The 56512-nt window shown below is 45.2% G+C and carries 70 protein-coding genes (1 of these 70 cut by a window edge); 62 read left to right on the top strand and 8 right to left on the bottom strand.

Annotated elements, in window-relative coordinates:
* The 45 genes from rpoB to rpsI form a co-directional block, all read left to right on the top strand.
* A protein-coding gene (gene rpoB / locus UFB30_RS15930) for a DNA-directed RNA polymerase subunit beta (RefSeq protein WP_322422673.1) crosses the window boundary here: on the top strand, positions 1-884 show its end. It extends 2677 nt beyond the left edge of the window; 884 of the gene's 3561 nt are visible here — the last part of the coding sequence; its start codon lies beyond the left edge, outside the window; its stop codon occupies positions 882-884.
* Positions 885-944: 60 nt separating this feature from the next.
* The gene (gene rpoC / locus UFB30_RS15925) at positions 945-4544 is read left to right on the top strand and encodes a DNA-directed RNA polymerase subunit beta' (protein WP_322422672.1); all 3600 of its coding nucleotides are present in this window, start codon (positions 945-947) and stop codon (positions 4542-4544) included.
* 493 nt (positions 4545-5037) lie between these two features.
* Positions 5038-5286 carry a 50S ribosomal protein L7ae-like protein gene (locus tag UFB30_RS15920; RefSeq protein WP_322422671.1) on the top strand — a complete coding sequence of 83 codons (249 nt, stop codon included), beginning with the start codon at positions 5038-5040 and terminating at the stop codon, positions 5284-5286.
* Positions 5287-5386: 100 nt separating this feature from the next.
* Positions 5387-5806, top strand: coding sequence for a 30S ribosomal protein S12 (rpsL, locus tag UFB30_RS15915; protein ID WP_041120831.1), 420 nt, complete (start codon positions 5387-5389; stop codon positions 5804-5806).
* Between the two features lie 47 nt (positions 5807-5853).
* A complete protein-coding gene (gene rpsG / locus UFB30_RS15910) occupies positions 5854-6324 on the top strand; it encodes a 30S ribosomal protein S7 (RefSeq protein WP_039806267.1) in 471 nt (156 codons plus the stop codon).
* 51 nt (positions 6325-6375) lie between these two features.
* Positions 6376-8454, top strand: a complete 2079-nt coding sequence (gene fusA, locus UFB30_RS15905; RefSeq protein WP_322422670.1) for an elongation factor G — start codon at positions 6376-6378, stop codon at positions 8452-8454.
* Positions 8455-8585: 131 nt separating this feature from the next.
* On the top strand, positions 8586-9776 hold the full coding sequence (tuf, locus tag UFB30_RS15900; RefSeq protein WP_322422669.1) for an elongation factor Tu: 1191 nt from the start codon (positions 8586-8588) through the stop codon (positions 9774-9776).
* 415 nt (positions 9777-10191) lie between these two features.
* A complete protein-coding gene (locus tag UFB30_RS15895; protein ID WP_322422668.1) occupies positions 10192-10653 on the top strand; it encodes a hypothetical protein in 462 nt (153 codons plus the stop codon).
* A 253-nt stretch (positions 10654-10906) separates the two neighbouring features.
* Positions 10907-11215 (top strand): 30S ribosomal protein S10, encoded by a 309-nt coding sequence (rpsJ, locus tag UFB30_RS15890; protein WP_039806276.1) that lies wholly within the window; start codon positions 10907-10909, stop codon positions 11213-11215.
* Positions 11216-11258: 43 nt separating this feature from the next.
* A complete protein-coding gene (gene rplC, locus UFB30_RS15885; RefSeq protein ID WP_322422667.1) occupies positions 11259-11888 on the top strand; it encodes a 50S ribosomal protein L3 in 630 nt (209 codons plus the stop codon).
* A gap of 30 nt (positions 11889-11918) precedes the next feature.
* Complete coding sequence (gene rplD, locus UFB30_RS15880) at positions 11919-12542, top strand: 50S ribosomal protein L4 (RefSeq protein ID WP_039806280.1); 624 nt, start codon at positions 11919-11921, stop codon at positions 12540-12542.
* The gene (gene rplW, locus UFB30_RS15875; RefSeq protein WP_322422666.1) at positions 12542-12826 is read left to right on the top strand and encodes a 50S ribosomal protein L23; all 285 of its coding nucleotides are present in this window, start codon (positions 12542-12544) and stop codon (positions 12824-12826) included. Before rplD ends, rplW begins: the two co-directional genes overlap by 1 nt.
* A gap of 34 nt (positions 12827-12860) precedes the next feature.
* Positions 12861-13691, top strand: a complete 831-nt coding sequence (rplB, locus tag UFB30_RS15870; RefSeq protein ID WP_322422665.1) for a 50S ribosomal protein L2 — start codon at positions 12861-12863, stop codon at positions 13689-13691.
* 60 nt (positions 13692-13751) lie between these two features.
* Positions 13752-14030: a 30S ribosomal protein S19 gene (rpsS, locus tag UFB30_RS15865; RefSeq protein WP_322422664.1), complete on the top strand. Its 279-nt coding sequence runs from the start codon at positions 13752-13754 to the stop codon at positions 14028-14030.
* A 19-nt stretch (positions 14031-14049) separates the two neighbouring features.
* Positions 14050-14391, top strand: coding sequence for a 50S ribosomal protein L22 (gene rplV / locus UFB30_RS15860; protein WP_322422663.1), 342 nt, complete (start codon positions 14050-14052; stop codon positions 14389-14391).
* A gap of 3 nt (positions 14392-14394) precedes the next feature.
* Positions 14395-15057, top strand: coding sequence for a 30S ribosomal protein S3 (gene rpsC, locus UFB30_RS15855; RefSeq protein WP_041120840.1), 663 nt, complete (start codon positions 14395-14397; stop codon positions 15055-15057).
* A gap of 2 nt (positions 15058-15059) precedes the next feature.
* Positions 15060-15494, top strand: coding sequence for a 50S ribosomal protein L16 (gene rplP, locus UFB30_RS15850; RefSeq protein WP_039806290.1), 435 nt, complete (start codon positions 15060-15062; stop codon positions 15492-15494).
* The gene (gene rpmC, locus UFB30_RS15845) at positions 15484-15684 is read left to right on the top strand and encodes a 50S ribosomal protein L29 (RefSeq protein WP_039806292.1); all 201 of its coding nucleotides are present in this window, start codon (positions 15484-15486) and stop codon (positions 15682-15684) included. The genes rplP and rpmC overlap by 11 nt, the downstream gene beginning before the upstream one ends.
* 22 nt (positions 15685-15706) lie before the next feature.
* Positions 15707-15970 carry a 30S ribosomal protein S17 gene (gene rpsQ, locus UFB30_RS15840; RefSeq protein ID WP_322422662.1) on the top strand — a complete coding sequence of 88 codons (264 nt, stop codon included), beginning with the start codon at positions 15707-15709 and terminating at the stop codon, positions 15968-15970.
* A 42-nt stretch (positions 15971-16012) separates the two neighbouring features.
* Positions 16013-16381, top strand: a complete 369-nt coding sequence (rplN, locus tag UFB30_RS15835; protein WP_039806296.1) for a 50S ribosomal protein L14 — start codon at positions 16013-16015, stop codon at positions 16379-16381.
* A 37-nt stretch (positions 16382-16418) separates the two neighbouring features.
* Positions 16419-16730, top strand: a complete 312-nt coding sequence (gene rplX, locus UFB30_RS15830) for a 50S ribosomal protein L24 (protein ID WP_322422661.1) — start codon at positions 16419-16421, stop codon at positions 16728-16730.
* 26 nt (positions 16731-16756) lie between these two features.
* Positions 16757-17296, top strand: coding sequence for a 50S ribosomal protein L5 (rplE, locus tag UFB30_RS15825; RefSeq protein WP_322422660.1), 540 nt, complete (start codon positions 16757-16759; stop codon positions 17294-17296).
* A 24-nt stretch (positions 17297-17320) separates the two neighbouring features.
* A complete protein-coding gene (rpsN, locus tag UFB30_RS15820) occupies positions 17321-17506 on the top strand; it encodes a 30S ribosomal protein S14 (protein ID WP_036787751.1) in 186 nt (61 codons plus the stop codon).
* Positions 17507-17536: 30 nt separating this feature from the next.
* Positions 17537-17935 (top strand): 30S ribosomal protein S8, encoded by a 399-nt coding sequence (gene rpsH, locus UFB30_RS15815; protein WP_039806304.1) that lies wholly within the window; start codon positions 17537-17539, stop codon positions 17933-17935.
* 31 nt (positions 17936-17966) lie between these two features.
* Positions 17967-18503 (top strand): 50S ribosomal protein L6, encoded by a 537-nt coding sequence (rplF, locus tag UFB30_RS15810; RefSeq protein ID WP_039806306.1) that lies wholly within the window; start codon positions 17967-17969, stop codon positions 18501-18503.
* A gap of 33 nt (positions 18504-18536) precedes the next feature.
* Positions 18537-18893 (top strand): 50S ribosomal protein L18, encoded by a 357-nt coding sequence (gene rplR, locus UFB30_RS15805; RefSeq protein ID WP_322422659.1) that lies wholly within the window; start codon positions 18537-18539, stop codon positions 18891-18893.
* A 23-nt stretch (positions 18894-18916) separates the two neighbouring features.
* Positions 18917-19417 (top strand): 30S ribosomal protein S5, encoded by a 501-nt coding sequence (rpsE, locus tag UFB30_RS15800; RefSeq protein WP_204730749.1) that lies wholly within the window; start codon positions 18917-18919, stop codon positions 19415-19417.
* 13 nt (positions 19418-19430) lie between these two features.
* Positions 19431-19613: a 50S ribosomal protein L30 gene (gene rpmD / locus UFB30_RS15795; RefSeq protein WP_039806311.1), complete on the top strand. Its 183-nt coding sequence runs from the start codon at positions 19431-19433 to the stop codon at positions 19611-19613.
* 30 nt (positions 19614-19643) lie between these two features.
* Positions 19644-20084 carry a 50S ribosomal protein L15 gene (rplO, locus tag UFB30_RS15790; protein ID WP_322422658.1) on the top strand — a complete coding sequence of 147 codons (441 nt, stop codon included), beginning with the start codon at positions 19644-19646 and terminating at the stop codon, positions 20082-20084.
* Positions 20084-21385, top strand: a complete 1302-nt coding sequence (gene secY / locus UFB30_RS15785; RefSeq protein WP_322422657.1) for a preprotein translocase subunit SecY — start codon at positions 20084-20086, stop codon at positions 21383-21385. The genes rplO and secY overlap by 1 nt, the downstream gene beginning before the upstream one ends.
* Positions 21386-21441: 56 nt before the next feature.
* Entirely contained in the window at positions 21442-22092 is a 651-nt protein-coding gene (locus tag UFB30_RS15780; protein WP_322422656.1) for an adenylate kinase, read from the top strand.
* Positions 22092-22838 carry a type I methionyl aminopeptidase gene (gene map, locus UFB30_RS15775; protein WP_322422655.1) on the top strand — a complete coding sequence of 249 codons (747 nt, stop codon included), beginning with the start codon at positions 22092-22094 and terminating at the stop codon, positions 22836-22838. The genes UFB30_RS15780 and map overlap by 1 nt, the downstream gene beginning before the upstream one ends.
* A 55-nt stretch (positions 22839-22893) precedes the next feature.
* Positions 22894-23145, top strand: coding sequence for a KOW domain-containing RNA-binding protein (locus UFB30_RS15770; protein ID WP_322422654.1), 252 nt, complete (start codon positions 22894-22896; stop codon positions 23143-23145).
* Positions 23146-23166: 21 nt separating this feature from the next.
* Positions 23167-23385 (top strand): translation initiation factor IF-1, encoded by a 219-nt coding sequence (gene infA, locus UFB30_RS15765; protein ID WP_039806323.1) that lies wholly within the window; start codon positions 23167-23169, stop codon positions 23383-23385.
* Positions 23386-23423: 38 nt separating this feature from the next.
* The gene (gene rpmJ, locus UFB30_RS15760; RefSeq protein ID WP_036787716.1) at positions 23424-23537 is read left to right on the top strand and encodes a 50S ribosomal protein L36; all 114 of its coding nucleotides are present in this window, start codon (positions 23424-23426) and stop codon (positions 23535-23537) included.
* Positions 23538-23560: 23 nt separating this feature from the next.
* Complete coding sequence (rpsM, locus tag UFB30_RS15755) at positions 23561-23926, top strand: 30S ribosomal protein S13 (RefSeq protein WP_039806325.1); 366 nt, start codon at positions 23561-23563, stop codon at positions 23924-23926.
* A gap of 26 nt (positions 23927-23952) precedes the next feature.
* Positions 23953-24342: a 30S ribosomal protein S11 gene (gene rpsK / locus UFB30_RS15750; protein WP_039806328.1), complete on the top strand. Its 390-nt coding sequence runs from the start codon at positions 23953-23955 to the stop codon at positions 24340-24342.
* 161 nt (positions 24343-24503) lie between these two features.
* Positions 24504-25448: a DNA-directed RNA polymerase subunit alpha gene (locus UFB30_RS15745; protein WP_322422653.1), complete on the top strand. Its 945-nt coding sequence runs from the start codon at positions 24504-24506 to the stop codon at positions 25446-25448.
* Positions 25449-25490: 42 nt separating this feature from the next.
* The gene (gene rplQ / locus UFB30_RS15740) at positions 25491-25871 is read left to right on the top strand and encodes a 50S ribosomal protein L17 (protein ID WP_039806331.1); all 381 of its coding nucleotides are present in this window, start codon (positions 25491-25493) and stop codon (positions 25869-25871) included.
* 581 nt (positions 25872-26452) lie between these two features.
* A complete protein-coding gene (locus UFB30_RS15735; RefSeq protein WP_322422652.1) occupies positions 26453-27289 on the top strand; it encodes an energy-coupling factor ABC transporter ATP-binding protein in 837 nt (278 codons plus the stop codon).
* Complete coding sequence (locus UFB30_RS15730) at positions 27265-28125, top strand: energy-coupling factor ABC transporter ATP-binding protein (protein WP_322422651.1); 861 nt, start codon at positions 27265-27267, stop codon at positions 28123-28125. Before UFB30_RS15735 ends, UFB30_RS15730 begins: the two co-directional genes overlap by 25 nt.
* A complete protein-coding gene (locus UFB30_RS15725) occupies positions 28122-28925 on the top strand; it encodes an energy-coupling factor transporter transmembrane component T family protein (protein WP_322422650.1) in 804 nt (267 codons plus the stop codon). The genes UFB30_RS15730 and UFB30_RS15725 overlap by 4 nt, the downstream gene beginning before the upstream one ends.
* A gap of 12 nt (positions 28926-28937) precedes the next feature.
* On the top strand, positions 28938-29672 hold the full coding sequence (truA, locus tag UFB30_RS15720) for a tRNA pseudouridine(38-40) synthase TruA (RefSeq protein WP_322422649.1): 735 nt from the start codon (positions 28938-28940) through the stop codon (positions 29670-29672).
* A gap of 432 nt (positions 29673-30104) precedes the next feature.
* On the top strand, positions 30105-30542 hold the full coding sequence (rplM, locus tag UFB30_RS15715) for a 50S ribosomal protein L13 (RefSeq protein WP_039806340.1): 438 nt from the start codon (positions 30105-30107) through the stop codon (positions 30540-30542).
* Between the two features lie 25 nt (positions 30543-30567).
* On the top strand, positions 30568-30960 hold the full coding sequence (gene rpsI / locus UFB30_RS15710; RefSeq protein WP_322422648.1) for a 30S ribosomal protein S9: 393 nt from the start codon (positions 30568-30570) through the stop codon (positions 30958-30960).
* A 281-nt stretch (positions 30961-31241) separates the two neighbouring features.
* Here rpsI and UFB30_RS15705 read toward each other — a convergent pair whose 3' ends face one another.
* Positions 31242-31607, bottom strand: coding sequence for a potassium channel family protein (locus UFB30_RS15705; protein WP_322422647.1), 366 nt, complete (start codon positions 31605-31607; stop codon positions 31242-31244).
* A gap of 137 nt (positions 31608-31744) precedes the next feature.
* Between UFB30_RS15705 and cwlD the strand changes: the two genes are divergently transcribed.
* From cwlD to UFB30_RS15625, 16 genes are all read left to right on the top strand, one after another.
* Positions 31745-32443: an N-acetylmuramoyl-L-alanine amidase CwlD gene (gene cwlD, locus UFB30_RS15700; RefSeq protein ID WP_322422646.1), complete on the top strand. Its 699-nt coding sequence runs from the start codon at positions 31745-31747 to the stop codon at positions 32441-32443.
* Positions 32444-32508: 65 nt separating this feature from the next.
* The gene (locus UFB30_RS15695; protein WP_322422645.1) at positions 32509-33567 is read left to right on the top strand and encodes an Mrp/NBP35 family ATP-binding protein; all 1059 of its coding nucleotides are present in this window, start codon (positions 32509-32511) and stop codon (positions 33565-33567) included.
* A 514-nt stretch (positions 33568-34081) separates the two neighbouring features.
* Positions 34082-35503 (top strand): vWA domain-containing protein, encoded by a 1422-nt coding sequence (locus UFB30_RS15690; protein WP_322422644.1) that lies wholly within the window; start codon positions 34082-34084, stop codon positions 35501-35503.
* Positions 35504-36031: 528 nt separating this feature from the next.
* Entirely contained in the window at positions 36032-36784 is a 753-nt protein-coding gene (locus UFB30_RS15685; protein ID WP_322422643.1) for an SAF domain-containing protein, read from the top strand.
* A gap of 44 nt (positions 36785-36828) precedes the next feature.
* Entirely contained in the window at positions 36829-37959 is a 1131-nt protein-coding gene (locus UFB30_RS15680; protein WP_322422642.1) for a CpaE/TadZ family protein, read from the top strand.
* Positions 37960-37972: 13 nt separating this feature from the next.
* Entirely contained in the window at positions 37973-39322 is a 1350-nt protein-coding gene (locus UFB30_RS15675; RefSeq protein WP_322422641.1) for a TadA family conjugal transfer-associated ATPase, read from the top strand.
* Positions 39313-40242, top strand: coding sequence for a type II secretion system F family protein (locus UFB30_RS15670; RefSeq protein ID WP_322422640.1), 930 nt, complete (start codon positions 39313-39315; stop codon positions 40240-40242). The genes UFB30_RS15675 and UFB30_RS15670 overlap by 10 nt, the downstream gene beginning before the upstream one ends.
* 9 nt (positions 40243-40251) lie before the next feature.
* Positions 40252-41187, top strand: a complete 936-nt coding sequence (locus tag UFB30_RS15665) for a type II secretion system F family protein (protein ID WP_322422639.1) — start codon at positions 40252-40254, stop codon at positions 41185-41187.
* Positions 41188-41209: 22 nt separating this feature from the next.
* The gene (locus UFB30_RS15660) at positions 41210-41425 is read left to right on the top strand and encodes a hypothetical protein (protein WP_322422638.1); all 216 of its coding nucleotides are present in this window, start codon (positions 41210-41212) and stop codon (positions 41423-41425) included.
* Between the two features lie 23 nt (positions 41426-41448).
* Positions 41449-42861 (top strand): vWA domain-containing protein, encoded by a 1413-nt coding sequence (locus tag UFB30_RS15655; protein WP_322422637.1) that lies wholly within the window; start codon positions 41449-41451, stop codon positions 42859-42861.
* A 40-nt stretch (positions 42862-42901) separates the two neighbouring features.
* On the top strand, positions 42902-43297 hold the full coding sequence (locus tag UFB30_RS15650) for a pilus assembly protein (RefSeq protein ID WP_322422636.1): 396 nt from the start codon (positions 42902-42904) through the stop codon (positions 43295-43297).
* Complete coding sequence (locus UFB30_RS15645; RefSeq protein WP_322422635.1) at positions 43294-43968, top strand: pilus assembly protein TadG-related protein; 675 nt, start codon at positions 43294-43296, stop codon at positions 43966-43968. The genes UFB30_RS15650 and UFB30_RS15645 overlap by 4 nt, the downstream gene beginning before the upstream one ends.
* Positions 43969-43982: 14 nt before the next feature.
* On the top strand, positions 43983-44177 hold the full coding sequence (locus UFB30_RS15640) for a hypothetical protein (protein ID WP_322422634.1): 195 nt from the start codon (positions 43983-43985) through the stop codon (positions 44175-44177).
* Between the two features lie 16 nt (positions 44178-44193).
* Complete coding sequence (locus UFB30_RS15635) at positions 44194-44910, top strand: hypothetical protein (RefSeq protein ID WP_322422633.1); 717 nt, start codon at positions 44194-44196, stop codon at positions 44908-44910.
* A 13-nt stretch (positions 44911-44923) separates the two neighbouring features.
* Positions 44924-46318 (top strand): hypothetical protein, encoded by a 1395-nt coding sequence (locus tag UFB30_RS15630; RefSeq protein ID WP_322422632.1) that lies wholly within the window; start codon positions 44924-44926, stop codon positions 46316-46318.
* Between the two features lie 61 nt (positions 46319-46379).
* Entirely contained in the window at positions 46380-47168 is a 789-nt protein-coding gene (locus UFB30_RS15625; protein WP_322422631.1) for a hypothetical protein, read from the top strand.
* 500 nt (positions 47169-47668) lie between these two features.
* On the opposite strand, the gene gerD is transcribed toward UFB30_RS15625, so the two are convergent.
* Positions 47669-48328 carry a spore germination lipoprotein GerD gene (gene gerD / locus UFB30_RS15620; RefSeq protein WP_322422630.1) on the bottom strand — a complete coding sequence of 220 codons (660 nt, stop codon included), beginning with the start codon at positions 48326-48328 and terminating at the stop codon, positions 47669-47671.
* Between the two features lie 145 nt (positions 48329-48473).
* Between gerD and UFB30_RS15615 the strand changes: the two genes are divergently transcribed.
* Positions 48474-49139, top strand: a complete 666-nt coding sequence (locus UFB30_RS15615; protein ID WP_322422629.1) for a KinB-signaling pathway activation protein — start codon at positions 48474-48476, stop codon at positions 49137-49139.
* A gap of 698 nt (positions 49140-49837) precedes the next feature.
* Here the strand turns inward: UFB30_RS15615 and UFB30_RS15610 are convergent.
* The 6 genes from UFB30_RS15610 to UFB30_RS15585 all read right to left on the bottom strand — a co-directional run bounded on the left by UFB30_RS15610 (position 49838) and on the right by UFB30_RS15585 (position 56213).
* Positions 49838-50512 carry a class F sortase gene (locus tag UFB30_RS15610; protein ID WP_322422628.1) on the bottom strand — a complete coding sequence of 225 codons (675 nt, stop codon included), beginning with the start codon at positions 50510-50512 and terminating at the stop codon, positions 49838-49840.
* A gap of 61 nt (positions 50513-50573) precedes the next feature.
* Entirely contained in the window at positions 50574-51944 is a 1371-nt protein-coding gene (locus tag UFB30_RS15605; RefSeq protein ID WP_322422627.1) for a copper amine oxidase, read from the bottom strand.
* 464 nt (positions 51945-52408) lie between these two features.
* Complete coding sequence (locus UFB30_RS15600) at positions 52409-53776, bottom strand: copper amine oxidase (RefSeq protein WP_322422626.1); 1368 nt, start codon at positions 53774-53776, stop codon at positions 52409-52411.
* A 301-nt stretch (positions 53777-54077) separates the two neighbouring features.
* Positions 54078-54797, bottom strand: a complete 720-nt coding sequence (locus UFB30_RS15595) for an anti-sigma factor (protein WP_322422625.1) — start codon at positions 54795-54797, stop codon at positions 54078-54080.
* Positions 54781-55359: an RNA polymerase sigma factor gene (locus UFB30_RS15590; RefSeq protein WP_322422624.1), complete on the bottom strand. Its 579-nt coding sequence runs from the start codon at positions 55357-55359 to the stop codon at positions 54781-54783. The genes UFB30_RS15595 and UFB30_RS15590 overlap by 17 nt, the downstream gene beginning before the upstream one ends.
* Positions 55360-55505: 146 nt before the next feature.
* Positions 55506-56213, bottom strand: a complete 708-nt coding sequence (locus UFB30_RS15585) for a polysaccharide deacetylase family protein (RefSeq protein ID WP_322422623.1) — start codon at positions 56211-56213, stop codon at positions 55506-55508.
* Between the last annotated feature and the right edge of the window lie 299 nt (positions 56214-56512).

Below are 56512 nucleotides of genomic sequence, written 5' to 3'. Positions count from 1 at the left end.
ACCGTGAAGACGGCGATGAGCTGCCTCCTGGTGTGAATCAGCTGGTACGCGTTTATATCGTACAGAAGAGAAAGATCTCTGTAGGGGATAAGATGGCCGGACGTCACGGTAACAAAGGTGTTATCTCGCGTATTCTTCCGGAAGAAGATATGCCATACCTTCCAGACGGCACGCCGATCGACATCATGTTAAATCCACTTGGTGTACCATCCCGTATGAACATCGGTCAGGTTCTTGAGATGCACATGGGAATGGCTGCCCGTGCAATGGGTATCCATATCGCAACACCAGTATTTGACGGTGCCAATGAGGAAGACGTATGGGAAACAATCGAAGAAGCAGGTATGTCACGTGATGGTAAGACAGTTCTTTATGATGGAAGAACTGGTGATCCATTCGACAACCGTGTATCAGTAGGCGTCATGTACATGATCAAGCTTGCGCACATGGTTGATGACAAGCTTCACGCACGTTCAACTGGACCATACTCACTTGTTACACAGCAGCCACTGGGCGGTAAAGCACAGTTTGGCGGACAGCGTTTTGGTGAGATGGAGGTTTGGGCACTTGAAGCATACGGTGCTGCATATACACTTCAGGAAATTCTGACTGTCAAATCAGATGACGTTGTCGGACGTGTGAAAACGTACGAAGCGATCGTTAAAGGTGACAGCGTTCCGGAACCGGGCGTTCCTGAATCATTTAAAGTATTAATTAAAGAACTTCAGAGTCTTGGTATGGATGTGAAGATGCTATCTGCCAACGACGAAGAAATCGAAATGCGCGACCTTGATGACGATGACGACATCCATCAGGCTGATGCATTAAACATTGCGCCGGAAACAGAGGCTCCAGCTTCTGAAACTGTCGGTACGAAAGAATAGTTGTGACACTGGGAATCAACAATAGGGTGAAACCTTTAAACGAAAAGGGAGGTAGGCTCCTTGATAGATGTTAATAACTTTGAATATATGAAAATTGGTTTGGCCTCACCTGACAAGATCCGCTCTTGGTCATTTGGTGAAGTAAAAAAACCTGAAACGATTAACTATCGTACACTGAAGCCTGAAAAAGACGGTCTTTTCTGCGAGCGAATCTTCGGCCCGCAGAAAGACTGGGAGTGTCATTGCGGTAAATACAAGCGCGTCCGTTATAAGGGCGTCGTTTGTGACCGCTGTGGTGTTGAAGTAACGCGTGCAAAAGTCCGTCGTGAACGTATGGGTCACATTGAACTTGCTGCACCTGTATCTCACATCTGGTACTTCAAAGGTATTCCAAGCCGTATGGGACTTGTTCTTGACATGTCACCACGTGCGCTTGAAGAGGTTATCTACTTTGCTTCTTACGTAGTAACAGAAGCAGGGGATACTGCTCTTGAAAAGAAACAGCTTCTTTCTGAGAAGGAATACCGCGCGTACCGTGAAAAGTACAGCGGCAAATTCCAGGCTGCTATGGGAGCTGAAGCGATCCGCAAGCTTCTTCAGGACATCGATCTTGATAAAGAAGCGGAAATGCTGAAAGAAGAACTGAAAACTGCTCAGGGACAGCGTCGTACGCGTGCGATTAAGCGTCTTGAAGTAGTAGAATCATTCCGTAACTCAGGAAACCTTCCTGACTGGATGGTTCTTGATGTATTACCTGTCATCCCGCCGGAACTTCGTCCGATGGTTCAGCTTGATGGTGGACGTTTCGCCACATCTGACCTGAACGACCTGTACCGTCGTGTGATCAACCGTAACAACCGTCTGAAGCGCCTATTGGACCTTGGTGCGCCAAGCATCATCGTTCAGAACGAGAAGCGTATGCTACAGGAAGCTGTAGATGCACTGATCGATAATGGCCGTCGCGGTCGTCCGGTTACAGGACCGGGTAACCGTCCACTAAAATCTCTTTCTCATATGCTGAAAGGGAAGCAGGGACGTTTCCGTCAGAACCTTCTTGGTAAGCGTGTTGACTACTCAGGCCGTTCAGTTATCGTTGTTGGACCTAGCCTGAAAATGTATCAGTGCGGACTGCCGAAGGAAATGGCACTTGAACTGTTCAAGCCTTTCGTGATGAAAGAGCTTGTTGAGCGCGGACTTGCGCATAACATTAAGAGTGCAAAACGTAAGATTGAACGTGTCCATGATGAAGTTTGGGACGTACTTGAAGATGTAATCAAGGAGCACCCGGTTCTTCTTAACCGTGCCCCTACACTTCACCGTCTTGGTATCCAGGCATTCGAACCAACATTGGTTGAAGGCCGTGCGATCCGTCTTCACCCGCTCGTATGTACAGCCTACAACGCTGACTTTGACGGTGACCAGATGGCGGTTCACGTACCACTATCATCTGAAGCTCAGGCTGAAGCGCGTCTTCTTATGCTTGCTGCACAGAATATCCTTAATCCGAAGGACGGAAAGCCAGTTGTTACACCGTCTCAGGATATGGTACTTGGTAACTACTACCTGACATTAGAGCGTAAAGACGCTGTAGGTGAAGGTTCAGTATTCCGCGATGCGGATGAAGTCCTTCTGGCATACCAGAATGGTTATGTTCACCTGCACACACGTATTGCGATCCATGCAGGTGCTGTAAACAAACCAACATTTACAGAAGAGCAGAATAAGAAGCTTCTTCTGACAACTGTCGGAAAAGTGATCTTTAATGAAATTCTTCCTGAAGAGTTCCACTACATTAACGAGCCGACAATGGAGAACCTTGAGGTTAATACACCTGATAAGTACTTTGTTGATCCGACGACGAATGTAAAAGAACACTTCAAATCAGCTGATCTTGTAACACCGTTTAAGAAAGGATTCCTTGGAAGCATCATTGCTGAAGTCTTCAAGCGATTCCACTTAACGGATACATCTAAAATGCTGGACAGCATGAAAAATCTTGGATTCAAGCACTCAACGCGTGCAGGTATCACAATTGGTATCGCTGATATCGTGGTACTTCCTGAGAAGCAGGAAATCCTTGACGATGCACAGCTGAAAGTTGATAAAGTCCAGAAGCAATTCCGCCGTGGTCTGATTACAGAAGAAGAGCGCTATGAGCGTGTCATCTCAATCTGGTCAGCAGCGAAGGATGTTATTCAGGACAAGCTGATGCTTACACTCGACAGCCTGAATCCGATCTACATGATGAGTGACTCAGGTGCCCGTGGTAACGCATCTAACTTTACGCAGCTTGCCGGTATGCGTGGTCTGATGGCCAACCCGGCTGGACGTATCATCGAGCTTCCGATCAAGTCAAGTTTCCGTGAAGGTCTGACAGTACTTGAGTACTTCATCTCTACACACGGTGCACGTAAAGGTCTTGCCGATACAGCACTGAAGACTGCCGATTCAGGTTACCTGACTCGCCGACTTGTAGACGTAGCACAGGATGTAATCGTCCGTGAAGAAGATTGCGGCACTGACCGTGGTCTGCGCGTAAGCTCACTGAAAGACGGAACAGAAGTCATCGAAGCGCTTGAAGAGCGTCTCGAAGGCCGTTACTCAAACCAGACTGTCAAGCATCCTAAGACTGGAGAAATCTTCGTGAAGCGCAATGAGCTGATTACAGAAGATATCGCCCGTCAGATTATTGAAGCTGGTGTAGAAGAAGTATCAATCCGTTCTGCATTCACTTGTAACACGCGTCATGGCGTATGTGAGAAGTGTTACGGTAAGAACCTTGCGACTGGTGAAAAAGTTGAAGTCGGCGAAGCAGTCGGAATCATCGCAGCACAGTCAATCGGTGAGCCGGGTACACAGCTTACAATGCGTACATTCCACACAGGTGGTGTAGCAGGAGACGATATCACGCAGGGTCTTCCACGTATCCAGGAAATTTTCGAAGCGCGTAACCCTAAAGGTCAGGCGACGATTTCTGAAATTGATGGTGTCGTAACGGAGATCACTGAAGGTAAAGACCGTCAGCAGGATATTACAGTGAAAGGTGAAGTAGAAACAAAGACTTATTCTGCTCCTTACACTGCACGTCTGAAAGTAGCAGTTGACGATGTCATCGAACGCGGTCAGGTTCTGACAGAAGGTTCAATCGATCCTAAAGAACTGATCAAGATCCGTGACGTTGCTGCAGTTCAGGAATATCTGCTGAAAGAAGTACAGAAAGTATACCGTATGCAGGGTGTTGAAATCGGTGATAAGCACGTTGAAGTCATGGTTCGCCAGATGCTTCGTAAAGTACGTGTCATTGAAGCCGGAGAAACAGAACTGCTGCCAGGTTCACTGCTTGATGTACACCAGTTCATGGAAGCAAATCAACAGGTTCTGCTTGATGGTAAGCAGCCGGCAACTGGCCGCCCGCTTATCCTGGGGATCACAAAAGCATCTCTTGAAACAGAATCATTCCTTTCAGCTGCATCATTCCAGGAGACAACTCGTGTCCTGACAGACGCAGCAATCAAAGGGAAGCGTGATGAGCTCCTTGGTCTGAAAGAAAATGTTATTATCGGTAAACTTGTTCCAGCCGGAACGGGTATGCAGCGCTATCGCCAGGCTGAGATCGAAAACGAAGACATTCCAGAGGAAGAAGCAGTTTCCGTGGAATAATTCACAGCCTGTGAAAGCAAAAAAGGTGGCGCCCTGGTGGCGTCACCTTTTTTATCTATTATGAATTCAATCGGGAAAAGAGCAGTTTGCCCAGGCAGATAGGAAGTTATCTGCAGGATGATCAGCTTGCTTGAAGGGATAAATGTTAAAATGATGTAATGCTCTTCATTGTTGAAGGAATTCCAACTCCGTATGAAGGAATTAACAGGTGTTCAATAGAGAATGAAGGAATCCTATACAAGATTGAAGCAATCAATTGCAAACTAAATGAATTCATTTCTATTCTGAAGCAAAAGTTGCCGGATCTGATAGAAAACAAACTGTCGTCCTGATTACTCAAATCAACATTGATTACCGGAAACCAGCCGATCCTCATTAATCTTTATAAAGACACCGTAATTATTTACAAACTTTGTTGACAACCTATCATTGAGATGATAATATATTCAAGGTTGCTACTAATTAACAACCTGTTACTTTGGAGGATATGATTATGTCTTATGAAAAAGTATCACAGGCTAAACACATCGTTGTAGGATCCAAACAAGTTGTAAAGGCACTCAAAGCAGGGTCAGTAAAGGAAGTCATCGTTGCAGAAGATGTCGACCGCCATGTAATTGACCGGGTGCTACTCACCGCTGAAGAGATGAACGTCAACGTTACCCATGTGGATTCAATGAAGAAGCTGGGGAAAGCGTGCGGGATCGAGGTTGGTGCTGCTGCGGTAGCCATTACTATGTAAACATGTTTTTGCAGCAAAAGTTGCAAAGACTTTGTTTTTACCCTAAAATGAACCACCTGGATGTGTGGGCTTAAAATATTGAAGAAGGGAGGACATAAACATGCCTACTATTAACCAATTAGTGCGTAATCCACGCCAATCAAAGGGCTCAAAGTCTGACTCACCAGCACTTAACAAAGGTTACAACAGCTTCAAGAAGAAAGCGACTAACCTTTCATCACCACAAAAGCGTGGTGTTTGTACTCGTGTTGGTACAATGACACCGAAGAAGCCGAACTCGGCACTTCGTAAATACGCTCGTGTGCGTCTTACAAACCAGATCGAGGTTACAGCATACATTCCTGGTATCGGGCACAACCTTCAAGAGCACAGTGTTGTTCTTATCCGTGGAGGACGTGTAAAGGATTTACCAGGGGTACGTTACCACATCGTACGTGGTGCGCTTGATACTGCTGGTGTAGATGGACGCCGTCAGGGTCGTTCACTATACGGTACTAAGAGACCTAAAGACCAAAAGTAATCGATTCAATATAAAGAAGTTATTTTCCTATGAAAGGAGGAAATCACATGCCTCGTAAAGGTGCAGTTGCAAAACGTGATGTTTTACCGGATCCGATTCATAACTCGAAACTGGTAACTCGTCTAGTAAACAAAATCATGATTGACGGAAAGAAAGGTACAGCTCAGCGTATCCTTTATTCTGCTTTCGATATCGTTCAGGAACGTTCTGGTAAAGATGCTCTAGAAGTATTCGACCAGGCGCTTAAGAACATCATGCCAGTTCTTGAAGTACGTGCTCGTCGTGTCGGCGGAGCGAACTATCAGGTACCGGTTGAGGTGCGTCCGGAACGTCGTACTACACTTGGACTTCGCTGGTTAGTTAACTATGCGCGTCTTCGTGGAGAAAAGACAATGGAAGAGCGTCTTGCTAATGAAATTCTTGATGCAGCAAACAACACTGGCGCTTCAGTTAAGAAGCGTGAAGATATGCATAAAATGGCTGAAGCAAATAAAGCATTTGCTCACTACCGCTGGTAAGATTCAGCATTTTATAACACAAATCTCATTTAGTAGGAAGGAGAAAGACCAATGCCTAGAGAGTTCTCCTTAAAAGACACTCGTAATATCGGTATCATGGCTCACATCGATGCTGGTAAAACGACTGCTACGGAGCGTATCCTTTACTACACAGGCCGTATCCACAAGATCGGTGAAACGCACGAAGGTGCATCACAGATGGACTGGATGGAGCAGGAGCAGGAGCGTGGGATCACGATCACATCTGCTGCAACAACTGCTTCATGGAAGGGCCACCGTGTAAACATCATTGATACACCAGGACACGTAGACTTCACAGTAGAAGTTGAACGTTCACTGCGTGTACTTGATGGTGCTGTAGGTGTACTTGATGCCCAGTCGGGTGTTGAGCCGCAGACAGAAACTGTATGGCGTCAGGCGACAACATACGGTGTACCTCGTATCGTATTCGTTAATAAAATGGATAAGATCGGGGCAGACTTCCTTTATTCTGTAGGAACACTGCATGACCGTCTTCAGGCGAATGCACATCCAATTCAACTGCCAATCGGTGCGGAAGATGAATTCGAAGGAATCATCGACCTAGTTGAAAATGTTGCATACTTCTATGAAGATGACCTTGGTACTCGTACTGAGCAGCGTGAAATTCCTGAAGAATACAAGGAACAGGCTGAAGAATACCGTGGAAAGCTAATTGAAGCGGTAGCGGATCTTGATGAAGATCTAATGATGAAATATCTTGAAGGCGAAGAAATGACAGTGGATGAAATCAAAGCTGCAATCCGTAAAGGAACTTGTGACGTTGAATTCTATCCTGTAATCTGTGGTTCTGCTTTCAAAAACAAAGGTGTTCAGCTTCTGCTTGATGCAGTTCTTGACTACCTTCCGTCACCACTTGATGTTAAGCCAATCACAGGACATGTTCCTGAGAGTGAAGAAGAAGTTGTTCGTCCAGCTAGCGACGAAGAGCCATTCTCTGCGCTTGCATTCAAAGTTATGACAGACCCTTATGTAGGTAAGCTTACATTCTTCCGTGTTTATTCTGGTGTACTATCTTCTGGATCTTACGTACAGAATGCAACGAAAGGTAAGCGTGAGCGTGTAGGACGTATCCTGCAGATGCACGCTAACTCTCGTGAAGAAATCGCTGAAGTATATGCTGGAGATATCGCTGCTGCAGTTGGTCTTAAAGACACAACTACAGGGGACACACTATGTGACGAAAAGAGTCTTGTTATTCTTGAGTCTATGGAATTCCCTGAGCCGGTTATCTCTGTTGCGATCGAACCTAAGTCTAAAGCTGACCAGGACAAGATGTCTCAGGCGCTTCAGAAGCTTCAGGAAGAAGATCCAACATTCCACGCGCACACTGACCAGGAAACTGGACAGACGATCATCGCGGGTATGGGTGAACTTCACCTTGATATCCTTGTTGACCGTATGAAGCGTGAATTCAAAGTAGAAGCTAACGTGGGTGCTCCACAGGTATCTTACCGTGAAACATTCCGCGGCTCTGCACAAGTTGAAGGGAAGTTCGTCCGCCAGTCTGGTGGTCGCGGACAGTTCGGTCACGTTAAGATCGAATTCTCTCCAAACGAAGAAGGAGCAGGCTTTGAATTTGAAAATGCAATCGTTGGGGGATCTGTACCACGTGAATACATCCCGGCTGTTCAACAGGGTCTTGAAGACTCACTTGACAACGGTGTACTTGCTGGTTACCCTCTAATCGACATCAAAGCGAAGTTATACGATGGTTCATACCACGATGTTGACTCCTCTGAGATGGCGTTTAAGATTGCTGCATCTATGGCACTTAAAAATGCAGTTTCTAAGTGTAACCCGGTTCTTCTTGAGCCGCTAATGCGCGTAGAAGTTATGATCCCTGAAGAATACATGGGAGACATCATGGGTGACGTTACAGCTCGCCGTGGACGCGTAGAAGGTATGTCTGCTCGCGGTAACACACAAATCGTTAAAGCATTTGTACCGCTTGCTGAAATGTTCGGTTACGCAACTTCACTTCGTTCTAACACGCAGGGACGTGGAACATTCTCAATGTTCTTCGATCACTACGAGGAAGTACCGAAGTCTGTGAGTGAAGAAATCATCAAAAAAAATAAAGGTGAATAATTGATTTCACCCTTACAATAAAGTATAACTACTTATGTAAGCTATGGTGACTCCTGGGACACGTTCCCAGGGTAAGCCATATTTAAAAATAAAACTAATTAACTTTAATTATTTTAAGGAGGAATTCCGTAATGGCTAAGGAAAAATTCGACCGTTCGAAAACCCATGCTAATATTGGTACAATCGGACACGTTGACCATGGTAAAACAACTCTAACTGCTGCAATCACAACTGTACTTCACAAGAAATATGGTCGTGGAACTGCAATGGCATACGATCAAATCGATGGTGCTCCAGAAGAGCGCGAGCGCGGAATCACAATCTCAACTGCACACGTTGAGTACGAAACTGACACTCGTCACTATGCACACGTTGACTGCCCAGGACACGCTGACTATGTTAAGAACATGATCACTGGTGCTGCTCAGATGGACGGCGGTATTCTTGTAGTATCTGCTGCTGATGGCCCAATGCCACAGACTCGTGAGCACATTCTTCTTTCTCGTCAGGTAGGTGTACCTTACCTTGTTGTATTCATGAACAAGTGTGACATGGTAGACGACGAAGAACTACTTGAACTAGTTGAAATGGAAATCCGTGACCTTCTTTCTGAGTACGATTTCCCAGGCGACGATGTTCCTGTAATCAAAGGTTCTGCTCTTAAAGCTCTTGAAGGAGATGCTGAGTGGGAAGAAAAAATCTATGAGCTTATGGAAGCTGTAGATAGCTACATCCCAACTCCAGAGCGTGACACTGAAAAGCCATTCATGATGCCAGTTGAGGACGTATTCTCAATCACTGGTCGTGGTACAGTTGCTACTGGACGTGTTGAGCGTGGACAAGTTAAAGTTGGTGACGAAGTAGAAATCATCGGTCTTTCTGAAGAGCCGAAGAAAACTACTGTTACTGGTGTTGAAATGTTCCGTAAGCTTCTTGACTATGCAGAAGCTGGCGACAACATTGGTGCACTTCTTCGTGGGGTTTCTCGCGACGACATCAACCGTGGACAGGTTCTTGCTAAGCCAGGAACAATCACTCCACACACTAACTTCAAAGCTGAAGTTTATGTTCTATCAAAAGAAGAAGGTGGACGTCACACTCCATTCTTCACTAACTACCGCCCACAGTTCTACTTCCGTACTACGGACGTAACTGGCGTATGTAACCTTCCTGAAGGAGTAGAAATGGTTATGCCTGGCGACAACATCGAAATGACTGTTGAGCTAATCTCTCCTATCGCAATCGAAGAAGGAACTAAGTTCTCTATTCGTGAAGGTGGACGTACAGTAGGCGCTGGCGTTGTAGCTTCTATCCAGAAGTAATTTCTGCTTGCGTATACAGATCCTGCATCCTTATGGGTGCAGGATTTTTTTATTTTTGCATAGGACCTTTTTGATGAATGCTGCAAAGCGCATCAGAAATCAGACCAGCTGAGGAATGTGATCTAAAAATTGGTGAATGTGACCTGAAATTTCATGGATGTGACTCGGAATCTGAGAAAGTGATACAAAAATCACCAATCCGAAAAAATGTGACCCGAAAAATCCGGTATCTGACCCGAAAATCTCAGAATGTGACTCAACAACCTCCACATGTGACCGAATTCCAGCAACAATCTCTCACCACAGCCCGCGTCACACATGCACCACCTCATTCATCATCCAGCTTCCCCACATCCACCAAATCCGCTACACTACTATAGTAGAAACTCATTAACCTGAAAGGAGCATCACCCAAATGCAGCCAATCCACCTCTGGCTATCAGTCTATGACAAGCAGACTAAAAAACCAAAGCGTCAGATCCAGCCGATTCTGCCAATCGTTATGCTTACATACAGAGAATCTCTGAAACACACTCCTGTCACGGAAGGGGAGCTTGCTGCTCTGATTGATCAAAGCCAACTGCACCAACAGTACATCGCACAATTAAAACGATGGGAGAGAGAAGGGTACTTTACTATAGAAGAAAGACGATTCGGTGCCATGGTCTCGAGACTATTTCATTTAGATGAAAAGGCAGCTGCAGCCAATCGCGATTTGAAAAAATTAAAAGACCGCATCGAGTTGCATATGGTCTCTGATGATGATCTTCACTACTTATCTTTCAGTTCGTTATTACAGGACAAACACAAATCATTTCGCACAAATCACCAATGGACAGAAGCAGCCGATCAGCTCATCGCACAGAAAAACCTATGAATTTTCTGCATATTTTCATACCACTTGAAAGACTGGCGGAAGGGTCTTATAATAGACAAAGTGTATTCAGAAAGTAATTTTGCAACAGGGGTTGCACAAATGAATTATTTTCTGTATAATATTTAATGTTGGTCTTTGACTTGCGATGATGCAGGAGGTTGCCGACACACCCGGCCGCTTTGCCATGGCTCGTGTGTGGGAAATTTCTGCGGAGAATGTCTATTCCTAAATAGGCGATAAAGGAGGGAAAATAATGGCAAAACAAAAAATCCGTATCCGTTTGAAAGCATATGATCACAGAATTCTTGATCAGTCTGCTGAGAAGATTGTTGAAACTGCAAAACGTTCAGGTGCTAGTGTTTCGGGTCCAATCCCGCTTCCAACTGAAAAGTCTGTTTACACAATTCTTCGTGCGGTCCACAAATATAAGGATGCTCGTGAGCAGTTTGAAATGCGCACGCACAAGCGTCTGGTAGACATTGTGAACCCAACACCACAAACGGTAGATGCGCTAATGCGTCTTGATTTACCGTCTGGCGTTGACATCGAAATCAAACTTTAATCAACAAAAAATACATGAATAAACATTATAGGAGGTGTGACTAATGACCAAAGGAATCTTAGGAAGAAAGATTGGAATGACTCAGGTTTTTGCTGAGAACGGCGATCTTATCCCAGTAACAGTTATCGAAGCTACTCCAAACGTAGTTCTTCAAAAGAAAGCTGTTGATACTGACGGATACGAATCAATCCAGATCGGTTTCGAAGACAAGCGCGAAAAGCTTGCTAACAAACCATCAAAAGGACATGCCGCTAAAGCTGAAACGGCTCCTAAGCGCTTCGCCCGTGAAATCCGCGGTGTTGAGCTTGGCGAGTATGAGATTGGTCAAGAAGTCAAGGTTGATATTTTCGCAGAAGGCGATGTAGTAGATGTAACAGGAGTATCGAAGGGTAAAGGTTTTCAGGGTGCAATCAAGCGTCACAACCAATCCCGCGGACCGATGACACACGGTTCTCGTTACCACCGTCGTCCTGGTTCAATGGGTCCTGTAGATCCAAACCGCGTATTCAAAGGTAAACTACTACCTGGACGCATGGGCGGAGAAAGAATTACAGTTCAGAACCTTTCAATCGTTAAGGTTGATGCTGAGCGTAATCTATTACTTGTAAAAGGGAACGTTCCTGGCCCTAACAAGTCACTTATCACAGTAAAAAGCGCGATTAAAGCGAAATAATAAACGTTAATCGGAAAGGAGGAAACAGGAATGCCTAAAGTATCCGTATTCAAACAGGATGGTTCACAAGCTGGTGATATCGAGCTTAACGAATCCATCTTCGGCATTGAGCCAAACAACGCAGTGATGTTCGAAACTGTACTGATGCAGCGTGCTGCACAGCGTCAGGGAACTCACAAAGTAAAAAATCGTTCTGAAGTAGCCGGCGGCGGTCGTAAGCCATGGCGTCAGAAGGGAACTGGACGTGCCCGTCAAGGTTCGATCCGTTCACCACAATGGCGCGGCGGTGGTACTGTATTCGGTCCAACACCACGCAGCTATAGCTATAAGCTTCCTAAAAAAGTTCGTCGTCTGGCGATCAAATCAGCTCTTTCAAGCAAAGTTGCTGAAGAAAACATCTTAGTTCTAGAGGCGCTTTCATTCGAATCGCCAAAAACGAAGGAATTTGCTTCAGTATTAAGCAGCCTTTCACTAGACAAGAAGGTCCTAGTTGTGACTGAAGGTCTTGACGAAAACGTTGCTCTATCTGGACGTAACATTCCAGGCGTAACAGTTATTTCTGCTACTGGCGTCAACGTACTTGATGTACTTGGCCACGACAAAGTGGTTATGACGAAAGGTGCAGTTCAAAAAGTAGAGGAGGTGCTTGCATAATGGATGCTCGCGATATTATTAAGCGCCCCGTAATTACTGAGCGTTCTTCAGACCTTATGGGTGAGAAGAAATACACGTTCGAAGTCGACACTCGTGCGAACAAAACACAAGTGAAAGACGCAATCCAGGAAATCTTTGGAGTGGATGTTGAGAAAGTAAACATCATGAACTACAAAGGTAAATTCAAGCGCATGGGACGTTACACTGGTTTTACTAACAAGCGTCGCAAAGCAATTGTAACCCTGACAGAAGATAGCAAAGAAATCGAATTTTTCGAGGTTTAAAATAAACCGATAAATAGAAGAGGAGGGAACAGACATGGCGATTAAAAAGTACAAACCTACCTCTAACGGTCGTCGCGGCATGACAGCTTCTGACTTTGCTGAGATTACAACTAGCAAGCCGGAAAAATCACTTCTTGCGCCTATTAAGCGTAAAGGTGGCCGTAACAACCAGGGTAAGTTAACAGTTCGTCATCATGGTGGAGGCCATAAGCGCCAATACCGTGTCATCGATTTCGCTCGTACGAAAGATGGCATTCCAGGACGCGTTGCTACGATCGAATACGATCCAAACCGTTCAGCAAACATTGCACTAATCAACTACGTTGATGGTGAGAAGCGTTATATCCTAGCTCCTAAAGGATTAGTAGTAGGCATGGAAATCATGTCAGGTCCTGAAGCGGACATCAAAACAGGTAACGCACTTCCACTAATCAACATCCCAGTGGGTACTGTAATCCACAACATCGAGCTTAAGCCTGGTAAAGGTGGTCAGCTAGTACGTTCAGCTGGTACATCAGCACAGGTTCTAGGTAAAGAAGGTAAATACGTACTTGTACGTCTTAACTCAGGCGAAACTCGTATGATCCTTGCAACTTGCCGTGCTACAGTAGGACAAGTTGGTAACGAACAGCACGAACTAATCAACATCGGTAAAGCAGGACGTTCACGCTGGTTAGGCAAACGCCCAACTGTACGTGGATCTGTAATGAACCCGAATGATCACCCACACGGTGGTGGTGAAGGTAAAGCGCCAATCGGCCGTAAATCACCAATGTCACCATGGGGCAAACCAACTCTTGGTTACAAGACTCGTAAGAAGACAAACAAGTCCGATAAGTTTATCGTACGCCGTCGTAAAAAATAACGGGATTGAGCTACGGTTCAACAAACGAACCGTAGGGCAATCACGAAAGGAGGTTCCAGTATGGGTCGCAGCTTGAAAAAAGGACCTTTCGTGGACGATCACTTAATGTCAAAGGTTGAGAAGCTTAATGAAGCGGACAAGAAGCAGGTTGTAAAAACTTGGTCTCGCCGTTCTACAATCTTCCCTAACTTCATCGGTCATACAATTGCTGTATACGATGGACGTAAGCACGTACCGGTTTACGTGACTGAAGATATGGTTGGTCACAAACTTGGTGAATTCGCACCAAGCCGTACGTACAAAGGTCACGCAAGTGATGATAAGAAAACAAGACGCTAATTGAGAGGAGGCTATCCTAATGCAAGCAAAAGCTGTTGCAAGAACAGTTCGTATTGCTCCTCGTAAAGTACGCCTAGTAGCAGATTTAATCCGCGGTAAGCAGGTTGGCGAAGCGGTGGCTATTTTAAACCACACACCACGCGCTGCATCACCAGTAATCGAGAAAGTATTAAAATCTGCTGTAGCGAACGCTGAGCATAATTACGACATGGACATTAACAACCTTGTGATTTCTGAAGCATTTGTAAACGAAGGACCAACACTTAAACGTTTCCGTCCTCGTGCACAAGGCCGTGCAAGTGCCATTAATAAACGTACAAGCCACATTACAATCGTGGTATCTGAAAAAAAGGAGGGATAACGCGTGGGTCAAAAAGTACATCCAATTGGACTACGTATCGGAGTCATTCGTGACTGGGAATCAAAATGGTTCGCAGGAAAAGACTACGCAGACTTACTTCATGAAGACCTTAAAGTACGTGACTACATTGAAGGTCGTCTGAAAGAAGCATCAGTTTCTAAAGTAGAAATCGAACGTGCGGCTAACCGCATTAATATTACAATTCACACTGCTAAGCCAGGTATGGTTATCGGTAAAGGTGGTACTGAAGTCGAAGCACTTCGTAAAGACCTTAACAAGATCACTGGCAAGCGAGTTCACATCAACATCGTTGAAATCAAACGCGCTGATCTTGATGCGAAACTTGTAGGTGAAAACATTGCACGTCAACTGGAAAACCGTGTGTCTTTCCGTCGTGCACAAAAACAATCAATCCAACGCACAATGCGTGCTGGCGCTAAAGGGATCAAAACTCAGGTTTCTGGTCGTCTAGGCGGAGCAGACATCGCACGTGCTGAACATTACAGTGAAGGTACTGTTCCACTTCATACTCTTCGTGCTGACATCGACTACGCTCACGTTGAAGCGGATACTACGTATGGTAAGCTTGGAGTTAAAGTATGGATCTACCGTGGAGAAGTTCTTCCTACCAAGAACCACAAGAAATCCGAGGAAGGAGGAAACTAATCATGTTATTACCTAAACGCGTTAAATATCGTCGTGTACACCGTGGAAAGATGCGCGGACAGGCAAAAGGCGGTACTGAAGTAAGCTTTGGTGAATACGGTCTTCAAGCTCTTGAAGCTAGCTGGATCACTAACCGTCAGATCGAGTCTGCTCGTATCGCGATGACACGTTACATGAAACGTGGCGGTAAAGTATGGATTAAAATCTTCCCACACAAGCCTTACACTAAGAAACCTCTAGAAGTCCGAATGGGTTCCGGTAAAGGGGCACCAGAAGGATGGGTAGCAGTTGTAAAGCCGGGTAAGATTATGTTCGAAATCGCTGGAGTATCTGAAGAAGTTGCTCGTGAAGCACTTCGTCTTGCATCACACAAACTTCCGGTTAAGACTAAGTTTGTAAAACGAGAAGAAATTGGTGGTGAATCAAATGAAAGCTAATGAAATTCGTGACCTAACCACTGCCGAAATTGAACAAAAAGTAAAATCTTTGAAGGAAGAGCTATTTAACCTTCGTTTCCAACTGGCTACTGGTCAGCTTGAAAACACTGCTCGCATCCGTCAAGTACGAAAAGCCATTGCTCGCATGAAAACCGTGATTCGTGAAAGAGAAATTGGCGCTAACAACTGATAACTGAGAGGAGGTTTGCAGCATGAGTGAACGCAACCAGCGTAAAGTTTACACTGGCCGTGTTGTTTCGGACAAAATGGACAAAACAATCACAGTGCTAGTAGAAACGCAAAAGAAACATTCACTTTATGGCAAACGAGTAAAGTACTCTAAAAAGTACAAAGCTCACGATGAACAAAACCAAGCCAAAGTTGGCGACATTGTTCGTATTATGGAAACTCGTCCGCTTTCAGCAACAAAACGTTTCCGTCTAGTGGAAGTCGTAGAAGAAGCGGTTATTATCTAATATATTGTTCGGAAATGTTAATTCCGAAGGGAGGTAACCTACATGATTCAACAGGAATCGCGTTTAAAAGTAGCTGACAACTCTGGCGCACGTGAAGTGTTAACCATTAAAGTTCTTGGAGGTTCAGGCCGCAAGACTGCTAATATTGGTGATGTGATCGTCTGCACAGTGAAACAAGCAACACCAGGAGGCGTTGTTAAAAAAGGTGAAGTTGTAAGAGCGGTAATCGTTCGTACAAAGAGCGGCGTTCGTCGTAAAGATGGTACGTACATCAAGTTCGATGAGAATGCTTGTGTCATCATCCGTGACGACAAAGGCCCTCGTGGAACTCGTATCTTCGGACCGGTTGCTCGTGAACTTCGTGACAGCAACTTCATGAAGATTGTTTCTCTAGCACCAGAAGTTCTTTAATTGATAATCAACCACCGTATCAAGGAGGTGCGACAGGATGCACGTTAAAAAAGGCGACAAAGTAATGGTTATTTCCGGAAAAGATAAAGGCAAAACAGGTACTGTTCTTGCTGCTTCTCCGAAAACTGACCGCGTAGTTGTTGAAGGTGTGAATATCGTTAAGAAACATTCAAAACCTTCACAAATGAATCCACAAGGTGGAATCTCCAATATGGAGGCAGCTATTCACGTATCAAACGTGATGCTGATCGATCCGAAAACAAACGAACCAACACGCGTTGGTTACAAAGTTGAGGACGGCAAGAAAGTACGTATTGCTAAAAAATCAGGTGAATCTTTAGATAAATAGTTAATGAAGAGGGGAGGTACTCAAGCATGAACCGCCTAAAAGAAAAGTTCAATAATGAAATTACACCTGCTCTAGTTAAGAAGTTCGATTACACTTCTGTAATGCAGGTGCCAAAAATCGAAAAAATCGTAATCAACATGGGTGTTGGTGAAGCAGTTCAAAACACTAAATCACTAGATACAGCTGTAGAGGAGCTTACGACAATCACTGGTCAAAAGCCTTTGATTACAAAAGCTAAGAAATCTATCGCAGGCTTCCGTCTTCGTGAAGGTATGCCAATCGGTGCGAAAGTTACACTTCGCGGCGAGCGTATGTATGACTTCCTAGACAAGCTAATCTCTGTATCTCTTCCACGTGTACGTGACTTCCGCGGAGTATCTAAAAAGTCTTTCGACGGTCGCGGTAACTACACTCTTGGTGTTAAAGAGCAGCTTATCTTCCCAGAGATCGATTATGACAAAGTGAACAAAGTACGTGGCATGGACATCGTAATTGTAACGACAGCTAACTCAGACGAAGAGTCTCGTGAGCTTCTAACACAATTCGGTATGCCATTCCAAAAGTAATCTCTATAAAAGGGAGGCGTAAACGTGGCTAAAAAATCAATGATTGCGAAACAACAGCGCAAGCAAAAATTTAAAGTACAAGAGTATACACGTTGCGAACGTTGCGGACGTCCACACTCAGTACTACGTAAATTCAAGCTGTGCCGTATTTGTTTCCGTGAACTAGCATACAAGGGTCAAATTCCTGGCGTTAAGAAAGCCAGCTGGTAATACCCGATTTTGGGAAGGAGGTAAATTAATATGACAATGACAGATCCAATCGCAGATCTTCTGACTCGCATCCGTAATGCGAATCAAGTTCGTCACGAGAAGCTAGAGGTACCTGCTTCTAACATGAAGAAAGAAATCGCAGAAATCCTTAAGCGTGAAGGTTTCATCCGTGACGTTGAATATATCGAGGACAGCAAGCAGGGTATCATTCGCATCTTCCTTAAGTATGGTGCAAACAATGAGCGTGTTATCACTGGCCTTAAGCGTATTTCAAAACCAGGTCTTCGTGTTTACGCAAAAGCTGATGAGCTTCCACGCGTACTGAACGGCCTAGGAATTGCAATCGTATCTACTTCAACTGGCGTTGTAACTGACAAAGAAGCTCGCGCTAAGCAAGTTGGCGGAGAAGTTCTAGCATACGTCTGGTAATATTTTTTAATCGAAAGAGAGGTGCAACAAAATGTCTCGTGTAGGAAAAAAACCAATCGAGGTACCTTCAGATGTAACATTAACTTTTGACGGTTCACATGTTACTGCTAAAGGACCTAAAGGTGAACTTTCATTCACTTTTAACTCAGAAATGAAATTCGAGCAGGAAGGCAGCACACTTACAGTTGTCCGTCCTTCTGACTCTAAAGAACACCGTACAATCCACGGTACAACTCGTGCGATCCTGAACAACATGATCGAGGGTGTATCTAAAGGTTTCGAACGTAGCCTTGAGCTTATCGGGGTTGGATATCGTGCACAGAAACAAGGTAACAAGCTTGTTCTTAACGTAGGATACTCTCACCCAGTTGAGATCACACCGGAAGAAGGAATCGAAATCGAAGTTCCTTCAAACACAAAGGTTACAATTAAAGGCGCAAGCAAAGAGCGCGTTGGCGCACTAGCTGCAAACATCCGTGACGTACGTCCTCCAGAGCCTTACAAAGGTAAAGGAATCCGTTACGAAGGCGAATATGTTCGTCGTAAAGAAGGTAAAACAGGTAAATAATGCCGCCTAGGCGCATGAAAGGAGTGACCTTGATTGATTACTAAAGTTGACAAGAATGCGGTACGTAAGAAGCGTCATGCACGTGTTCGTACAACGATCACGGGAACTGAATCTCGTCCGCGTTTGAATGTTTACCGTTCAAACAAGCACATCTACGTTCAGCTTATCGATGATGCAAACGGCGTAACACTAGCTGCAGCATCTACGAAAGAGCTTGGTCTTGAAAACGGCGGAAACGTCGAAGCTGCACAAAAGGTTGGCGAAGCAATCGCTAAGCGTGCAACTGAAAAAGGAATGAAATCAGTCGTATTTGATCGTGGAGGATATCTTTACCACGGCCGCGTGAAAGCTCTTGCTGATGCTGCACGTGAAAACGGACTTGAATTTTAATAGAAAAAGGAGGGACAATCCAGATGCGTCGCATTGATCCAAACAAACTTGAACTTGAAGAACGCGTAGTTACGATTAACCGTGTCGCTAAGGTTGTTAAAGGTGGCCGCCGCTTCCGTTTCTCTGCTCTAGTAGTAGTAGGAGACAAGAATGGCCATGTAGGTTTCGGTACAGGTAAAGCACAAGAGGTACCTGATGCGATCCGTAAAGCAATCGAAGACGCGAAGAAAAATCTGATTGAAGTACCAATGGTTGAAGGAACAACTCCTCACCTTGTTACAGGCCGCTTCGGTGCAGGCTCAATCTTAATCAAACCAGCATCTCCTGGTACAGGAATCATCGCTGGTGGACCAGTTCGTGCGGTACTTGAACTTGCAGGTGTCCACGACATTCTTTCAAAATCACTAGGTTCTAACACACCAATCAACATGGTTCGTGCCACAATTGACGGCCTTAAGCAGCTTAAGCGTGCAGAAGACGTTGCTAAGCTACGTGGTAAGTCAGTGGAAGAACTGTTAGGATAAGGAGGGATAAGTGATGGCAAATAAACTAGCAATTACCCTCACTCGCAGCGTGATCGGACGCAGTAAAGATCAGCGTGCAACAGTTCAGGCTCTTGGTCTTCGTAAGACTAACCAGACTGTTGAACAGCAGGATAACGAAGCTATTCGCGGAATGATCAATAAAGTGTCTCACCTGGTATCAGTTAAAGAAATCTAATTTCATGTTTATCAACAAGGAGGTGCCACTATGAAACTTCATGAGTTAAAACCTGCAGAAGGATCTCGCAAAGAGCGCAATCGCGTTGGCCGCGGAATCGGTTCTGGTAATGGTAAAACTTCAGGTAAAGGTCACAAAGGTCAAAACGCACGTTCAGGCGGAGGCGTAAGACCAGGCTTTGAAGGTGGTCAGAACCCATTAGCACGTCGTCTTCCAAAGCGTGGATTCACAAACATCCACCGCAAGGAATTTGCGATTGTTAATCTTGACACACTTAACCGTTTTGAAGAAGGTACGGAAGTAACACCGGAACTTCTAATCGAAACTGGAGTAGTAAGCAAAGAATTAGCAGGAATTAAGATCCTTGCTAAAGGTAACGTAGAGAAGAAGCTGACTGTTAAAGCTCACAAATTCTCTTCTGCTGCTAAAGAAGCAATTGAAGCTGCCGGCGGAACAACTGAGGTGGTTTAATGTTTCGGACAATCTCCAATTTTATGCGCGTGGGTGATATAAGAAATAAAATTATTTTCACCCTTTTAATGTTGGTGGTCTTTAGGATCGGAACTTTCATTCCGGTTCCGGGTGTAGATGCACAAGTTCTTCAGGCACAGGATGAAATGGCCGGCCTGATCGGATTTATGAATACATTCGGCGGTGGAGCATTAATCAACTTCTCGATCCTGGCGATGGGCATTATGCCGTACATCACGGCCTCCATCATTGTTCAGCTTTTGCAAATGGACGTTGTACCGAAATTTGCTGAGTGGTCCAAACAGGGAGATGTAGGACGTCGTAAGCTGGCTCAGTTTACACGTTACTTTACGATTGTACTGGCATTTATCCAGGCAATCGGAATGTCTTATGGCTTTAATCGTATGTATGGAGGATCACTGATCCCTGATACATCGATTACAACGTACATGCTAATCGCAGTCGTACTGACAGCCGGGACAGCCTTTTTAATGTGGTTAGGAGAGCAGATCACAGCAAAAGGTGTTGGAAATGGTATTTCCATCATCATCTTTGCAGGTATCGTGGCCGCTATTCCTAATGGCGTTAATCAGTTATATGCACAACAGATTGAAGGTGCAGGGGAACAGCTTTTCCTTAACATCGTCATTCTGGCACTACTGGCACTTGCGGTTGTTGCAATCACTGTTGGCGTAATCTTCGTTCAGCAGGCATTGCGTAAAATCCCGGTTCAGTATGCAAAGCGTGTAGGCGGCAAGAATGCACCGGCAACGGGCGGACAGTCGTCACACATTCCATTGAAAGTGAATGCTGCAGGGGTAATTCCGGTAATCTTCGCGATTTCCTTTATTATCACACCGCAGACACTCGTAACTTTCTTTGGTCAGAACAACATTACAACAACGATTCAGGAAGTGTTTGATTACACACAGCCAATCGGTATGACGATTTACGTTGCACTGATCGTTGCGTTCACGTATTTCTACGCATTCATTCAGGTGAATCCGGAGAATATGGCAGAAAACCTTAAAAAACAAGGTGGTTATATCCCAGGGATCCGACCTGGACAAGCGACTCAGGATTACCTGACAAGCGTTCTTTACCGTTTAACTTTCGTAGGAGCGATTTTCCTTTCAGTAATTTCAATCCTGCCAATCTTCTTCATTAATCTTGCGGGTCTTCCACAATCGGTTCAAATTGGCGGTACCAGCCTGTTGATCGTTGTAGGGGTTGCGCTTGAGACAATGAAGCAGCTTGAAGCACAGCTGGTAAAACGGAACTATAAAGGGTTCATGAGATAATCACATGGTTTTGGGGTGCGAGCCCTGAAGCCCATCGTAAATGAGGGGGCTTACTTGTGAATATTGTTTTAATGGGATTACCTGGTGCCGGAAAAGGCACTCAGGCTGAAAGAATTATTGAAAAATATAACATCCCTCATATTTCGACAGGGGATATGTTCCGTGCAGCAATTAAGAACGGAACAGAACTTGGATTGAAGGCGAAATCGTACATGGATCAGGGCGACCTGGTACCGGACGAAGTAACGATCGGTATTGTTCGTGAACGATTAAGCAAAGACGATTGCCAAGAAGGGTTTCTGTTAGATGGATTCCCGAGAACAGTGGCACAGGCCGATGCGCTTGATGCATTACTCAAAGACCTTGGCAAAGAACTTGACTATGTTCTAAACATTAAGGTGGAAAAAGAAGAACTGATGACGCGTCTTACCGGCCGCTGGATTTGTAAGACCTGCGGTGCGACGTATCACACAGTATTCAACCCTCCTGCAGTTGAAGGTAAATGTGATAAAGACGGTGGAGAGCTTTACCAGCGTGAAGATGACAAACCGGAAACTGTTCAAAATCGTTTAGATGTTAATATGAAGCAAACTCAGCCGCTTCTTGACTTCTACAGTCAAAAAGGTGTGCTCAGAGACATTGACGGCCAGCAGGATATCAACAAGGTATTCACTGACGTTGATGAATTGCTTGGGGGCCTTCGCTAATGATCATTTGCAAGACTCCTCGCGAGATTGAGATCATGCGCGAAGCAGGCAAGATCGTTGCGTTAACCCATCAGGAGCTGCAAAAGCATATAGCGCCTGGAATCACAACGAAGGAACTTGATGAGATTGCTGACCGGTTCATCCGTCAGCATGACGCGGTTCCATCCTTCAAAGGATACAACGGTTTTAGTGGAAGCATTTGTGCCTCTGTGAACGAAGAACTCGTACACGGTATCCCGGGTAACCGTAAGCTTGCGGACGGCGACATTATCAGCATTGATATTGGCGCAAAGTACAAAGGCTATCACGGTGACTCAGCCTGGACTTATCCGGTAGGAGATATTCCGGAAGAGACACAGAAGCTGCTTGAAGTGACGGAAGAATCACTCTACCGTGGCTTGGAAGAAGCAAAACCGGGTGTTCGACTATCGAACATCTCTCATGCTGTTCAAACGTATGCTGAAGAAAACGGTTTTTCAATCGTACGGGAGTATGTGGGGCACGGTGTAGGGCAAGACTTACATGAGGCACCGCAAATTCCTCATTTTGGTCCGCCTGATAAAGGACCTCGCCTGAAGCCCGGCATGGTACTAGCGGTTGAACCGATGGTGAATGCAGGAAGTCGCTACGTCAAGACACTTGCTGATAACTGGACAGTCGTAACAGTTGATGGTAAAATGTGTGCGCACTTTGAACACACGATTGCGATCACAGAAGAAGGTTACGAAATCCTGACAAGAACCTGATTGAAGGTGATCCTTTTTGTTTGAATCCGATTCGCCCCCCGGGATAGGGCAAATTGTGCAGGTGAACAAGGGCCGCGATACTGGAGTATATGCGGTTGTCATTCATCGGTTAGATGAAAAGTTTGTTTTAATTGCGGACGGTGAAAACCGGAAGTTTGACCGGCCAAAAAAGAAAAACATCCATCATTTGACTTCATGCGACTATGTATCCCCTGAAGTTCAAAATAGTATATCCGAAACAGGGCGTGTGACAAACGGAAAACTGCGTCATGCAGTACAGACATTTGTCAGCACTCTGCAAGATTGATAAAGAAGGGAGATTTGTTCGATGGCGAAAGACGATGTTATCGAAATTGAAGGCACCGTTGCTGAAACTTTGCCTAATGCAATGTTTAAGGTAGAATTAGAAAATGGTCACACTGTGCTTGCACACGTGTCAGGCAAAATTCGTATGCACTTCATTCGAATCCTGCCAGGCGACAGAGTAACTGTGGAGTTATCTCCATACGATCTGACTCGCGGCCGTATCACTTACCGTTACAAATAATCTTTTGCACTCCGAACCACTAAGGAGGTTTAGATAAGATGAAAGTGAGACCATCTGTTAAGCCAATCTGCGAAAAGTGCAAAGTCATCCGCAGAAAAGGTAAAGTAATGGTGATTTGCGATAATCCTAAACACAAACAAAAACAAGGCTAATAATGAAGGAGGTGCTCATGTAAATGGCACGTATTGCTGGAGTAGATATCCCTCGCGATAAGCGCGTTGTGATTTCTCTAACTTATATCTTTGGTATCGGTAAATCAACTGCAAGTCAAATCCTTAAGGATGCTGGTGTTTCTGAAGACACTCGCGTTCGTGATCTGACTGAAGATGAACTTAACAAAATCCGTGAAATCCTTGACAGCTACAAAGTGGAAGGTGACCTTCGTCGTGAAACGTCACTTAACATTAAGCGTCTAATGGAAATCGGTTCATACCGTGGTCTTCGCCACCGTCGTGGTCTTCCTGTAAGAGGACAGCACACGAAGAATAACGCACGTACTCGTAAAGGTCCTCGTAAGACTGTAGCGAACAAGAAAAAATAATTAGGTAAAGGAGGTTACTTCCTACAATGGCACGTAAACAACAAACTCGTAAGCGTCGTGTGAAAAAGAATATCGAAGCTGGTATTGCACACATCCGCTCAACTTTTAACAATACAATCGTGATGATTACAGATACGCAGGGTAATGCAATTGCATGGTCAAGTGCTGGTGCACTAGGCTTCCGCGGATCTCGTAAGTCTACTCCATTCGCAGCGCAAATGGCAGCTGAAACAGCAGCTAAAGCTTCAATGGAACACGGACTAAGAACTCTAGAAGTAACAGTAAAAGGTCCTGGTGCAGGTCGTGAAGCGGCTATCCGCGCACTACAAGCTGCAGGTCTTGACGTAACGGCAATCAAAGACGTAACGCCAGTACCTCACAATGGCTGCCGCCCGCCAAAGCGTCGTCGTGTTTAATTTTTCTGTATAAGATCGGCTGATTCTGGTCAATACTGGAAGAGGCGTTTCCTTCTTACAGAAAAGATAGATCCAGTTGTAAAGCACAATGGGAACCGTAAACATGGGGAATTTCGGAATACATTCCGGGATTTCGACGTTTTGAAGGAGGGTAAATTTGAATGATCGAAATTGAAAAGCCAAAAATTGAAACGGTTGAGATCAGCGATGATGCCAAGTACGGAAAATTCGTTGTAGAGCCACTTGAGCGTGGGTATGGTACAACATTGGGTAACTCCTTGCGTCGTATCCTATTATCTTCACTTCCTGGTGCAGCAGTAACGTCAATCCAGATTGACAGTGTACTGCACGAATTTTCAACGATCGAAGGCGTCGTAGAAGATGTCACAACAGTTGTAATGAATATCAAGAAACTGGCATTGAAGATCTATTCAGATGAAGAAAAAACATTGGAAATTGATGTTCAGGGTGATGGACAGGTAACTGCAGCCGATATTACTCACGACAGCGATGTAGAGATTCTTAACCCGGATCTATACCTTGCAACAGTTGGGAAAAACGGCCACCTTCGCATGCGTTTAACTGCATCAAGAGGACGCGGTTATACACCAGCAGACCAGAACAAGCGTGAAGATTTACCAATTGGAGTTATTCCGGTTGATTCAATCTACACACCTGTTTCCCGTGTAAACTATCAGGTTGAAAACACTCGTGTTGGTCAGCTGACTAACTTCGATAAGCTTTCACTTGATGTCTGGACAGACGGAAGCATTGGCCCGAAAGAAGCTGTTGCTCTAGGTGCTAAGATTCTGACTGAACACCTTAATATTTTCGTTGGATTAACGAACGAAGCACAGAATGCAGAAATCATGGTAGAAAAAGAAGAAGATCAGAAAGAGAAAGTATTGGAGATGACCATCGAAGAACTTGATCTATCTGTCCGTTCTTACAACTGCCTGAAGCGTGCAGGAATCAACACAGTCCAGGAACTGGCTAACAAGTCAGAAGAGGATATGATGAAAGTGCGTAACCTTGGACGTAAATCCCTTGAAGAAGTTAAGGCGAAATTAGATGAACTTGGGTTAGGCCTTCGCAAAGAAGACTAATTGACCGATAGAACAGAATTTTAATAAAGGAGGGAACCCTTCATGGCTTACAGAAAGTTAGGACGTACAAGCTCTCAGCGTAAAGCACTTCTACGTGACCTTACAACTGACCTTATCGTCAACGAACGTATTGAAACAACTGAAGCTCGCGCGAAAGAACTTCGCTCAACAGTAGAAAAAATGATCACTCTTGGTAAACGTGGTGACCTGCACGCACGTCGTCAGGCAGCTGCTTTCATCCGTCGCGATCAGGCAACTGTTAAGAACGAAGAAGGCGAAGAGTCTACAGTATATGCTCTTCAAAAGCTTTTCAACGATGTAGCACCTCGTTACACTGAACGTCAGGGTGGATACACTCGTATCATGAAAGTTGGTCCTCGTCGCGGAGACGGCGCACCAATGGTAATCATCGAATTAGTATAATTCAGATTACACACAGAGAGGGCGGAGCCTAACTGCTCTCGCCCTCTTTGTTTAACGATTCATACGACACGCAAAAAGCAGAGCGCTACGATGGGCAGGTCCGCCTGTCCCGTCTAGCTCTAAGCACCTCATTCATCCATCGTCACAATGGAAACGGAAATAAATAAGTCACAAACTTGCGCATTTCCTTGAATGAGGTGCGCGCTTTTTTTGTATTAAGCTATGTTAAACTCAGGGGAGAGTTTGATGGAGTTTAGTATAAAAATAAACGAGAATTGATCTCCGCTTCAGAGGGATGATTTCCACTACAATCAATTCTCTGAATGTGATTTTAAATATATAGATAATAGACTGAGGTATTCTCTTTTGTAAGAAGTAAGCTAACTATAAATGAAAGCTCAGCTGGTGATTGGAGCGTAAGGCGGCGACTCCTGCGGCAGGAAGGGACATGTGAGACAGAGCATGGCGAAGCCTGCTGGCTCACCGCCCGGCCGCGGAAAGCGTCCGCCTGAAGCGGAAATCATCAGCGGTTCTTGAAGTAATAAGCAGAGCAGAGAATAGATGAAAGGAGTTCCGGAACAATGAGCAATATGATTTCACTAGAGAACATTACATTTAAATACCCCGGAACAGAAAGAGAAGTATTAAAAAACGTCTCCATCTCCATCAAATCAGGTGAGTGGACAGCAATTGTCGGACATAACGGATCAGGCAAATCCACCCTCGCCAAGCTGATGAACGGGCTTTACTTCCCTGAACAGGGATCTGTCACCATCGCAGGGATCGGGTTGAATAAAGACACCGTCTGGGACACGCGCCGGCACATTGGCATGGTGTTTCAAAATCCGGACAATCAGTTTGTCGGGACTACGGTTCAGGATGATGTTGCGTTTGGTCTTGAGAACCACGGCATCCCTCAGGAAATTATGGTGGAGCGTGTTCAGACTGCATTGAAGCAGGTGAAGATGGATGAGTTTCTTCAACATGAGCCCCATCATCTGTCAGGCGGCCAGAAGCAGCGTGTTGCGATGGCAAGTGTGCTTGCACTCAGACCCGATATTATTATTTTAGATGAAGCGACTTCCATGCTTGATCCTGCCGGACGTGCAGAGGTGATCGAGCTTGTAAGAGAGCTTAAGAGACAGGAAGAGATGACCGTGCTGTCCATTACACATGACCTTGAAGAAGCTGCAAAGGCAGACCGCATCATTGTGATGAATCAGGGAGAAGTGTACAGGGAAGGAACACCGGAGGAGATTTTCGCACTTGGTCAGGAGCTTGTGGACCTTGGGCTGGATCTGCCGTTTCCTCTGAAAATGGCGCACGTATTAAACGAAAAAGGTATTCCACTTGAGCGGAAGCCTTTGACGGAAGAAGAGTTGGTGAATGAGTTATGGACATCATACTTGAGCAAGTAGAGTACCGCTATGCGGCGAATTCCCCGTTTGAAAAAAAAGCAGTGGAGGACGTGAGCTTTAAAATTCCTGAAGGACAGTGTACCGCGATTATCGGTCATACGGGCTCCGGGAAGTCGACGCTTTTACTGCATCTGAATGGGCTGTTAAAGCCGACTTCAGGTACGGTTCAAATTGGAGACCGGACTGTAAAAGCCGGGCGTAAAGAGAAAGACCTCAAGCCGATCCGTGAAAAGGTCGGGATTGTCTTTCAATTTCCTGAGCAGCAGTTGTTTGAGGAAACAGTGATGAAAGATATCTGCTATGGCCCGATGAACTTTGGCGTGTCAGAAGCGGAAGCGAAAAAGCGCGCTGCTTTCTGGCTGAAGGAAGTCGGGATGCCTGAAGAGGTGCTGGAGAAATCTCCATTTGACCTGTCAGGCGGGCAGATGAGAAGGGTAGCGATTGCCGGTGTACTTGCAATGGAGCCTGAGGTACTCATTTTAGATGAACCGACTGCAGGACTTGATCCGCGCGGACGTCGCGAAATGATGGAAATGTTCTATCGTCTGCACAAAGAGCGCGGGATTACACTGGTGCTCGTCACACACAGCATGGAAGACGCTGCACGCTACGCTGATAAAGTTGTGGTGATGCATAAAGGCAGAAAGGTGCATGAAGCGCCGCCGAGGGATCTTTTCAGTGACACAGCACGTCTTGCAAAGTGGGGGCTTGGTGTGCCTGAGGTTGTGAAATTTCAGCGGATGCTTGAAGAAAAAGCAGGAAAACCATTTCCAAAAGTGTGCCTGACAATGGATGAACTCGCTGACATGCTGAAGCAGGGAGGCGATCCATTATGATGGAGAAAATGATTTTCGGACGCTATATTCCGGCGGACTCCATTGCCCACCGGATGGACCCGCGTGCGAAACTGATCTTTGTATTTGCCTTTATTGCGATTATTTTTATTGCAAATGATGTATGGGGCTACGTGGTGGCAGCCGCATTTACCTACGCAAGTATCAAGCTCTCAGGACTGTCACTCAGATTTCTGATGAGTGGCTTAAAGCCTGTGATGATTCTGATTGCATTTACGTTCCTGCTGCAGCTGTTTTTCGCACGTGAAGGGAATATTGTATTTGAACTTGGGTTTATTAGAATCTATGAAGAGGGGATCCGTCAGGCATTCTTTATTTCAATGAGATTTACATTGCTTGTCTTTATGACCTCTCTGTTAACACTGACGACAACACCAATCTCTATTACAGATGGACTGGAGAGTCTGCTTAATCCATTGAAAAAGATCAGGTTCCCGGCCCATGAGCTTGCGCTGATGATGTCGATCGCACTGCGCTTTATTCCAACGCTGATGGACGAGACGGATAAAATCATGAAAGCACAGATGGCACGCGGCTCAGATATGTCGAGCGGACCATTGAAAGACCGGATCAAGGCCATTGTGCCACTGATGATTCCGCTGTTTGTCAATGCATTCAAGCGTGCAGAGGATCTTGCAACCGCAATGGAAGTACGCGGTTACCGCGGTGGAGAAGGCAGAACCAAATACAGGCTGTTATTCTGGAAGGCGCGCGATACATTCGCGCTGCTATCACTTGTCCTGCTCGCAGCAGCTCTTGCAGCATTCCGTTTTTGGATTTAAGGAGTGAAACCAATGCGTATTAAATGCACCGTCTCGTATGACGGCTCACAGTTTTACGGCTATCAGGTGCAGCCCGGACAGCGGACTGTGCAGGGAGAGATTGAACAGGCACTCAGTGAAGTGCATAAAGGCAGGTTTGTCCGCATCACAGCGAGCGGCCGAACAGATGCAGGCGTTCATGCAATGGGACAGGTCTTTCATTTCGATACAGACCTTCAGGTGCCCGCTGCGAAATGGCCGGTCATCCTGAATCAGAAGATCGGTGATGACATTGCCATATTAAGCGCTGAGGAAGCGCCAGATACGTTTCATGCGCGCTTTGATGTAAAAACGAAGGAATACCGCTATATCGTCAATACAAGCCCTGTAGCCCTGCCATTCAGACGTCACTATGCCGTACACTACCCATACACAGTTGATATAGAAGCCATGCGTAAAGCGGCTGCCCATTTAGAAGGGGAGCACGACTTTACAAGCTTCTCATCTGCTAAAACAGAAGTCATCGATCGCGTGCGGACCATTGATTTTATTAAAATCGAAGAATTCGAAGACGAACTGATTTTCCGTGTAAAAGGAAATGGCTTTCTCTACAACATGGTCCGCATTATTGCAGGTACCCTGCTTGAGGTCGGAAACGGCAAGTATGAGCCTGAAGAAGTGGTCAGGATGCTTGAAGCAAAAGACCGCAGCGCTGCCGGTAAAACAGCTCCTGCCCACGGGTTATATTTGTGGGAAGTGAATTACTAGAAGAGGCTTGCTGACAGTACTAGAAAGCAATTTTTCCGGTGCTTGTTAATAAAATTTTAAAAAGTCCATTTGAGTTTCTGCACAGCTGATGATTGGAGTGGAAGGGGGCGACTCCAGTGGCAGGAAGGGACGTGTGAGACCAGGCATGGCGAAGCCTGCGGGCTCACCGCCCGGCCACGGAAAGCGTCCCCCTGAAGCGGAAATCATCAGCCAACTTTTAAAAAACCATCAAAAAATAAAAAAAATCACTAAAACAACTAATCCGGGTGTGACATCCCCTTGACAACGAGTGTCAAACATTATAAGATAGCCTATGGTATGTATTTCACCCTCATGTAAGAACCCGGACCTTACAACGAGTGAAGTGTTATAAATACAACAAAACTAATGAAGCGATTCATAACGATATAATCTTATTTAGGAGGTAAACTCATGCGTACAACATTTATGGCTAAAGGCCACGAAGTAGAACGCAAGTGGCTAGTTGTAGACGCTGAAGGTCAAACTCTTGGACGTCTTGCAAGCGAAGTAGCTGCGATTCTACGCGGTAAAAACAAACCGACATTCACACCTAACGTTGACACTGGTGATCACGTGATCATCATTAATGCTGATAAAATTCATCTTACAGGTAAAAAGCTGACTGACAAGATCTACTACCGTCACAGCATGCACCCAGGTGGACTTAAGCAGCGTACAGCACTAGAAATGCGCACTAAGTACCCACGTCAAATGCTGGAGCTTGCAATTAAAGGTATGCTTCCAAAGAACTCTCTTGGACGTCAGATCTTCAAAAAGCTTCACGTATATGCAGGCGCTGAGCACCCGCACCAGGCTCAAAAACCAGAAGCGTACGAACTACGCGGTTAATTCAATTTAAGAGGAGGTAACTATCTTGGCACAAGTTCAATATATCGGCACAGGCCGTCGTAAGAGCTCTACTGCTCGTGTACGTCTAGTACCAGGTAACGGAACAATCGTTATTAACGGACGCGACGTTGAAAACTATATCCCATTCGCAACTCTACGCGAAGTAATCAAGCAGCCACTTAACATTACTGAAACGCTTGGAAACTATGACGTTCATGTAAATGTTAACGGTGGTGGTTACACTGGACAAGCTGGAGCAATCCGTCACGGAATCTCCCGCGCACTTCTTTCAGTAGATCCAGAATTCCGTGGCTCACTTAAGCGCGCAGGTCTTCTGACTCGTGATGCTCGTATGAAAGAGCGTAAGAAGCCAGGTCTTAAAGGCGCACGTCGTGCACCTCAGTTCTCAAAGCGTTAATTTTCTTTTTCGCTTACAAAAACCCTCAGGCAGATGCCTGGGGGTTTTTCTTATGGTCTTATAGATAGAATTTTTTCTACTTTACTTAGTAGAGGTGGAGCTGGATGTGTATGAGGTTTTGGATCACATTTAAATGATTTCGGTTCATATCCGCAAAATCTCGGGTCACTTTCCGGATTTTTCAGATCACATTTTCCTGAAACGAGACTTTTTTCAGGTCAGATTCAGAAATTTTCGGGTCACATCCGTAAAATCCCAGGTCATATCCATCCGCGACGTCTTCACTCCAAATCACTCTTTTTCTGCTCCTTCCTCTTCTTCAATTCCATCTGATGTGTACTGGCCAGCTCAAAGATCTTCGTCGCAAACCCGATGATAATGCCAACCCCCGCAAAAATATAAACAATAGTAAATACTTTTCCGAAATCAGTCTGAGGCGAGAAATCCCCATAACCCACAGTAGAAAGCGTAGTCACACTAAAGTAGAGAGCATCTAACACACGCAGGTTTTCAACTGTACTGTAAAAAATCGTACCTGAGATCAAAGTGAAAATCGTAAGTGTCAGCAGTACTTGAAATTCAGGTTCCTTTAACCCTCTTAAAATGGCACGCATCATTCGTTGAAAGGTAATCAAAAAAGAGATCATGAGGATCCTCCTTTACATTCAATATGTCTTTTCGTTTATCATACACTAACCCATTTAGATAAAAGCAATATATTTCCCTGCATTCTACTTCTCCCGCTACCTGCATATACTCCTCTAGAAAATAAGGAGGACAGGACATGCTGAGGAAATCAATCATACTCGCAGCGATTGTGCTGCTTGTTGGACTTGGTGCAGGTGCGCTGCTGTATGCAGTGGAGGAGTGGAGCCTGCCGCTGACGGGGGAAGTGATTGTGCTGGATCCGGGTCATGGCGGCCTGGATGGTGGTGCCAGTTATGAAACCATACTTGAAAAGAACCTGACGTTATCGATTGCAAAGAAGCTTCAGGCCTACCTGGAGGAGCAGGGCGCCATTGTGATTCTTTCGAGGGAGACGGATAAGGACCTGGCAGCTGAAGACACAAAAGGGTTTCGGGATCGCAAGCGGGAGGATCTAAAACAGAGGCTTGAGCTGATTAATAACAAAGACAATGATTTATTTATCAGTATCCATCTGAATGCAATTCCTGAAGCGAGATGGAAGGGTCCGCAGACATTTTATACGACCTATAACGATCAGAATGAGCGGCTTGCACGGTTTATTCAGCATGAGCTGAACCGGCATATTCCGGACAGTAAAAGGAAGTCGAAGCCGATTGACGGCATCTATGTACTGAGTCATGCTGAGACGCCCGGGGTGCTGGTGGAAGCCGGATTCCTTTCTAACCCTGAGGAGCGGTACTGGCTGTTGCAGGATGATTATCAGCAGCAGGTGGCAGCTGCCATTTATATCGGAATTCTGAGACATTATTCCAAAGAAGATGAGCCTCCTGAGTGAACTTGAGTGTTTCACCTATGTTATACTTGCATAGATGAAAACGAATTCAAAAGGAGTGTCTTGTTTTGGTAACTGAACAGCAGGTCAGAGAATTGCTCGGTTCGATGAATGATCCGATTTTACATACACCGCTTGCAGAAACAGAAGGCATTGTGGAAGTAAGCATTAAGGAAGAAAAGAATCACGTCAGCGTGAAAATTGCCCTTGCGAAAACAGGGACAGCTGAACAGATGCAGCTTCAAATGGCGGTTGTTGAAGCGCTTAAAGGAGCCGGAGCTGAAACAGTCGGCATCCGTTTTACAGAGCTTGAGCCTGAAAAACTTGAGAAATTCCGCGGCCAAAAGGGTGATGCTGTAGAAGATAACCTGCTCGCACCGGGCAATAAGGTCCAGTTTATCGCAGTAGCCAGTGGTAAAGGCGGCGTAGGGAAGTCAACGGTATCTGTAAACCTTGCAGTTGCACTTGCGCGTCAGGGGAAAAAGGTTGGTTTGATTGATGCAGATATTTACGGATTCAGTGTGCCTGATATGATGGGCATCAATAAGCGTCCGGTTGTACGCGGCGAGCGTATTATTCCGGTTGACCGTAAAGGTGTTAAAGTCATTTCCATGGCGTTTTTCGTTGAAGACAATGCGCCTGTGATCTGGAGAGGACCAATGCTTGGTAAGATGCTCAACAGCTTCTTTACTGAAGTGGAATGGGGCGAGCTGGATTACCTCCTGCTTGACCTGCCACCGGGTACGGGAGATGTAGCGCTTGATGTACATGCAATGCTGCCATCAAGTAAGGAAATTATCGTCACAACACCTCACCCGACAGCTGCATTTGTTGCAGCGCGTGCAGGGGCAATGGCGCTTCAGACAGAGCACTCGATTCTTGGTGTAGTGGAGAATATGTCCTACTATGAAAGCAAGAAGACAGGTGAGCGTGAATACGTATTCGGCCAGGGCGGCGGAGAGAAGCTTGCAGAAGAGCTGCGCACAGAGCTTTTAGGTAAATTGCCGCTTCAGCAGCCTGACTGGGATGAAGACGACTTTGCACCATCTGTATACGCAGAAGATCATAAGCTGGGTAAGATTTATGATCAGATTGCTGAAGAAGTGATTGATAAGACAACTGAATGATTCATGTGAAACGGCCTCATTTGATGGGGTCGTTTTTTATAATTTAGGCTTTTTTAAAGTTGGCTGTTGATCTCGGCTTCAGGAGGACGCTTTCCGTTGGTGGACCGTTTTTTGGTCCTGTCCTTGAGCCCGCAGGCTTCACCATGGCCTCACACGTCCCTTCCTGCGAGTCCGCCCCCCCTTACGCTTCGATCACCAGCTGTGCAGAAACAACAATGGATTTTAACAAAGCAACAATTTAAAAAAGGTTCCATGGTCATACACTCCCCGTTTTTCTCCAATCCACCCCAATACATCTACTTATTTTATAAGTCATTAGTTCTGAAAAAGCTGCTCTGACACCATACCATTTACCTGATTCATAAAAATCGGCCTGCAACTATTTTCTATACCATAAGAAAGATTGATTTCCCCTTATTTGACAGTCCTGCTATTTTCCATTAAAACATGAAAGAGATTCATAGCTGGTAAATTAGACGCATTAATAATTGTTTATGTGAAAGGGGATTGTAAAATGAAAAAACCAATACTGTTGTCAGTATTCTTACTTAGTTTCGGATTAGCAGCCTGTCAGGAAGAAGAGCAGTCACCGGCTGAACCGGAGCAGACGGCGGAAGCGGTTGATAAGATGGAAAAACCGGCAGATCAGGCTGAGGAAGAGGCTAGCGTAAAGCAAACCGGGCAACCTGAAGGGGATCTGGTTGAGGCAGTTGAAGCATTGAATGTAAGAGGAGCTGCCGAAACTGCACAGGATCTTGTTGATCAAAAGGTTGGTATTTTTGGCGAAGAACAATTTCAAAGAAGTAATAAAGAGCATCAGGAAATGCTGATGGAAGCCCTTGAGGAAATTCCGCCGCTTCCTGAAGAACCGACTCAGAAAGAGTATGACGCTTATTTTGATTATTTGTATGATCTGAATGCAAGAGCATTCCCGGATCCGAATGACACGATTGCGAAAATGGAGTTCGCTTTATCCGGTATGCCTGAAGCCAGCGGAAACTATACATTTAAAGAAAACTACAATGTGGAAATTATTCTGGATGCGAGTGGATCAATGGGTGCAGAGTCAGGCGGCAGCACAAGAATGGAACAGGCCAAGAGCGAAATACAGGACTTTTTATCGTCGTTACCAGAAGAAGCGAATGTGTCATTAAGGGTGTATGGACATGAAGGAACAGGAGACGAAGCGGATAAGGCGATGTCCTGCGGGGCAATAGAGGAAGTATATGAGCGTGGCACATACGATGAAGATGCGTTCCAGTCAGCACTTGATCAGTTTGAGCCTGCAGGATGGACGCCTGTCGCAGGTGCACTTGAATCAGCAATGGAAAGTTTTAAAGATCTTGATGGAGAGGAAAATACGAATCTGATCTATCTGGTCAGTGATGGAATCGAGACATGTGACGGAGATCCTGCTGCTGTTGCTAAAACATTTGCAGACAGTAATATCTCGCCAATCATTAATGTCATCGGCTTTAATGCAGACTCAGAAACACAGGATCAGCTGCGTCAGGTGGCGCGTGAAGCGGATGGCGTTTTTACAAATGTTCAGGGTGCGGATGAGCTGAGAAAAGAGTTTGATCAGACAGAGGAAATCCTGAAGCGCTGGGAAAGGTGGAAACGTCAGGCGGATCTTGACGTTCAATCCGCGAGCAATAAGAGTTATTTTGCCATGCTGGCATTCTCTAATGAAAACTTTAAGGTGGGGCTGTCACAGCACGTTTCGATGATTCATACACTCGATTACCTTCGACACGAAGAGGAAGTGCTGAGTATGGACCAGGATTCGGAACTGAATAGACGAAATCAGGAAACAGATGAACGAATCAAGGACGTAACGTCTGAAGTAGAGGAAGAAATTGAGGTATTAAGAGATGCAGGGTTAGCTGAGATGGAGCAATTGGTTGAAGAGCTGTATCCGGATGATCTTGAATAACGTTTATATGTGACAGCTGCGACCTCATTTGATGAGGTCGTTTTTTTAGCGGGGAGAGTAATTCGTGATCATAAATGAATCTTTCCCCTGCGCATTTGAACGATAATCATACCCCCAATCACTCCAAAACCATTTCAACCTCAAATATATCAGCTTCAAACCTCTCAAAATCAAGGTTTTTCCCATCCTGTTCCATGGAAAAAGGTGCTATGGTCGCATGTTTTGTAAAGAATGTAACAATCAAATCGAGGAATTTGTCGAATCAATTCCAAGTTACTATGTGTGAAATGAGATACATAGTTCGTATGTCCCTGACTACATTTATACAACCTGGACTATCTTCTTTGCCTGTAATATTCAATTTCCTCCACGATTTGACAGTAATCCAAAAATCCATTAAAAACAGTAATAGCTATTTCAGCTCACTTTGTAAAAATGTGATGAACGACACGAATGTCATATTAGAAAATGTTTATATGATTCCATTCGACTATATTTTACCGGTCAGTGAAAGAGAGGCGGAAAGTCATGATTGAATCGAAAAGAAGAGCGCTTATATTTTTCATCATTGCGGCTCTATTTGCAGCAGCAGCAGGATATTTCACGCTTCAAAAGGTCAAAGAGCTAAACAATGACCTTGGGACGATGGTGACCGTCTATGTAGCGGGATCAGATATTGATGCGCGAGACGTGATTACACCTGAAGCAGTTGCGGCTGAGAGCATCCCGCAGAAGTTTGTCACAGCAGAGCATATCCGCGATCCTGAGGAACTGATGAATAAGGTATCTGTTGTTCCTTTATCTAAAGGGGATGTGATTTCCAAAAATATGCTCAAAGAGGCATCGGCAGTCACAGAAGAGAATAACCGGCTGGTCACGATGATGTCTTCAGAGCGGGTGTCATTTGATGAACCGCTTGAGCCGCTCGATCGCGTCGATATTGTGGTATCGAATAGAACGGATGAAGGCAATAACACAGAGATCTTTATGAAGGATGTCAAAGTAGCCCGTGTGGCGAACGACGATGGCCAGTTCTCAGGCGTTCAGGTTGAAATTTCGCTTGAGGATACCCCGGAGCTGATTCATATGCAGAATTACGCAGACAGTGTACGGGTGATTAAAGCGAATGTCGGGGTTTCCGGTCAGGAAGTAGCAGCTGCTGAAGAAGAGCCGGCAGAAGAGACTGAGCCGGTCGAGGAAAAAGCAGAGGAAAAACCGGCAGAGCCTGAAGAAAAAGAAGAAAAGCCCGCTGATAAGAAAAAAGAAGAGTCAGGTGAGTAAGCCTGAATGATTAGACGCATGTGTCGAATAGAGGAGGCTGTGCCATGGAAGAATTAGATGTGTTAGTGATTGGAAGAGAAGGTACCCTGATGTCTGCGATTCGCACAAGGCTGCCTGAAACATTAAAAACAGAAGCGCTCGATCCGTCCCATCTCAGATCCGAGCTAAAAAATAAACAGCCCAAAGTCATTTTACTGCTACATGATGAAGGCGACATTGAACGTGTTGCGCTGATCCAGTCCGAGCAGCTGCATGCGCCGGTCATCTTTATTCATGAATCTCATGACTTCCAGCTGTTCAGAGATCTCGTCAGAAGAGGCGTAACTGATTATCTCGTGATGCCGGAGGACCTTGAAGGACTGGGCGACCGGGTTGAAACGATTGTCTCAAGAGCTTCAGCTGAACAACCGAAAGAGCAGCTTTTCAAGAGAGGGAATGGAAAGGTCTTCAGTTTTTACAGCGGAAAAGGCGGCAGCGGGAAGACGTTTTTAAGTACTGCTTTCGCTCAGACACTGAAGCTGGAATCAACTGCCCAGGTTATTTACATTGACCTGAACCTTCAATACGGAGGCGGGGAAACATTCCTTGGCATTGAGCCGAACCGGACCATTATGGATTTAGAGCCGGTCGTGGAAGAGCTGAGCGAACACCATTTAAAAAACGTATCTGAAAAAGAACCGTTTTCCAAGCTCGACCTGTTAATTAGTCCGAGAGATGCCGAGCTTGCCGAGCGCCTGACAGAGGATTTTGTCACAAAAGTGCTCAGAGCCTGCCGCAGATCTTATGACTTTATTATTGTGGACCTGCCATCCTCTATTGATGAGAGAACATATGGCGCACTGATTGAAGCGGATAAAGTATTCTACACAATTGCACTCGATACACCGTCTATCCGCGTGTTAAAGCATGTAGAGAGCCTGTTTCAGAAGCTTGGGATTCCGACAGAGGATCGGCTGGAGCTTGTACTGAATGAAGTCGGTAAAGAAAATGAGCTGTCCAAAAAAGACCTTGAACGTTTTGTTACCTATCCGCATGCAGCGGAGATCAGACGGGATCTGAAGGGTGTCCAGGCCGGCATTAATAAGGGACAGCCCATCAGAAAAGAACCGAAGGAAAAGAAATTGATACCGGCAGCAAAAGATATGCGCAAGTGGGTAAGATCGATGCTGAAGTAAGGAGGGGAATGCAATGTCACTGTTTCAACGTACTAAACGCTCTCAGGCTGAACCGCAAAAAGAAAGCGTCCAGTCGGTGATGACGCCTTATCTGGAAGAATTGCTCGATCATTATAAGACGCGCCTGCTGGCTGAGACAAACCTTGAGCAGCTGACAGCAGCCGATGAGCATGAACGGAGAGCGTCGATTGACCGGCTTGTGAATCAATTCATGCTGGAAGAGAAAGTGGTCATTCCGCGCGGCGACCGTGAAGTGCTGATGTCACGCCTCATTGATGAAAGTGTCGGGTTCGGACCACTTGAGCAGCTGTTAAAAGATCCGACCATCACTGAAATACTCGTAAACGGTCCAAAAGAAGTATTCATTGAGCGTAACGGGCAGCTGCAGGAAAGCAGTGTCACCTTTAAGGATGATGATCATGTCCGCCATATCGTCGACCGCGTCATTGCACCGCTTGGCCGGCGGATTGATGAAAGCTCGCCGATGGTTGATGCCCGGCTACCGGATGGCAGTCGTGTGAATGCCGTGATTCCGCCGGTCAGTCTGAACGGTACGCTGATTTCCATCCGTAAATTCAGACAGGAGCCGATTGAAATGGACGATCTGCTCGAATTCGGCTCACTTGATGAACCGATGGCTGCATTTATCCAGGCGATTGTTGAAGCCAAAATGAATGTACTCATTTCAGGCGGAACCGGCAGCGGAAAGACGACACTCCTGAACGCTGCTGCTAAGGCAGTTCCTCCGGGAGAGCGGGTTATTACGATTGAAGATTCCGCAGAATTACGGCTCAACCGTGCAAGTGTCGTTGGCCTTGAAGCCCGCCCGCCAAATGTGGAGGGATCAGGTGAAGTTTCGATCCGTCAGCTTGTTAAAAACGCACTGCGTATGAGACCGGACCGGATCATTGTCGGTGAGGTGCGGGGCCCTGAAGCCTTTGACATGCTCCAGGCGATGAACACCGGTCACGAAGGCTCACTGACGACTGTTCACGCAAATACGCCAAGTGACGCAATCAATCGTGTAGAAGGCATGGTCGTTATGGCCGGAATGGATCTGCCGACACATATTATCCGTGAATACATTGTCGGCGCGCTCGATATGATCGTGCAGGCAGAGCGTCTCGGAGACGGGAAACGGAAGATCGTCAATATTTCTGAAGTATACGTGGATGACCATAACCAGGTAAAGCTGCAGGACATTTTTATTTTCAAACGCACAGGAACAGGTAAAGACGGAGAAGTACTTGGACATTTCGAACCGACCGGTATGATTCCAAAATGTGTAGAGCGGCTCAAACTGTTTGGAATTGAATTCGACGAACGTCTCTTCCAAAAAGGAGGCGAACCAATATGGACATGATCATTGCAGGCCTGATTGGTTCAGCTGCCCTCGCTCTTATCATCATGGTGTACTTCCTGCTTGATTACAGGCGTCACAAGCAGGACTGGAAAAAGAAGATGCGCACCTGGTACCCGGAAGAGAAGCGCAAGAGTGCGATCAGCGTCCTGGGAGACAGATATGATGAGTCACCATCATCTGAAAAGCTTCACAAAAAGCTGCAGCTGGCGAATGTGGGGCTGCTGCCATCTGAGTATATCGGTGCTCATATTGTAGGTTTTCTGCTCCTTTATGTGGTCTTTAACATGATTTTCAGTATGTCAGCTTTTATCAGTCTGGTACTGACAGTCGGGCTTCTGGCTTCATCACACTTCCTGCTCTTCTATTTACGTAAAAACCGCTATGAGGAGCGCTTTAATGAACAGCTGAGTGAAGTCTGCCGGCTGCTTGCGAATGCTTCTAAGAGCGGGATGACGGTAACGCAGGGGATTGACCTTGTAGCAAATGAAGTCAGCACGCCAGCTAAAGAAGAATTTAAAAGGATGTCATACGAACTCAAACTCGGTGTACCGCTTGAACAAGTGCTGAAAAAAGTGCAGGAGCGAAATACCTCAAGAGACTTTCAGCTCTTTGCAGCCACCCTCCTGATCCAGAAAAAAACAGGAGGCAACCTTGCTTCCACACTTGAGACGATGGCAACCACACTCGAAGACAGAAAAATTCTGCATCAGACAATCCGGACAATGACGTCAGAACAGCGTTACATCTCAATCATTGTACCGGCAATGCCAATTTTCATCCTGCTCGTCATGAACAATGTGATGGACGGCTTCACTGACCCGCTGACCACCACACCAGGGCTCATCATCCTTGCATTGTTCGGTGCAGGCATCATTCTTTCGTTCTTCCTGATCCGGAAGATTACGAATATCAAAGTGTAGGTGATCAAGATGGATGCCTTAATCATTTTATGTATTGTGCTGTTCTGGTTTCTCGTCCTGCTCGGACTCAGGAACTGGTCCGTCTATATCAAAGAAAAACGGGAATTGCTGCTTCATATCTCTGACGTCACAATGGTCGATGCATTCGAAAAAAAGGAGAAGAAGCGTAAGCAGCGTGCAGGGTTTATCGACAAGGCAACTAAATTCGCAGATGAATTTGCAGACCTTGGCCAGCGCATCAACTTCTTCAGTGTCAATCAGGATGTAGCAGACTGGCTGAAGAAATCGGGTAATCCATATGAGTTGACAGTTGCGCGTTTTCAGGGGCTGAAGATGATGCTAATGACAGTCGGCTTTTTCCTCGGAATGTTTTTCTTCTTCCTTGGACTGCCGCTATCACAATTTGGCATTGTACTGACACCGCTGCTTGGATATTTCCTGCCGATTATTGTCATACGTCAGCAGGTCAAACAGCGTCAGCAGGCCCTGCGGATGGATCTTCCGGACTTTCTGGATACTGTCAGTACAAGCCTTCAGGCAGGTGTAAGTCTGGACCAGGCTTTAAGGGAGGTGATCCGCTTTTTTGATGGTCCGCTCAGAGAAGAATTCACCCGCTTTATCCAGGAGATCGACTTAGGCGTACAGCGTGAGCACGCCTACCGCAATCTCCTTGAACGTAACAGCAACCAGGAATTCCAGCAGCTGATAAAATCACTCCTTCAGGGAATGAAGCTTGGCGTTCCGGTCGCCTCAACCTTTAAGCTGCAGGCAGAGGATATGAGGCAGTTAAGAGAAGAACAGGTCAAAGAGCTTGCAGCAAAGGCTTCACCGAAAGTGACGCTGGTAACGACTTTTATTGTGGCGCCGGTGTCGATTTTGATGGTAGCAGGACTGATGATATTGAATCTGATTTATGGCGACAACAGCTTAACGAATTTATTTTAAAAACAATCCAGGAGGAATAAAAATGAAAATGTTAAACGAATGGACACTTAAATTACTGATGGTGGTAGCAGCTCCGGTTAAAAACGAAAGAGGTTCCCAGACACTTGAATGGCTTGGAATTGCAGCGGTAGTCGTGATTGTTGTAGGCGTTATATCTCAGGCGTTCTATGGAGAAACAGCTGTCGGTGATGCCGTCTCAGGTAAGTTTATTGAGTTTATTAAATCAATCGGTTCATAAACAGACAGTTTGGAGGGATACAGATGACCGTAAAGAAATGGATACCGGCTGCATTGCTGATACTGGCACTTGCAGCCTGTGATGAAGAGGCAGAAAACGGGAGTCTGTCGGAAGAAACGCCAACAGAAACATCAGAGGAGTCAGTAAATAGTGACTCCTCTGATGAATCCGGGGAAGAAACACAGGAGTCTGAACAGGATGTACTTTCAGCAATTGGAGCACTTGATATTCCTGCTCCACCTGAATCAACAGAGGAATTCATCAGACAGAAATCGGGACCAATGGGCAGTGCCCAGATAGAAAGGTCTGCTGAGAAACATAAAGAGGAGTTTCTTGAAGCTTTTGGTGATATTCCTGCACTCCCTGAAGAGGCAACAGAAGAAGAGCTGGACGCCTATTTCAACTATATCTATTACCTGACGGCATACAGCTTCCCGGATCCTAAACATATTAGCGATCAGATGCAATTTTCACTATCAGGAACGCCTGAAGCTGAAGAGCGATTCCAATTTAAAGAGAATTATAATGTCGAGATTATATTGGACGCCAGCGGGTCGATGGGTGCCTATGCAGGAGATCAGACGAGAATGGAACAGGCAAAAGAGGAGATTAACAGCTTCCTGTCCTCAGTACCTGAAGAAGCTAACGTATCACTGCGTGTATATGGTCATGAAGGTACAGGAGATGAGGCGGATAAAGCCAAATCCTGTGGTGCGATTGAAGAAGTGTATGAAAGAGGTCCTTATGAGTCAGCTGCTTTCCAGGAGGCACTTAATCAGTTTGACCCTGCAGGCTGGACACCGGTAGCTGGTGCACTTGAATCATCTGCAGAGAGCTTCGCTGACCTGGATGCCGAAGAAAATACCAATCTTGTTTATCTGGTCAGTGATGGAATTGAAACCTGTGACGGCGATCCGGTAGCGGCTGCCAAAAGCTTTGCTGATAGTAACGTATCACCGATCATCAACGTCATTGGATTCAATGCAGATTCAGAAACGCAGGCACAGCTGCGTGATGTAGCAGAATCAGCTGATGGTATTTTTACAAATGTCAACAATGCTGCACAGCTGAGAGAAGAGTTTAAGCAGACTGAGGACATTCTGTTGAAATGGAAGCGCTGGAAGCAGGACGCCTCGATTGACTTAACGGATCATTCAAACACGCTCGCATTTGAGATTATTGATCTATCAAATGATTGGGATACTGCTGAATTAGGTCAAAAGCTGTCACTATATAATGCGAACCAGATTCTTCGCGAAGAAGGAAAGCTAACGCTTGACCAGCAGAAGATTCTTGAGGATAAAGCAGATGAAGTTCAGGAACGTTCTAATCAGGCAAGAGAAACATTGAAAGCTGAGCTTGAAAAACTCAATGAAGAGGAAGAGGCGGAAATCCAGAAACAGATTGAAGCGCTCTACCCGGATGAAGCGGAATAAGTGAAGTGGGTCCCCCGCTTCCGGAAAGGAGGAGAGAATCGTGCTGACAAAGCTTAAGCGTCATCTTGACGAAAGAGGTTCCATGACCATTGAATTTCTTGGGATGGTCCCACTCGTATTTTTAACAATCATGATTGCCTGGCAGCTGATTGCCGGCGCCCATGCTGTGATGCTGGCAGAATCAGCTGCAAGTGAAGCAGCAAAGGTATATGCGATTACGGCAGAAGCCTCCGAAGCACAGTCTGCTGCTGAAAACATTGTCAGTGCAGGAGGGAGCCACGTGAGTTTTAATGGAGCACCCATTTCCGGTACTGACCAGTTCTCTGCAGCTGTTACTGTAAATATCGATTTTGTCTTTTTGCCTTCCTCCTTTTTTCCGGAAGGGAAACCGACTTTCAGCTATACAGCTGATACCTCAGGAAAGGTGATCAAATGAGAGATGCAGTGAATAATGAGCGGGGGAATATCAGTATCTTTGTACTTGGTCTTCTGGTTATTCTGGCTGTGATGTTTGTGCTCGTACTGAACCTTTCTAATGTCCTGGTGGCAAAAGAACAGGCAAACAGCGCTGCACAGCAGGCAAGTCTTGCAGCCACTGCCGAGCTCTATGACAAGATGTATGAAGTCATTGAGGAATATGAATCTGAGGTGATCGGTCTGGTAGATTCCTATCCTGAAAAGATCGAAGAGAAAGTAGATAAAGAAGTTGAGCGGCTATCCTCAGGAGAGATGAGCGGTTATACGCTCAATGAAATTCAGACTGAAGCATTTGACCGCGTACTCGCTGAGGAGCTCTCTAAGGGGCTCGGAGATGATCTCCTTCGCAAAAAGATAGAGGAAGAGCTTGAATTCGACTGGTCTATTAGTATCCGTCAGACAGCGCGTAATGCCATTCTGACGAACGGAGGCTCACTTGAAGATGCAGAGCTGAAACTATTTGAGGATGGACGTATCGTGGTCAGAGCTTCACGTGATATAGAAGTGACAGACTCAAATGGCTGGCTCTCAGGTGTTGAAGAAAATATCGCAAGAACATCGGCCGGTCCGGAGATGTCCTTTGTAAAAGAGCTGAAAGATTGGGAGGAAAGAACTTACTCATTGAATTAAAGGAGCGGATTAATATGAAAAAACTACAACGCTGGAAGAGAACATACTTCTTTCTAATGATCTTTATCTATGCAGTCTTTATCCCTGTAACCACACTTGAATGGCTATTTGCAGACGGAAGCTTTCCTATCACAGCAATTGCGGTTGGATCTGCTTTGCCAGTCATTAAAAAAAATCACCTGAACCAATTAGAACAGCAGGCAGTTTGAAAGGAGTGAGGGGGAGATGGATCAGCCTCTTAAATTTGCTTTAACTTTTTTCAGCAGGACCTACGAACGGATCCTGCTTATCGTATTATTCATTCAGGTCCCGCTTTTAGCTGCGTATTTTTTCATCGCAAACTATATATATGCTGTAACCCCTACCTATGGAAGCCTGTATTCGGCTGCAGATATTTATAATGCGTGGTTCATGATTATGTTCTTTTTATTCGCGCAGGTGCCGTTTTTATACTTCTGGCACTACGAAGAATCCGGTCATGAAAAACCACTGAGATATGCATTTTTGCAAACGATGATCCAGTCATTTCATTTCTTTGTATTTGCCGTTGCAATCAGTCTGCTGGTTACGATCGGTTTCGCTGCTTTTGTATTGCCGGGGTTAATTATACTGGGTCTGTTCATCAGTGCCCCGGTTATTGCCATCATGGATCAGAAATCAGTATGGAAATCGGTGAGAGAAAGCATTAGATTGTTTAAACGCAACCACTGGAAAATAATGCTTCTGATGATTTTCTTCAGTATCACTGAACTCGCTGTGTCTGTCTTTGCCCAGACAATGATTATCTCCATTACAGAATCATTCATGGCGATCGTGCTGAGTCATCTTGTGCTGAATACAATTTTTCTTCCTCTGTTTTACTTGACCCTCGCTGTTTTAGTAGCGAAATGGAGACAGGAACTTGGACTATTTGAGACGGGAGAAGAACTTACTACTTATTGAGGAGGACTTATACATGCTTAAAAAAATCTTTGCAGCAATTGTCATTTTATGTGTCGTCTCAAACTCAGTCCTTTTCTCCTTCGCTGCCGCTGTCAGTCCGTGGGATGGTAACTCATGGGAGGGTAATGCCTTTGATGGAAATCCATGGGACGGTAACTCGTGGGAAGGAAATACGATTGATGGAAATCCGTGGGATGGTAACCCATGGGATGGAACTTCAGGTAATCAAACTGGAGGCCCTTCAAATGGAACCGGTGCTAATGGAGGCGATTATTCATTTGAAGGTGCACCTTGGACGCTGGCGCCATGGCTGGGACAACCCGGGCTGGGACAACCAGGGGCAAACCCTTATCCGGTAGGACCTAATCAGCCGGGCTATATAGGAGATTTGCAAGGACCTATCATGTGGCCTGGTTTCACAGGAAATAATCAGGTGCCTGGAATGCTGGATGGAAACCAGGGCTTGGTTACAGATTTAAATGTTGATGGAACAGCGCCTATTGACCCTATAATCCCAGTCGGTTTAAGCCCTTATGAATATAGCGCTTATGCCCAGGCATTGGAAAGTGGTGGTGGTGGAGTCGGTCAGGAACCTGGGGTAGAAACGCCTGAGTGGGTTGGGGTCTCGAAATACATAACAAACGACCTCATCATGAGTCAGGTGAAATTGGCAGTTGATGCTTCTACTAATGAAAGCTTTGGTTTCAAAGATGTAGCCTCATTCAAACGTGGAATCTTGTGGGGCGGTATGAAAACTTTCATGAAGGATAACGAGACCGTTAAGCTTGTGGATGACATGATTACCGCTAAAAGTGTTATCACAGAGGGGTATACAGCAGCGCGCTCTTTTGGTCAAAGTGGTGCCGCTTTGGATTCAGCAGCAGATAGTATAAAGGCACTTCAACAGGCTCAACCTTTAAGTCAGATCAGTTCTTCGCCGGGTTCAACAGCGGCCGCATTAAGTACTACGACCGGAGCGCTAGCTAAGTTTAATTTAGCGAGTGCTGCTGTTGGAACTGTGTTTGGCAGCATTGAAACAGGGTTTAAGTCAGCAAATGCTTATGATGTAATAAACTCAAATGCCGCTACAACTGAAAAAGTATCTGCTACTGCTGACGCTACGGCTTCTCTTGGTCAAACACTCATGAGTGCAGGAACCGTTGCAGGGTTTATTCCAGGCGCACAGGCAGCCGCACCATTTCTCATCGTGGGTGGAGCAGTGCTTTGGGGTGGATCGCGTGCAGTTAAGTTTTTAGCTGATAATTGGGAAGGTGTTAAGCAATTTAGAAGGGACTTTATGAAAAATCCATTGAATGCAACAAAGGATCTTGCTTCAAAGGGTGTTGATAAAGTTCAAGAGCATCTTTCAAATGGCTGGAGTACTGTAAAGGGTCTCTTTGGAAATTGATCAGCTGTCACGATATAATTAAGTCAGTTAATAAACAGTGCTGACTGAAGGAGGTAGACGGATGATCCAATTAGAATGGGAACAGGCAAAAAAGAACGCCAAAAAGCATAAAAAACTGTTTGAGGATATGGTTGTGCATCCTAACTCGGTAAAGCTGAATGGTGCTTATTATTTTGAAGCGAATTACCTTAAAAAGAGAACTGATCACGCGATAGGTAAAGCAATTATTTCCGGAAATGGCGGGAATGAAGAAGATGCAAAAAAAGTGCATGACCTGCTAATCACTTTTCATCATACAATTATTGCGATATTTACCTCGTCTGACGAAAGGTCCAGGATCTCACCCGTTTTTTACGATGAAGCTTTAAAGGTGTCTGAAAGAGGATCAGGTGAAAAAATAGAAAACGGCAAGGCTGTTATCACTGAGATGGGAGAATTGCTCAAATATTTGAAAGTAGAATATAAAAAAGTCACGGATTTCATCAGCGGTTCTGTTGAAGTCACAGAAGAAGCACACCGTTTTTTAACAGACCAGGCGGCTAGATTGACAGCTTGTCAGATCAACATGATCCGTCTTTCTGCAGATTTTGACGGCATACTTGCGGATTGGAAAGAAGAGATGAAAGAGCAGGGGCTGTGGAATGAACTAAGTCGTGAAACGCAGAATTATTATCATGGAACGCTTATGCCTTCCGGAAACAAAATAAGCAGGGATTTATACAATGGATATCCTGAATTACCAGACGGTAGTCTTGAGGAACAGGCAGCTTCCCTGGACAATGCTTTTCAGGAAAGACATGCAGAATGGATTGTTAAATCAAGAAGTCTGTTGAGATGGCCAAAGGTTTAAATAACTTTGAAGAGGAGAGGGATTCATTTTTTTATGAACCCTCTTTTTTATAAAATGCTTATTGTCAACAGGGATATGCTGATTTTAAGAAGATTGATCATGAGTGTGATAGAGAGCGAAATAAAAACTGTCGAGAAGAAAGCAATATAAAAAGTTCATGGAGAAATTCGAAGTAAATCCAAACCCTGTGAATGTCAATCATAAGCACTACTATGAAGCCATTTATACAAACTTTAAAGGCGAGGTAACCGGTACTGCGATTCTCGGTGAAAATGTCCGGACGTTCTATCAGGAGATGCTTAAGAGAAAAGAATCTGGCTCTTCTTGCGACAAAAGATGTCCCGGAGGCAAAGTATTGGAAAGGTCAAATAGATGAGATCTATCCGATTGGGGCAGAAAGAATAGAACATGAAATTATCGGCTATAGAAAGAACTTGCGATTTCCAGAGCCGTGGTGAAAAAGCACCTTTAACATTGAAAGGTGCTCTTTGAAGGACAAATCACTGCCCCATCCCGCCACCGCTCTCACTTTCACTGTTACCATCACCGCCGCCATCTCCCCCACCGCCACTACCACCGTCTCCCTGACCGCCACCGCCTTCACCGCCGTCAGCCTGTTGCTGTGTGCCTTCTTCGCCCATTTCCTTAGCTGCTTCAAGCAGCAAGTCCTGGATTTCCTTTTTCACCAGCGGACTTTCCATCATCTCAAGCATCAGCTTTTTCGTTTCTTCTTTATAAGCCTGGCTGTTCAGGACGGACATGGTCTGCTCGTGCATCGCGGGATCCTGCATGATGGTCAGGATCATACTCTGATATTCGGGATCTTTCATGAGGTCCTTCAACAGCTGCTCCTGCTCAGTTTTCATACTTTTCGCAAGTGTTTCTGCAAATTCGGGATCAGCAAACGTCTTTTTCCAGAATTCCTGTCCTTCTTTAGATAAGAGGGTCGTCTGAATGGACTCTTTGACAATCGGCTGATCAATGACAAGCTCTTTTTTGATTTCTTCATCTGCCAGCAGCTCTTTGACTGCTTTTTTCCCATCATCGGTTTTTAAAAGGTCAGTCACCATCTGCTTTGTTTCCTCATAACTGGTCTTTTCTCCCGCACATCCGGTTAAAAGCAGAACCAACGCTGAACTCACTAACAATTCTTTCTTCATCTCGACACCTCCCGTACAGGCATTTTACATAGCTTTTGCGTAAAAGGCTGAAATATACACGTTCACATAGCAGTCATGGATTTTTCACATGACGACTGGTACAATCGAATGAGAATGTGTATTTACAGATGTGGAGGATATAGACGTGACCATACGAAATTGGATCCGTTTCTTTATGATGACACTGCTGGTCGGCGGAGTCACCACAGGAATCGTAGGAATTACAGTCCGCTGGAGTGAGTTATCAACTCAGTTCGCGGGTGAAGATAGTATAGAGATATTATCAGTCATCGTGTGGATGATTGGGGTCGGGATGACATTCAGTGTATTAAGTCAGATGGGGTACTTTGCCTACCTGACCATTCACCAGTTCGGGCTCAGCATTTTCCGTTCACTAAAGCTGTGGAACTGGGTGCAAATGGTACTTGTCGCATTCGTCCTGTTTGACCTGGTATACTTCCGCTTTGAAGCATTTGCAGATGACGGCGATTCGCTGCTGCCATACTTCTCACTCGCTGCATTTTTACTTGTAGTCGGTGTGATTGTATCGCTGCTAAAAGCGAAGCAGGCGAAGAATAAAATGATTTTCCCATCAACGCTATTCTTCATGGTCGTTGTGACAACACTTGAATGGCTGCCGGTGCTCAGAAGTAACGAAAACTACTGGCTGATCACGATCATGTTCACACTGATCGCGACCAACGCATACCAGATGCTTGCGTTACCTAAATATAATGAGCGGTCTAAAAAGGATCGTGAAGCACGACTGGCGCGGAAAGCCGCACGTGAACAAGAAGCAAAAGCAAAGTAAAAGCATGCCTGCGGGCGTGCTTTTTTCTTTTTGTGGGGAAGGGCGAGCGTCCGGTTTTCTGTGAGCGAATATTTTAAAAGGTGATGTAATAACTACCAAAGGTGAGCGAATCAATCGGGAAGGTGGCGTAATTCCGCTGTCCGCAGCAGCCGGTGAACGAATAAATCAAAAGCTGGTGCGAAAAACATAAAAGGTGATAGATATAACCAGAAAGGTGATCTAATTAACCGGCCGAACGCCGCCCGCCCGCGGAGCCCTGTAGTAGAGCGGTTCGGTAGTGCGTGCTCGAATACTTTAAAAGATGATGTAATAACTTACAAAGGTGAGCGAATAAATTGAGAAGGTGTCGTAATTCCGCTGTCCTCAGTAGCCGATAAACGAATAAATCAAAAGCCGTCGTGAAAAACTCCAAAGGTGATAGATATAATCCGAAAGGTGATCTAATTCACCAACCGCCCGACCGCAGAGCTCCGGCCCAGTGGAAGAGCGGTTCGATGATGGATGTTCGAATACTTCAAAAGATGATGTAATAACTTACAAAGGTGATAGATATAATCCGAAAGGTGATCTAATTCACCAGCCGCCCACCACCCGCCTGCAGAGCCCGTCCACCCGCAAAGTCATACACCCATTCAGCCCATACACACTCCGCCAAAACCCAACCTCATCTAAAAATCCCCATTAAAAAAAGCCCTCAATCAGGCTTCTTTTAACTCCGTATACACAACCAGCCGCTGATTATAATTATTCGAGTCACGATCATAATCCCCTGTACACGTAATCAGGTTCAATGACCGGTCCGTTGTATAGCCGAAGATCTCTTCAACCGGGGCATCATCCCACGGATATTCCACCATTTCAGTCACGACAAAAACGAGCTGCTCACCATTTTCATCACTTACAATGATCTCATCCCCGACAGACAGAAACTGCAGATCATAGAAAATCGCTGCACCCTCATAGCTGTCAACGTGTCCGCCAATAACGGCATTTCCCTGGCTGCCCGGCTTATAGCCTTTTTCATACCAGCCTGTTGTCTCAAAGCTTTCCGTCACAGCCATTTCACCTGTTTCAGTCAATCCGACTTTTTCAACTGGCGCTGACAATCCAATAGAAGGAATATCAAGCTTTGACGGGATCAGACTTTTCGGAGGGTCCCAGTTTACTTCAGGATGCTCATCTTCCTCAGCAGGAGGTGCTTCTTCAGCAATCTCCTCACCAGCTGTATCTGACAGCACGTCTTCAGCAGGCGCGGCAGCTTCACTGGTTTCAGCCGGCTGCTCCTGTTTTGAAAACTGATTCATTACAGATTCTATGCTGCAAGCAGAAAGAAGCAGTGTAAATCCTATTAATAGTACACACTTTTTAATCACATCGCTCACTCCTGATAAAAAGGGCAGGCTTCTCAGCGCTGCCCTCAATTAAAATCATGAATTACTGCTTATCAGATCCATATTTTCTGACAGCCAGTGCTGATCCGCCAATCATCACAAATAGCAGAGCCATCAGGTAGCCGATCGGGAATCCATTTTCTTCAGCAGCCGCCATACCACCCATACCAGTGCTTGGCATACCAGGCATGTCTCCACCGAACTGATCCGGGAACTGGTCAACAATCGCTGCTGACAGTCCTGCAGCCGGCATTGTCATATGTGCCCATGCTTCGCGGATTGAACTGTAAGCTGTTTCGTAATCACCTGCAACATAAGAATCAAATGCAGTAAGCAATTGACCAACGTGCTCAGTTAATCCAGCTTCAAGGTCAGCAGCAGGGATACGGCCTTCTGTTGCTGTCTCAAGGAATGCAGCCTGTTCAACGATATAACCGTCAAGCTCAGCTTTTGCCGCTTCCTGTCCTTCAGTGTTGCCTTCACCCGTTGCTACAACATAATCTACGAAGTAGCCGATGTGAGAGTTCCAGATCTCAGCAAATTGTGCGCCTGCATCTTCACCATAGACAGAAGCAACAGCAGCAGCCAGATCATCAGCATTTGCGTTTAGTGCAGCGGCAGCCTGATCAAAGCTTTCAGCACCGTCAGCACCATCCTGCATTGCCATTGCAGCAAGTCCAGCGTGCTCAGTGAATACATAATTCAACTGTGCGCGAAGGTCAATCGCAGGTGTATCAGGATTTGTGTTTTCAAACTGATCCGGGAACTGGTCAGCGATTGCAACTGACAGCTGTTCAGCAAATCCACCCATGTGCATGATTGCTTCACGTTCCTGAGTGTAAGCTGTCTCGAAATCACCTTCTGCATAAGCATCAAAAGCTGTTAACAGCATATCGATATGCATTTGAAGTCCTTCTTCAAGAGCAGCGGCAGGGAGGCGGTCTTCTGTTGCAGTTGCAAAGAATGCAGCCTGTTCCACTTTATATTCTTCCAGTTCAGCAAGCGCCTGATCAATACCTTCCTGATTATCTTCAGCAGTTGCCGTCACGTAATCAACAAAGTAGCCGATGTGAGAGTTCCAGATTTCAAGGAATGCAGCGCCATTTTCTTCACCGTATACTGATGATACAGCAGCAGCGATATCATCCGAATTAGATGTTAAAGCGGCAGCAGCCTGGTCAAAGTCTTCAGCACCGTCAACACCTTTACGCATCGCTTCGATTGCCAGAAATGCGTGCTCAGTTAAAGCAGTATCAAGCGTAATGCGAAGCTCAGCGGCCGGAGTCGCAGTACCCATTTCCATCCCTGATTCTGAATGTCCTGAATGATCTCCGTGATCCTCTGCAAGTGCGGCCGTTGGCATAAGTAACATGATGCTCATTGGGACAACTAACATACTTTTCTTCAACTTCATGTGTCGAATCTCTCCTTTTTCTTGCTTAATTTCCAGCGCGAAAATTAAACGTTCCCATCTTTTATTGTGATGGCAGGTTATGTCAAAGAAGTGTGTGTCTGACTCCTTCGCGATTACACAGCCGGGAGAGACGCTTCAAGAGTAAGAAGGTCGTCCGTATGTACAGAAGCAAAGAATGATGCTGAACCGCATTATAAAATAAAAACATTCAGAATTTTTTCGCTGGTTAGTTCTTTGGTTTCCCTAAAGACTTTTGATCTAAACACTTTTTATAAATAATAAATTTAAATTTAATTAAATAAAATAATTAGCCCTTTATACCTAAATATCGACGTATAAAACAATTGTTGTGACAAGTGATGGGTTTTTAGGCTTACTTGTTAATAATTTTAAAATAATATTATTTAACTAAACACAATAGAAAAGAGCGGGCTATATCAGCACCGCTCTCCTATTATTCGACATTATTTGTTATCAGATGCAAATTTTCTCACAGCAATTGCTGAACCGCCAAGCATCACAAACAGTAGTGCAATCAGGTAACCGATCGGGAAGCCGTTCTCGTCAGCTGATCCACCCATACCTGTGTTTGGCATTTCTTCCGGCATTTCATGACCGAACTGCTCAGGGAACTGGTCTGTAATTGCTGCTGACAGTCCTGCAGCCGGCATTGTCATATGCGCCCATGCTTCACGGATTGAGCTGTAAGCTGTTTCGTAATCGCCTGCCACATATGAATCAAAAGCTGTTAATAATTGTTCAACGTGTGCTGTCAAACCTGCTTCAAGATCTTCAGCAGATAGACGTTCTTCTGTTGCTGTCTCAAGGAATGCAGCCTGCTCAACAATGTAGCCGTCAAGCTCTGCTTTTGCAGCTTCTTGACCTTCAGTATCACCTTCACCGGTTGCTACAACATAATCTACGAAATAACCGATATGAGAATTCCAGATCTCAGAGAACTGATCGCCAGCATCTTCACCATAGACAGAAGCAACAGCAGCTGACAGGTCATCGGCATTAGCAGTCAAAGCGCCCGCAGCCTGGTCGAAGCTTTCAGCACCATCTGCGCCATCCTGCATTGCCATTGCAGCAAGTCCAGCGTGCTCGGTAAATACATAATTCAATTGTGCACGAAGATCAATTGCCGGTGTATCAGGATTTGTGTTTTCAAACTGATCCGGGAACTGGTCAGCAATTGCAACAGAAAGCTGCTCAGCGAACATACTCATGTGATGAATTGCCTCACGCTCATTTGTATAAGCTGTTTCAAAATCACCTTCAGCGTATGCGTCAAATGCCATCAGTAGCTGATCAATGTGCATTTGAAGTCCTTCTTCAAGTGCATCGGCAGGGAGGCGGTCTTCTGTTGCAGTCGCAAAGAATGCAGCCTGTTCTTTCTTATACTCTTCAAGTTCAGCAAGCGCCTGATCAATACCTTCCTGATTTCCTTCGGCAGTCGCTGTTACATAATCAACAAAATAACCGATGTGAGAGTTCCAGATTTCAAGGAACGCTGCACCATTCTCTTCTCCGTATACAGAAGATACAGCAGCAGCGATATCATCTGAGTTCGCTGTCAGCGCAGCAGCGGCCTGATCAAAATCTTCAGCGCCGTCAACGCCTTTGCGCATTGCTTCAATTGCAAGGAATGCATGCTCCGTTAAAGCAGTGTCCAGCGTAATACGAAGCTCAGCAGCTGGAGTCGCAGTACCCATCTCCATACCGGATTCAGCTTTGCCTGAGTGGTCTCCGTGATCCTCAGCAAGTGCGGCTGTTGGCATAAGTAACATAAGGCTCATTGGAACAACGAACATACTCTTTTTCAATTTCATGGTTAATTCTCTCCTTTTTGTATTGTGATTTGATTTCGAACAGCTAACGAAGAGAGATCAGATTTGGATCACTTTTTTAAAAACTTTTTTGAAAAAGAATATTTGATGCGGTTAAAAGCGTTGGTATAAAAGGATTTTGAAGGGGAGAAAGCTTTTCTCGATTCAGTCTATTAATGTGTTTAGGCAGTGTTAATTGGAACGCAGGGAGGGGCAGCAGCCGCCTGTGTAAAATACTGCAGAATAAACTAAAAAAGAAGCACCAGACTGTTTAATCAGCCTGGTGCTTCCTTCTATATAAACCTTAAATCTCTGAAGCAAGAATAATCTCACCCTCCGGAAGCTCGCTATTCGCATCCGGTTCCAGTGAAACAGCAACTGTATCCCAGTCACGTTCTGCGTATTCTTCATTTAACGTGAAAATCACAGAGCCTCTTCCTTCATTATCGATCACGAAAGTACCGGCGCGCTCAGGCTGTCCGTCCTGTAATAGCCAGACCTGATACACTTCTTCCTCAGATAAGGCAGCAAGATTCGATGCCTGTACAACCAGTCTCTTTTCTTCACCCTGCTCAATAATACTTGCCGTACCACTCGCATCTCCAGCTGTCGGTGCAAGCTCAGCGTATTGAAGTACCTGATCAATCGTCGCCTGTTGTACAATATCGGCTTCATCTGACAATTGGGTAAACAAGTAAGCATTTCCGAACAGTGAAATTGCCAGAAGTGCAGCAATTGATGGCAGCATCCACTGCCGCTTCTTCTTAGAAGGGCGAAGGGGAGCTGGTTTTACTGGTTCAGGGCGATCAGCAGTCTCTATCTTTGCAAAAATCCGTTCTTCCATTCCTGCTGGCGGTTCAACCGGATCAGCTGCATAGGGAAGCGTATCTTCGAGTGACTTGAGGTCTGCAAGAATTTCCTGGCAGTCTGCACACTCAGACAGATGCTTTTCAAAAGCTGCTTTTTCAATATCATCCAAATGCTGATTATAATAATCGAGCACGTGGTCACACTGCTGAGTCATCCTCATGTCCTCCTTTCCCTTTGAGGCAAGCCTTCAAATGCTTAAGTGCAAGGCGGATCCGACCTTTAATCGTTCCGAGCGGCGTATCGGTTTTCTTAGAAATCGCCTGCTGGGTTAACCCGTTGAAATAAAACAACTGAACAATCTGCTGCTGTTCTTCTTTCAATGCACTCATACATTCCTGTATTGCTGAACCTCTTTCTTTCCATTCTAAAATATCTGCCGGTGTTTCCTCCGACACTCTTAATGTATCTTTCTCAATATACTCAACCGTTTCATGACGGTTTCGCTTGCGCAGTGCATCCAGACAAGTGTTTCGGGTCATCGTTAAGAGCCACGAAGAAAACTTCCCTTTAGACTGATCATAAGGTGCATGTTTCTTCCATAACTTAAGAAACACTTCTTGAATGGCCTCTTCAGCTACTTCCTGATCCTGCGTCATTTTATATGAGAATGAATAAATAAGCTTTTCATACTTCTGGTAAAGCTGGCGCAAAGCCTGGGCATCCTGCTCGTGCACAACCTTGTGATACAAATCAATATCCGTTAATTGCTGCGACATAGCATACTCCTTTAATTCGACGTTTGTTCATTAATCGTACTAAACAACCGTCATTAAAACAATTCTCTGCACAGCTAACGAAAAAGAACTGTATTTGGATCACTTTTCAGTTTAATTATTTCTCAAAAGGGTAAAGAAAAAATTTATCACTCTAATAACTTTATTTTACTATCAGAAGATGCAAGCAGCTCAAGGATAGAAACATACTTAAGTTCCTTCGTAGCGGTTAGCGCGCGATACCACTTACCCCAGCTTTCCTGCATCTTATCCTGATTATTAACCAGATCAAGAGCCACTACAGCCCCGTCAACAGAAGTATCTTTCTCAGTTAACCCATTTTCATCTATTAGATAATCAACCACTAACAGTTCCTGCGCCCTCAGCCTTTTCACAACAGCGGGGGAGAGAAGCTCGCCCTTAGTCCGGTAATAAGCAGGCTGAAGTTCCTGCTCCTTAAAAAAAGACAGCAGGTTTGAAATGTGGCGATCCATCTCAGACTCCGTCATCTTTTCATATCTTCCTGGATGAAGATCATAAATGCCAATATCATATCCGGAAGTCAACAGCTCTTCCGTTAAATCAGCATGGCGGTCCACCCAGGCAGGATCAAGAAAGAATGTAGCTTTTTGAATACCCTTCTCTTTTAAATCACCCAGCAGCCAGCTGACAGATTCATCACCAATCGTCACATTAAACGTAAGTGCAGTTCCCTGATTGCCTTTATAAATAATCCCCGGAGAAGGCCAGACGCCACTCACTTCCATTACACGAGAAGCTCCAGGCGCTAATAGAAAAATCATCACAAGCCCCACAATCAAAAGAGCAGAATAAAAACGAACCGATAAACTCCTCACCATCAACACCCCCAAAAAAATCCTTGTAAAAGTGTATGAATGAGATAGAGAAAGTAGAAGGTAAAGAGGTGGGTTTATAAAAGAAATAACCTTTTTAAAATTTCTTTGTAAAAAAGCATTGACCAACCTTAAAAACGATGGTAAATTAATAAGCGTCGCTTTTGGAGCGCCAAACAAAATCTCATCAAAAACTTTTTCAAAAAAGTATTTGACATAATATTTTGAAAGATGTTATGATAGATTGGTCGCTTGAGAGAGCAACACCGCATTTCTTCCTTATAAAGAAGAAAGCGAAAAGA

The organism is Jeotgalibacillus haloalkalitolerans (assembly GCF_034427455.1).
GTDB lineage: Bacteria > Bacillota > Bacilli > Bacillales > Jeotgalibacillaceae > Jeotgalibacillus > Jeotgalibacillus haloalkalitolerans.
The sequence above is the reverse complement of the archived record's forward strand: the minus strand, read 5'-3'. Positions and strand labels throughout refer to the sequence as shown.

Bases quoted from the DNA above. Each gene is read 5' to 3' on its own strand.
- UFB30_RS15920 (WP_322422671.1), top strand. From the start codon at position 5,038: ATGTCTTATGAAAAAGTATCACAGGCTAAACACATCGTTGTAGGATCC.
- rpsL (WP_041120831.1), top strand. From the start codon at position 5,387: ATGCCTACTATTAACCAATTAGTGCGTAATCCACGCCAATCAAAGGGC.
- rpsG (WP_039806267.1), top strand. From the start codon at position 5,854: ATGCCTCGTAAAGGTGCAGTTGCAAAACGTGATGTTTTACCGGATCCG.
- fusA (WP_322422670.1), top strand. From the start codon at position 6,376: ATGCCTAGAGAGTTCTCCTTAAAAGACACTCGTAATATCGGTATCATG.
- tuf (WP_322422669.1), top strand. From the start codon at position 8,586: ATGGCTAAGGAAAAATTCGACCGTTCGAAAACCCATGCTAATATTGGT.
- UFB30_RS15895 (WP_322422668.1), top strand. From the start codon at position 10,192: ATGCAGCCAATCCACCTCTGGCTATCAGTCTATGACAAGCAGACTAAA.
- rpsJ (WP_039806276.1), top strand. From the start codon at position 10,907: ATGGCAAAACAAAAAATCCGTATCCGTTTGAAAGCATATGATCACAGA.
- rplC (WP_322422667.1), top strand. From the start codon at position 11,259: ATGACCAAAGGAATCTTAGGAAGAAAGATTGGAATGACTCAGGTTTTT.
- rplD (WP_039806280.1), top strand. From the start codon at position 11,919: ATGCCTAAAGTATCCGTATTCAAACAGGATGGTTCACAAGCTGGTGAT.
- rplW (WP_322422666.1), top strand. From the start codon at position 12,542: ATGGATGCTCGCGATATTATTAAGCGCCCCGTAATTACTGAGCGTTCT.
- rplB (WP_322422665.1), top strand. From the start codon at position 12,861: ATGGCGATTAAAAAGTACAAACCTACCTCTAACGGTCGTCGCGGCATG.
- rpsS (WP_322422664.1), top strand. From the start codon at position 13,752: ATGGGTCGCAGCTTGAAAAAAGGACCTTTCGTGGACGATCACTTAATG.
- rplV (WP_322422663.1), top strand. From the start codon at position 14,050: ATGCAAGCAAAAGCTGTTGCAAGAACAGTTCGTATTGCTCCTCGTAAA.
- rplP (WP_039806290.1), top strand. From the start codon at position 15,060: ATGTTATTACCTAAACGCGTTAAATATCGTCGTGTACACCGTGGAAAG.
- rpmC (WP_039806292.1), top strand. From the start codon at position 15,484: ATGAAAGCTAATGAAATTCGTGACCTAACCACTGCCGAAATTGAACAA.
- rpsQ (WP_322422662.1), top strand. From the start codon at position 15,707: ATGAGTGAACGCAACCAGCGTAAAGTTTACACTGGCCGTGTTGTTTCG.
- rplN (WP_039806296.1), top strand. From the start codon at position 16,013: ATGATTCAACAGGAATCGCGTTTAAAAGTAGCTGACAACTCTGGCGCA.
- rplX (WP_322422661.1), top strand. From the start codon at position 16,419: ATGCACGTTAAAAAAGGCGACAAAGTAATGGTTATTTCCGGAAAAGAT.
- rplE (WP_322422660.1), top strand. From the start codon at position 16,757: ATGAACCGCCTAAAAGAAAAGTTCAATAATGAAATTACACCTGCTCTA.
- rpsH (WP_039806304.1), top strand. From the start codon at position 17,537: ATGACAATGACAGATCCAATCGCAGATCTTCTGACTCGCATCCGTAAT.
- rplF (WP_039806306.1), top strand. From the start codon at position 17,967: ATGTCTCGTGTAGGAAAAAAACCAATCGAGGTACCTTCAGATGTAACA.
- rpsE (WP_204730749.1), top strand. From the start codon at position 18,917: ATGCGTCGCATTGATCCAAACAAACTTGAACTTGAAGAACGCGTAGTT.
- rpmD (WP_039806311.1), top strand. From the start codon at position 19,431: ATGGCAAATAAACTAGCAATTACCCTCACTCGCAGCGTGATCGGACGC.
- rplO (WP_322422658.1), top strand. From the start codon at position 19,644: ATGAAACTTCATGAGTTAAAACCTGCAGAAGGATCTCGCAAAGAGCGC.
- secY (WP_322422657.1), top strand. From the start codon at position 20,084: ATGTTTCGGACAATCTCCAATTTTATGCGCGTGGGTGATATAAGAAAT.
- map (WP_322422655.1), top strand. From the start codon at position 22,092: ATGATCATTTGCAAGACTCCTCGCGAGATTGAGATCATGCGCGAAGCA.
- infA (WP_039806323.1), top strand. From the start codon at position 23,167: ATGGCGAAAGACGATGTTATCGAAATTGAAGGCACCGTTGCTGAAACT.
- rpmJ (WP_036787716.1), top strand. From the start codon at position 23,424: ATGAAAGTGAGACCATCTGTTAAGCCAATCTGCGAAAAGTGCAAAGTC.
- rpsM (WP_039806325.1), top strand. From the start codon at position 23,561: ATGGCACGTATTGCTGGAGTAGATATCCCTCGCGATAAGCGCGTTGTG.
- rpsK (WP_039806328.1), top strand. From the start codon at position 23,953: ATGGCACGTAAACAACAAACTCGTAAGCGTCGTGTGAAAAAGAATATC.
- UFB30_RS15745 (WP_322422653.1), top strand. From the start codon at position 24,504: ATGATCGAAATTGAAAAGCCAAAAATTGAAACGGTTGAGATCAGCGAT.
- rplQ (WP_039806331.1), top strand. From the start codon at position 25,491: ATGGCTTACAGAAAGTTAGGACGTACAAGCTCTCAGCGTAAAGCACTT.
- UFB30_RS15735 (WP_322422652.1), top strand. From the start codon at position 26,453: ATGAGCAATATGATTTCACTAGAGAACATTACATTTAAATACCCCGGA.
- UFB30_RS15730 (WP_322422651.1), top strand. From the start codon at position 27,265: ATGGACATCATACTTGAGCAAGTAGAGTACCGCTATGCGGCGAATTCC.
- UFB30_RS15725 (WP_322422650.1), top strand. From the start codon at position 28,122: ATGATGGAGAAAATGATTTTCGGACGCTATATTCCGGCGGACTCCATT.
- truA (WP_322422649.1), top strand. From the start codon at position 28,938: ATGCGTATTAAATGCACCGTCTCGTATGACGGCTCACAGTTTTACGGC.
- rplM (WP_039806340.1), top strand. From the start codon at position 30,105: ATGCGTACAACATTTATGGCTAAAGGCCACGAAGTAGAACGCAAGTGG.
- UFB30_RS15705 (WP_322422647.1), bottom strand. From the start codon at position 31,607: ATGATCTCTTTTTTGATTACCTTTCAACGAATGATGCGTGCCATTTTA.
- cwlD (WP_322422646.1), top strand. From the start codon at position 31,745: ATGCTGAGGAAATCAATCATACTCGCAGCGATTGTGCTGCTTGTTGGA.
- UFB30_RS15690 (WP_322422644.1), top strand. From the start codon at position 34,082: ATGAAAAAACCAATACTGTTGTCAGTATTCTTACTTAGTTTCGGATTA.
- UFB30_RS15685 (WP_322422643.1), top strand. From the start codon at position 36,032: ATGATTGAATCGAAAAGAAGAGCGCTTATATTTTTCATCATTGCGGCT.
- UFB30_RS15680 (WP_322422642.1), top strand. From the start codon at position 36,829: ATGGAAGAATTAGATGTGTTAGTGATTGGAAGAGAAGGTACCCTGATG.
- UFB30_RS15675 (WP_322422641.1), top strand. From the start codon at position 37,973: ATGTCACTGTTTCAACGTACTAAACGCTCTCAGGCTGAACCGCAAAAA.
- UFB30_RS15670 (WP_322422640.1), top strand. From the start codon at position 39,313: ATGGACATGATCATTGCAGGCCTGATTGGTTCAGCTGCCCTCGCTCTT.
- UFB30_RS15665 (WP_322422639.1), top strand. From the start codon at position 40,252: ATGGATGCCTTAATCATTTTATGTATTGTGCTGTTCTGGTTTCTCGTC.
- UFB30_RS15660 (WP_322422638.1), top strand. From the start codon at position 41,210: ATGAAAATGTTAAACGAATGGACACTTAAATTACTGATGGTGGTAGCA.
- UFB30_RS15655 (WP_322422637.1), top strand. From the start codon at position 41,449: ATGACCGTAAAGAAATGGATACCGGCTGCATTGCTGATACTGGCACTT.
- UFB30_RS15645 (WP_322422635.1), top strand. From the start codon at position 43,294: ATGAGAGATGCAGTGAATAATGAGCGGGGGAATATCAGTATCTTTGTA.
- UFB30_RS15640 (WP_322422634.1), top strand. From the start codon at position 43,983: ATGAAAAAACTACAACGCTGGAAGAGAACATACTTCTTTCTAATGATC.
- UFB30_RS15635 (WP_322422633.1), top strand. From the start codon at position 44,194: ATGGATCAGCCTCTTAAATTTGCTTTAACTTTTTTCAGCAGGACCTAC.
- UFB30_RS15630 (WP_322422632.1), top strand. From the start codon at position 44,924: ATGCTTAAAAAAATCTTTGCAGCAATTGTCATTTTATGTGTCGTCTCA.
- UFB30_RS15625 (WP_322422631.1), top strand. From the start codon at position 46,380: ATGATCCAATTAGAATGGGAACAGGCAAAAAAGAACGCCAAAAAGCAT.
- gerD (WP_322422630.1), bottom strand. From the start codon at position 48,328: ATGAAGAAAGAATTGTTAGTGAGTTCAGCGTTGGTTCTGCTTTTAACC.
- UFB30_RS15605 (WP_322422627.1), bottom strand. From the start codon at position 51,944: ATGAAGTTGAAGAAAAGTATGTTAGTTGTCCCAATGAGCATCATGTTA.
- UFB30_RS15600 (WP_322422626.1), bottom strand. From the start codon at position 53,776: ATGAAATTGAAAAAGAGTATGTTCGTTGTTCCAATGAGCCTTATGTTA.
- UFB30_RS15595 (WP_322422625.1), bottom strand. From the start codon at position 54,797: ATGACTCAGCAGTGTGACCACGTGCTCGATTATTATAATCAGCATTTG.
- UFB30_RS15590 (WP_322422624.1), bottom strand. From the start codon at position 55,359: ATGTCGCAGCAATTAACGGATATTGATTTGTATCACAAGGTTGTGCAC.